Source organism: Pseudoduganella rivuli, from assembly GCF_009674485.1.
Classification (GTDB): domain Bacteria; phylum Pseudomonadota; class Gammaproteobacteria; order Burkholderiales; family Burkholderiaceae_D; genus Rugamonas; species Rugamonas rivuli_B.
Window position 1 is genome coordinate 172,162 of the sequence record NZ_WKJJ01000011.1, and the last position, 57,671, is coordinate 229,832.

Sequence of the window (57,671 nt, forward strand, 5' to 3'; positions counted from 1 at the left end):
GGTTTCCGCATCGATGCGCTTGATCGACGAGCCGGTGATTTCCACGCGCTGGACCGGCGCATCGCCCTGCTGCGCGTGGGCCGCGCCAGGCAGGCCGATGAAGGCTGCCAGCGGCAGCGCACCCAGCGCCACGCCGATGGACCGGGACAACACACTTTTTTCAGGCAAAGCTCCGCCCGTCGCGTTATGCAGACTCATGACAACTCCCTCTCAGTGGTTATATTCGGTATCGCGCCGCGATACCGCTGATGCGCCCCGCCGTCGCTGCCGGCAGACTACTTTCTGGCGTTCTTACCCGGCCGTGCCGCGGATCCCGCGTCCGCGCCGTACAAATAGGCGGAAATCGCTTCGGTCAGGCGCGCCGCCTTGTCCACGTTTTCCTTGTTCGATACCATCAATGTCACCGCCAGCGCTTCGATCATGGCCAGCGCCGCAGCGGAACTGCTCGACAGCACCGGGTGTTCGCCCGGCGCATACAGCACGTGGTCGGCCAGTTCCGCCAGTGGCGAAGCCGGCGCGTCGGTCAGCGACACGATGCAGGCGTTGCGGCTGCGGGCGAAGCCGGCCAGGCGCACCACGTCCAGCGCATAGCGCGGGAACGAAATCACCACCAGCACGTCCTTGGCGGTGATGTTGGCCAGGTGGCCGGCGGCGACTTCCGTGCCGCCCTGCCCCGCCACTTCCACCACGTGCGGGCAGAACGGTTGCAGGTGCAGCGCCAGCAGGCCGGCCAGGTAGGATGACAGGCCAAACCCCAGCACATAGACGGTGCTGGCGCGGGTCAGCTGGTGCACCACCTTGTCCAGTTCGGCCAACTGCAGGCCGCTGGCGCTGGCGGCGATATTGGCGGCCGCGTACTCGAGGCTTTCCACGGCGGGCACACCGGCGCCATCGCGCCGTTCGATCGTGCTGCGCAGTTTTTCCACCGGCTGCAGCACCCCTTGCAACACTTCCGCCACCGCCGCCCGCATGGCGGCAAAGTTGCGGAAACCGATGTCGCGGGCAAAGCGGCTGATGGTGGCGGTCGAGACCTGGCAGCCTTCGGCCAGCTCTTCGATGCGCAGCGCCGCCAGGCGCACATGGTTGCGCAGCAAATATTCGGCAATCGCCTTGCTGGACGCGGAACCCTCCGTCATCACCCGCACCAGTTGCTGTCCCAGTTCGGACTGGGCAAAGGCCACCGCTGGCGATGGCAGGGAGGGCGTGGCACGGCGTGCTTTGTTCGTGGTCATTGTAAGTTTCTTTTCAGCTTGTGCTTTGATGAAAATTTTTTGTTATCAGCACTGTACCCATAAACCGCGCCATGTTCAACCCTGATTTGAAATTTTATTTTCACCGATTTACTTTGTGAAAATAAAGTTACATAATCGCCGCACCCCAACTTCCCGAGGGATTTTTATGCACCTGCAGACCCATCGTATTTCCACGCCGGACGCCAGCCAGGCGCTGACCCTCACCAGCCTGCACTTCGGCCATCGCGGCGTGGGCAAGAAGGCGTATATCCAGGCCGCGCTGCATGCGGATGAGGCGCCCGGCATGCTGGTGGCGCAATTCCTGCGCCAGCAACTGCAGGCGCTGGAGGCAGCCGGCCGGATCAACGGCGAAGTCATCCTGGTGCCCGCCGCCAATCCGATCGGGCTGGCGCAGGCGATTCATGGCCAGCCATTCGGCCGCTTCGACCTGGCCGGCGGCGTCAACTTCAACCGCGCCTTTCCGCACCTGGCCGGGGAACTGATCCCGGCGCTGGCGGGCAAGCTGGGCCGGGATGCGGACGCCAACATCCGGACGGTGCGCGACACGACCTTGGCCTTGCTGCGCGCGCGCAAGCCGCGCACCGACGACGAGGCGCTCAAACTGGCGTTGCTGACCATGGCGATCGATGCCGACATCGTGCTGGACCTGCACTGCGATAACGAGGCGCTGCTGCACGTCTATGCCGGCGCCGCGCTGGCCGACGCCGCCATGCCGCTGGCGCAACTGCTGGGCGCGCACGCGTTGCTGGTGGCGCGCGCGGCCGGCGGCGAACCGTTCGACGAAGCCTGCAGCCGCCTGTGGTGGGAGTTGCAGGACCATTTTCCGCTGGTCCCGCTCGGCCCGGCGTGTTTTGCCGCCACGGTGGAGCTGCGCGGCGAATCCGAAGTCGATTACAGCCTGGCGCGCCGCGATGCCGAGGCGTTGCTGCGGTTCCTGGCATTGCAAGGGATGCTGGCCGGCGATGGCACGGCGCTGCCGCCGGCCATGTGCGCGGCCACGCCGCTGGAAGGGGTCGAACCGCTGTACGCGCCGCACGCAGGGGTGCTGGTGTATTCCCGCGCGCTGGGCGAACGGCTGCAGCCGGGCGACGCCATCGCCGACATCATCGATCCGGTCAGCGGCGCCACCAGCGCCGTGCGTTGCACGGTCGCGGGCGTGTTTTTTGCCCGCAGCGCGCACCGCCATGTGCTGCGCGGCATGAATATCGGCAAGGTGGCCGGACAGGCCGCTTACCGTTCCGGACAATTGCTGAGCCAGTGAGGACACGATGAAACTGCGACTACCCAATACCTATGTGCTGATCTTCGCCATTCTCGCGCTGATTGCGGCCGCCACCTGGCTGGTGCCCGGCGGCAGCTATACGACAGAGCTGATCGACGGCCGCAAGCAGATTGATCCGGCCAGTTTCCGCCCCGTTGCCAGCCAGCCGCAAGGACTCGGCGCGCTGCTGATGGCGCCGGTACGCGGCTTTGCCGAGGCCGGCCAGATCATAGCCTTCGTGCTGACCGTGGGCGGCGCCTTCGCGGTGCTGCAAAAGACCGGCGCCATCGACGCGATGATCAAGTCGATTGCCCGCGCCCACGCGCATTCGCGCCTGGTGCGCAACGGCCTGCTGCCGATTTTTATCACGCTGTTCTCGCTGGGCGGCGCCACCTTCGGCATGAACGAGGAAGCGATACCGTTCGTGCTGATCTTCGTGCCGCTGGCGCTGGCGCTGGGCTACGATTCGATCGTCGGCGTCTCGATCCCGTTTGTCGGTTCCCAGGTGGGTTTCGCCGCGGCCTTTCTGAATCCCTTCAATGTCGGCGTGGCGCAAGGCATCGCCGGCGTGCCGCTGTTCTCCGGCATCGCTTACCGGCTGCTGGTCTGGGTGCTGGCCACCGGCGCCACCATTGTTTTCCTGATGTGGTACGCGCGGCGCATCCGGCGCGATCCGGCCCGCAGCCCGACCTTTGCATTGGACCAGACATTGCGCGCGGCCGGCGGCCTGGACCTCGATGGCGACGCCGGCATGACGGCGCGCGACCGGCTGGTGCTGGCGCTGTTCGCCGCGGCGCTGGTGGCCATGGTGGCCGGCGTGGTGTGGTTCGGCTGGTACATTGACCAGATTGCCGCCCTGTTCCTGGCAATGGGCATTGCCACCGGCTACGCGGCGCGGCTCGATACCGACACCGTGGTGGCCACGTTCCTGCATGGGGCAAAGGACCTGATCGGCACCGCCGCCGTCATCGCGCTGGCGCGCGGCACGCTGATCCTGGCGCGCGACGCGCACATCATCGACAGCGGCCTGCACGCGCTGGCGCCGCTGGTGGCCTCGTCGGTGCCCGCGTTCGCGGCGCAAAAGATGTTCCTGATTCAGTCGGTGATTAACTTCTTTATCCATTCCGGCACCGGGCAGGCGGCGCTGACCATGCCGGTGATGGCGCCGCTGGCGGACCTGGTCGGCATCAGCCGCCAGACCGCCGTACTGGCGTACCAGTTTGGCGAACTGACCACGCCGATGATCCCGACCTCCGGCATCACGGTCGGCGTGCTGGCGCTGGCGCGCATTCCCTGGCTGACGTGGGTACGCTGGATGCTGCCGCTGCAGGCCATTTACCTGGCGCTGGCGCTGGCGCTGCTGGCGCCGCCAGCCATGTGGGGCTGGTAGCGTCAGGTCAGCAGGCGCGCCCGATAGGCCCCTGGCGTCAACCCCACACGCTTGCGGAACAGGCGCGAAAAAGAACTGACGTCGCTGTAGCCAACATACAGTGCGATCTGCTCGATGCTCATGTCACCGGCTTCCAACAAAGCACGCGCGGTATCGATCCGCAAATGCTGCAAATAGGTGAGCGGAGATTGCCCCAACACGGCATTGAAACGGCGTATCAAGGTACGCTCGCTCACGGCCAGCTTCTGCGCCAGCTCGGACATCCGCACAGCGTCGGTCATGCGATCCTGCAGCCAATTTTGCGCCTTGTGAATCAACGGATCGTTGTGGGTCTGGTCGCCGATCAGCGGTTGCAACGGCGTCTGCGTGGTCTGCGTCAGGTCGATCAGCATGCTGCGCGCGCACTGCAGCGCGATGGCCTTGCCTGCAAAGTGGGTCAGTATGCGTACCGCCTGCAACCAGAACGTCGCGTGGGCGCCACCACAAACCAATCGGTCCGACTCCGTCACCGCCGGGCGCATTTGCAAATCGACATCGGGATAGCGCTCGCGGAACTGCTGTTCCAGCCACCACGTCGTCGTGGCAACCCGCTGGTCCAATAAGCCGGTGTCGGCCAGCAGAAAGGTGCCGGTGCAATTGGCGCTGAGCCAAGCCCCCTGCTCCCATTGCTGGACCAACCATTCGCGCACTTCCCGCTGCCGGCCCAGGAAAGACTCAAAGGGCCGCCATCCGCGGTAATGCACGCTGGGGATGAACACCAGGTCGAACTGGCGGCGCGGCGGGAGCGGCCTCATCGCCAATTCCAGCCCATTGCTGGCCCGCACCGGCTGCCCGTCCACGGACAGGAACTGCCACTCGAACAGCCCCGCGTCACGCGCTCCCTGCTTGCGCATGTGCGCGTTGGCAACCTGCAGCATGTCGGCAAAGCCGCCCAGGACAGAAGCGTAGACGTCATCAAAACCCAGGATGGCGGCAACCGGCATGGCGGACTCGGAACTCAAGAAAGTGGCTTGGCGTAATCGGCATAGTATATGTCATTTACGCCCATTCATGAGCGGGACGAAATCTTCTACAGTCGAACCCACGCTCACTAAAGGAATCCACGCCATGAATGTACTCATTGTCCACGCCCATCACGAACCCCAGTCTTTCAACGCTGCCATGAAGGACCTCGCGTTAGCCGAACTGCGTGCCCAAGGGCACGCGGTGGAACTCTCCGACCTGTATGACATGGGCTGGAATCCGGTCGCCAGCGGCGCGGACTTTGGCGCCCGGGCCAATCCCGACTACCTGGTCTACGCATTGGAACAGCGGGAAAATTACAAACGCCGGACGTTGGCGCCCGATATCCAGGCCGAACTGGACAAGCTGCTTCGTGCAGACTTCATCATCTTCAATTTCCCGGTCTACTGGTTTTCCATGCCCGCCATCATGAAGGGCTGGATCGACCGCGTGCTGATTTCAGGCGTCTGCTATGGAGGCATGCGGTTCTACGACCAGGGCGGCCTGGCCGGCAAGAAGGCCATGCTGGCCATCACGATCGGAGGCCGGCCGCACATGCTGGTCGATGGCGGCATCCACGGTGACCTTAACGACATGCTGCGTCCGATCTTGCGCGGCACACTGGCCTATACCGGCATGGCAGTGTTGCCGCCGTTCGTTGCGCACCACGTGCCGTATATCGGCCAGGACGAACGCGTCTCCATACTCGAACAATACCGTATGCACTTACGCTCCATCGATACTCTGAAGCCGATGCAGTTTGCCTCCATGGCGCAGTTTGACGACAAACTATATCCGCTTACGGACGGTAGCCACATCTGACATTGCGGCAGCCCAGGCGAGCCCCGCCATTGTCCGCCATCGCATGGATTACGCAAGTTTCGTCGACATGCGAATATCCTTGCGCACGCCGGATTCCGTTAAGCTGTCCGGCGTGAATGCACGCAGCAAACGCATGCGTGTCGCCACGCCCCCAACCGCATATCTTGCTTTGGGCCGCTTTGCCTGCGCCACTTTCACCACCGCGTCGGCCACTGCTTCAGGCCCTTCGGCAATCATCATGATGTCCCGCACACGCCTCGTTACCACGGTACGTGCACCAAGATATGCATCCAGCTTTGCGTCAGGCTCCACCATGTCGGCATCGAACGACGTGCCTGTATAAGCGGGCTCGATGACTATCGCCCGAATTCCCCAATCACGCAGCTCAAGATCCAGGGCTTCCGTGTACCCAACGATGGCGTGCATGGCGGCGGAGTATAGTGCCCCGTAGGGCACCGATCGCGCACCGAGTACTGACCCAATATTGATGATCCGGCCGGCGCTTCGGGCTCGCATGTATGGCAGCACCGCGCGCGTCATGCGCACCAAGCCGAAGAAGTTCGTGTCAAAGACCGCCTGAACCTGTTGGAGGGAACTCTCCTCCGCTCCAGCCGGGGTTAGTCCAATACGGGCATTATTCACCAACAGATCGATGCGCCCTTCCTGCCGAACCACGGCGGCCACGAATGCCTGAACGGAGTCCTCGCAAGTCACATCCAGCGGAAGCATCTCGTAGCTGCGCGGCGCCATTTGTATACCTGGACGGCATGCACCATAGACCTTAAAGCCAGCCTGCGCAAGCCGGGTCGCGGTCGACTCACCGATGCCTGACAACGCACTAGTGACAACGGCAATCTTGCTATGCATTGAATCTCCTTTGAAACAGCTGCTTTGCGCCCTGGGTTGCCGATCTGGCGGGATTGGCGTCGCCCCCAGGTTTGTTATTGCATACGAAACATTATATGTCGCCCATCATATCATCACTCCCAAAAATGCGCAGAGGCATTGCCTAAAACTCGGAATACATCTCAATTTACAAATATGACGATCATCATGTTATGATGATCGTCATATTTTGAGATTCACTGGCTCCCGCGCTTTTCACACGCCCGCCCCTTTGAGCGGACCAGCAACCATTGGAGGATGTAAATATGAGCAAAGACATTGTCATCTGCGCGCCTGTTCGCAGTGCGATAGGCAGCTTCGGCGGGTCCTTAAAAGACAGACCTGCCAGGAGTGCCGCTGTGAAGCGCCAGTTCCTGCTAGCAAGCATCCTGGCATGCGCCCTGGCTGCACCGCTGGCCACATCGGCCGCTGGCGCCGACACGCCACAGACCAATCCAGTGCCGACGGCGCAAACTGCCGGCTTTGGCTGGAACAAGGCTCCCACCCGGTTCGTTGCCGCAGGCGGCGTGAATTTCGCCTACCGGGAACTGGGCCAGCAGAATGGCGGCACGCCCGTTATCTTCCTAAACCACCTGGCCGCTGTCCTGGATAACTGGGACCCGCGGGTTGTGGATGGCATCGCCGCCAAACACCACGTGATCGTTTTCGACAACCGTGGCGTCGGCGCGTCTGGTGGTGCATCACCTGACTCGATCGAACAGATGGCGGACGATGCCATCTCGTTGATCAAGGCACTGGGGTACCAGCGGGTCGACCTGTTCGGCTTTTCGATGGGAGGCATGATTTCCCAGGAAATTGTGCTGAAGGAACCGCAACTGGTCCGCAAGATGATCCTGGCGGGAACCGGACCCGCCGGTGGCGAAGGGATCAGCGACGTGGCCGGCGTCGCCAATGTCGACCTGATCAAAGGGCTGTTCACAGGCCAGGATCCCAAGCAATTCCTGTTCTTCACCCGCACGCCTGGCGGCATCGAAGCAGGCAAGGCATTCCTGGCGCGCTTGAAGGAGCGCACGGAAAACCGCGACAAGGAGATCACCATTGCCGCGTACATGGCGCAACTGCGGGCCCTGCAGGCATGGGGGAAAAAGCAGCCGGCTGACTTATCGGTGGTCACGCAGCCCGTCCTGATCGTCAATGGCGACGCGGACCGGATGATACCGACGGTGAATTCGCGCGACCTGGCACGGCGGCTGCCCAACAGCACCCTTACCATCTACCCCGATGCAGGACACGGCGGCGTGTTCCAGTTCCATGCCAAATTTGTCTCCGAGGCACTGGATTTCCTGGCGCGCTGACGCGGCCGGGACCAGGCGTATTCACCGCGATACTTCGCAAATCAACCGAAAGACCAGACCATGAGCGATACCCACCTCACCGCCCCCACCCGCTTCATCGAAGTGGACGGGGACAAATTCGCCTACCGCCGTTGGGGAAACGGCGCCTCCGGACAGCCGCCGCTGTTCTTGCTCCAACATTTTCGGGGAGGCATGGATCACTGGGATCCACTCATGACCGACGGCCTGGCCGAGGGCCGTGAGGTCATTCTTTACAATGGCCGCGGCATTGCCTCATCCACCGGGGTGCCGCGCACGCGCATCGAACACATGGCCGACGATGCGGCAGCGGTGATCCGCGCGCTCGGCCTGACCCAGGTCGACTTGCTGGGTTTCTCCCTGGGCGGTTTCCAGGCCCAGGACCTGACGCGCCGCCATCCCGGCCTGGTGCGCAAGCTGATGCTGCTTGGCACAGGTCCACGCGGCGGGAATCCGGATTCGGAACCCGGCTTACTGGAAGCGGCGCCGCGCCCGGTACCGACCCTCGACGATTTCCTGTTCCTGTTCTTCGGCCGTTCCGAGGCGGCGAAACAGGCAGGGCGGGAGTTCTGGCTGCGCCGCCATCAACGCGTCGACCAGGATCCGCCCAGCTCGCCGGCGGTCATCCAGGCGCAGATCGAAGCCAATATGTACTACTTGCCGAAACTGGACGCAGCCGCCCCCTACGCCCACCTGCGCGACATCAGGCAGCCGACCTTCATCCTGAATGGCGTCAACGACGTGATGATCCCGACCATCAATTCCTGGCACATGGCCCAGAACATCCCGAACGCGCAACTGTTCATTTATCCGGATGCCGGCCACGCCGCGCAATTCCAGTTCCCGCAGCGCTTCCTGAAGCACGCCATTCAATTCCTCGACGAGTGATCACCATGTTCAAATTCAAATTTTTACTGTGGGCCCTGACCAAGCTGTTGCAACGGGCCGTCAAGAAGAATCCGGCCTGTGCCCAATATATCAGGGGAAAGAACCTGGAGTTCCAGATCCGGACCCGGGGCGGAGCCGGCCGCCATTTCGTCATCGCCGACGGCAAGGTCAGTTCCGCCACCGGCCTGACCCGGGCGCCAGGCTTCACCATGACGTTCCGCGATGCGGCCAGCGGGTTTGCGATTCTGTCGGCCAAGGAAAGCAAGGAAGCCTTCCTGACCGGCTTGCGTACGGAGGATCTCTCCCTCAGTGGTGACTTTGTCGAAATCATGTGGTTCCAGGGCTTGACCGAGTTCCTGCAACCCGGTCACGCGTAACCACGCCATCCGGCAACGCCAATGTACAATCCCGCCGGGGCGGGCCCCAGTGCACGTGCGCGGGCACTTTGAAAAAGTGAGTGAAGGCGCCTTCGTCGGCGCCCTTGCTCCTCATGGAACGGTCAGTACCGCTTTTACCGTATCGTCCACCTGGGACTTCTCGATGTAGCCGATGGCGTTGACATCCGCCGCGACTGCCCTCTTGACTTCAGCGCTGGACGCCAGCTCCCTGGGCGCATTGGCTTTACCGGTAAATACCAGCTTGGACCAGATCGCCTTTACCTGCGAGGTGTCCTTGTCCAGCACTTTCCTGTGAAACTCGTTGCGCAGCGGCCCATCGGCATGTTCGACCGGCGTGAACATAGCCGATTTGCCGAGGAAGAACTGGCCGGCCTGCTCGCTGAACATGCGGGTGGCCGGATTCTTCGGATTGACGATGACCACGATTTCTGTCGCGAAGACTGGTGCGGCGGCCAGCCAGATCCCCGCTGCCAGCAGCAATTTACCCATATCCGTATTCACGCGCTCTCCTTAGAAGACGAAGTCGACTGCCGCGGCGTACACAGTGACGGGACCACTGAAGCCGGGCTTGGTGTTGATGAAATAGCCCACGCCGTCGCGCGGTCTGACGCGGTCCACCTGGACCTTGAGCGCGGCCGACTTGTTGAAGTCCCAGCGCAAGCCGGCAGCATCGGTCGACTGCAACGGAGATTTGACGGCAGCGTCCACCACCGCGCTCAATGGCGCCAGCGGGCCGCTGGCCGGCAGCGCCGCCACCGTGCGCGGACTGTCCTGCTTCATGTCGCCATGGACATAGAACGGTACCCATTTCCCCCATCGGTAGCCCAGCATGACGTACCAGGCGCTGGAATCCGGCGCCAGCGCGGAGTCGACCTTGCGTTTGCCATATTCGGCCTGAGCCAGCACGTTGCGATAATCCATGGTGAAACCGACCGAGGCAAACGAGCCGCGATTGTCGACCGGATTCAACTGGTCCGCGACAGGGCCAAAACCGGCCTGCCTGAGCGCCGCCAGCATGGTGGTGATGCCGGCGCTGTGCAAGCTGATGCGGGCGCGTGAATAGCCGGCCCGATAGGTGAACGGACCGTTTTCCAGTTGCAACTGGGCCGCCATGATGTGGGCATTGGCCGTGGTTGGTCCTGACGTCTTGTTCCTGGCGGAACCGTAGGCAAATTGGGCGGTGGCCGTCGTGTCGCCAAAACTGTGTTGATACAGCAGGTCGCCGCCGCTGGCATAGTCCAGCGGTACCTGCCGGTACATCTCGGTGGGCGGACGCAGCATGGTGCTGGCATAGCCAATGTTGACCGAGTCGGACAACATGTAGATCGGCATGCCGATACGGCCCACGCGCACGGCGACATCGTCATTGACCTGGTATTTGGCGAAAGCCCAGTTCAAGTCCGCGCCGAATTGGTCCCGCTCACCGGATTTGCGCGCCAGGCCCTGGGCGGTAAGCGACCAGGCATCGCTGAACCTGGCGGTAGCCTGTATCCCAAAGTTCGAGTCCACCCCGGTGCGGGCATCCCTGGCGGCGCCGGCCGCCTGGTTGATGCGGCTGAATTCGCCGCGATCCGTATCGGTCCTGGTCAGGGCGGCGGTGCCGAATCCGCTGATGGTGACCTGCGGGCCATCCTGCGCCCGGGCGCAACAGGCACAGGCGCCAAGCACCGCCAACGTCGATATGTGAAGCATGTTTGGTTTCATGATGAATACTCAATTGATGTGGTTGGACGCGGCGGCGCGGCCTGGCGTGCTTTCAGGTACCTGTGCCATCGCATATTCGGCCAGCGCGGTGATCGTCAACGCCGGATTGACACCGGGATTGGCCGGCATGGCCGAGCCGTCGCAGACCAGCATGTTGCGGTAGCCGAAGACCCGCAAATGCCGGTCGATCACGCCGGCCGAGGCGTCTGCCCCGATCACGGCGCCTCCCAGCACGTGGGCCGTGGTCGGAATGTCGGCCAGCGCCTCCAGCACATTGCTTTGGGCGATGCCGCCTGTGCGGCGCGCCAGCCATTGGGCCGCCTGGTTGGCCACGTCGATATAGGTCGGGTTGGGTCGGTCGCGGTCCTGCTCGGTGACCAGGCGGTAGCCACGCCCCAGCCAACGCTTGCGCGGGCGCAGCGCGATGGCATTGTCCAGCGTCTGCATCACCAGCAGCGTCACCATGTGCTGGCTCCAACCCACCGGCCACACGGTTTTCAGCCATTGCAGCGGATGGCGTGCGATGGCCGCCAGCCACTTCAATGGCCGCGTCCAGCGATTGCCGTTACCGACCAACACGGTGTACATCAGGCTCATGAAGTCGGCCTTGCGGCCGTAGGTAAGGAACTCGACATGGGTGCTGTGATCCACATGCACGCTGCTGCTGGCCGTGACGTCATTCCAGGTCTTGAGATCCCTGGGCAAGCGCACATTCAGCACCGACTCGCTGTTGGTACGCACCAGTTCACCGAGGCGGCCGCTGAGACGGGGCAGCGAGCCCGCCAGCTTGCAACTGGCCAGCAGTTCGTTGGTACCCAGTGCCCCGGCGCCGAACACGATCCCGCGTGCCGTGTGAACCCGGCGGTCGCGCGCAAACCACGCCCCGGGGCGCTGCGTCGTGACACGGTAGCCATCGCTGCCGTCGGCCGCACCGAGCGGCGTGACGTCGATTACTTCGCGCTCGGACAGAATCCGGGCGCCCCGCTTCTCGGCGAACCACAGGTAGTTCTTCACCAGCGAATTGGCCGCGCCGACCCGGCACCCCACCATGCAGGCGCCGCAACGCGTACATCCGGTACGGTCCGGCCCGGCGCCGCCGAAATACGGATCCCTGACCGTCTTGCCTGGTTCGCCAAAGAACACGCCGGTCGGCGAGCGGGTAAAACCATCGGGATTGCCGAAATGCCGCGCCATCTCCCGCGCCAATTGCTGGTTGGTCGAATCGAACGGCACGGTCTTGACACCCAGCATGCGCTCGGCCGTATCGTAATGAGGACGCAGCACACGCTCCCAGTCATCCAGCCCGCGCCATTGCCGATTGACGAAGAATTCCGGGCGCGCCCGGTACAGCACCCCGCCATACACGGTGCTGCCGCCGCCGACAGCCGACTGGCTGGGGAAGAATACGTGCCGGAATACTTTCATGCGCATGATGCCGTGCAGGCCGATGGCCGGCGCCCACAGGAATTTGTGCAACTGCCAGGTAGATTCGGGAAGGTCCTGGTCGCGGTAGCGCCGGCCGCGTTCGAACACGCCGACGCGGTAGCCCTTTTCGGCAAGGCGCAGGGCCGACACGCTGCCGCCAAAGCCCGAGCCGATCACCAGCCAGTCGAAGTCGAATGCACTGTGCGTCATAGGTCAGAATCGATAGCCGATGGTGGCGCCCAAGATGCCCGGCGCATCCTTCAAGTCGACATGCCGTGTGATGGTGCCGAAGCCCGGCGTCCGGGTATCCACGGCGGCCGAGGTTTTCAGGCGAAACGACGAGTACTCCAGGTTGAGGCGCCATTGCCTGTCCAGTGGATATTCCACGCCCACGCGGGCATACGCGCCCCAGGAACTGTGCAATTTGATGTCACTTCCCGTGCCTTGCAGTGCGGCGTTATACGCGGGGCTGATCTCCTGCCCGGTGAAGAAGGTGTACGTCACGCCGGTGGCCACGTACGGGTGGACGACGGAAAAGCCGGGGATGGTATAGCGCACCATGGCAGTCGGAAACCAGATGCGCGCTTTCGCCACCGTGCCCACCGGGGCCGCGGCGCCGGCGCCGACGGCGGTCAACGTGGGCGGGATGCCGGCCTGGAGTTGCAGCGCCCAATGGTCGGACAGGCGCCGCTCATAACTGATCGCGAAGATATCCAGGTCCCTGGCGTCGATGCGCAGGCCCGGCGGCGTCGTGCCAGGTGGCCCGCTCAGGTCGCCCGATTGAAGATGGAAGCGGACCTTGGCATAGCCTGTCCTGACCGTGTTATTTTCAAGCTCGTCGGCGTGCGCCACCGCGCACGTCGCCAACGCCGCGGTGGCCGCGGCAGCGAATTTCTTACCTTGCATTTTTTGTCTCCTGGGGAATCGGTATGAATTTTTTTTTTGTGAATAATCGATGTATCAGTGCGCCAGTCTCCGCACCACCTGCCGCGTGATCGCGGCCGGCGCCAGACGTGTCGCGAGCGACAGCAACCCCGCTTGCAGCCCGACGGTCCAGTGGGTCTTGTGGACCAGGCGGCGGCTGGTGGCACAGCGCCAGACGGTGCCGGCAACGTCGGCTGGCGTCAGCCGGATGCCCAGTGACCTGGCGCTGGCGATGCGTTCAAACCCGCTGGCCATCGCGGTCTTCACAAAGCTGGGCCAGACGTCGCTGACACGGATGCCGAACCGGCTCCATTCGAGATCGAGCCCTTCGGTGAAGCCGCGGACCGCGAACTTGGTCGCCGAATACGTCACCAGATCGGGTTGGCCGTAAATCGCCGTGGCCGACGCCATATTGATCACGCGTGCGCCGGGCGTCTGTTCCAGGTAAGGAAAGGCGCTGTGGCAGCCAACCACGATGCTGGCCACATTGACATCCAGCATGGCGCGGTGCCGGGCCAGCGGCACCGTCTCGAATGCACCTGCCGTCAAGATCCCGGCGTTATTGAGCAGCACATCGAGCCGCTGGCCGCTGTGCGACCAGAAATGCGCCAGCGCGCGCTCCCATGCGTCCGGATCGCTGACGTCGAGCGCGCCGCTGCAGGCATTGCCTTCTCCCAGCGCGGCGGCGACCTCGGTGACGCCTTCCGTGTTCACGTCGTACAGGCCGACATACCAGCCACGGCGCGCGAACAGCTCGGCGCAGGCGCGCCCTATCCCGGATGCGGCGCCGGTGACGAGGATCGCCGGCCGCCGGTCACCTGCTTGCGCCGCCTTATCCATGCTGTTCGTTCCACAAGGCGCGCAGCTTCAGCTTGTCGATCTTGCCGACGGCATTCTTGGGAAGGCTGGGGATGACATGGATGGCTGCGGGCCGCTTGTAGCGCGTCAGCCGCGCGGCACAGTGTTCGTTCAACTGTTCCACCGCGCCGCCCTGCCCCGCCCGATAGGCGACATAAGCGATGACGATTTCGCCCAGCGTCTCGTGCGGCACGCCGATCACCGCCGCTTCCAGCACGCCGGGGAAACCGGTCAGCACATCCTCGATCTCCTTCGGATAGATATTCTCGCCACCACGAATGATCATCTCCTTCAGCCGACCGACAATCGACAGGTAGCCGTCCGCATCGAAACGTCCCAGGTCACCCGTGCGCAGCCAGCCATCCACGATGGTCCTGGCGGTTTCCTCCGGCTTGCCCAGGTAACCGCGCATGACGTTGGGCCCTTGTACCAGCACCTCGCCGGTCGCGCCGGGCGGCAGATGGCGGCCACGGTCATCGGCCAGCACCACCCGCTGTCCCGGGAACGGCAAACCCACCGTTCCAGCCTTGCGTACGCCGTTCAAGGGATTGATGGTGGATGCGCAGGTGCCTTCCGACAGGCCGTAGCCTTCCACCAGCGGGAAGCCGTAGCGCGCTTCGAAACTGGTCAGCAGCTCGGCCGATGCCGGCGCCGCGCCGCAAATGCCGTAGCGCAGGCTGGACGTATCCGGTTTCACCTCGGCGGGCAGCGCATTGAGCAAGGCATAGATGGTCGGCACCGCAGAGAAGTACGTCGGCCGCAATTGCTCGACGTCGGCAAAGAAGGTCTCGATGTCGAAACGGGTGCGGATGGTCACCCGGCTGCCAGCCGACAACGGCGTCAGGATGCTGGCGACGATGCCGTTGACGTGGAACAGCGGCAGCACCAGCAGGCAGTGGTCGGTCGCGGTGATCTGCATGGCGTCGCGCGACATCTCCGCCATCGCTTCGATGTTCGCATGGTCGAGCATCACGCCTTTCGGCAGGCCGGTGGTGCCGCTGGTATAGATCAACAGTGCCAGCGCAGCCTTATCGTCGACCGGCCTGGCCGAAAAATGCGCGCCGTACTGCACGCCGCCATGCAGCGCATCCACCGGCAACGATGGCACGTGTTCCAGCACCCGGTCGCCGCTGGTATTGATCAGCAGCCGCGCACCGGAATCGGTCATCTGGTGGATGGCTTCCTGGGGCGTCAGGTTGGGATTGATCGGCGTGATGGCGGCGCCCAGGCGCCAGGCGGCAAACATCGCCACCACGAACTCGACGCGGTTGGGCAGCATGATCGCGACCACGTCGCCGGCGTTGACACCGAGTTCGGAGAACAAGCCGGCCGCCACCAGCACCTTGGAATGGAACTCGCCATTGGACAAGCTGGTCGTCGTATCGGCAATGCACGGGGCCAACGGCGCCTGCGACGCGCGCAGGTCCGGAAGTTTGGAAAATCGCATGATTACTCTTTCAGGAAAGGTTGTACCTTCACGCCGCCGGGTGCGCCTGCAAATGCCGCGTCAGGAATGTGGTCTGGTCCGATACCGCGCGCTCGAAGTGCTGGCCCAGATAGAAATCGAAGTGGCCACAGTCGTAGAGCTTGATCTCGCCATGCGGGGCTCGCCCGGCCATGGCGATGGTGCGTTCCGGCGGCGTCACCGTGTCGGTCCTGCTGACGCAGAACAGGATAGGCAGCTGGACCTTGCCTGCACGGCGCCCGGGACGATAGCTGACGATTTCCGGGATCACCCGGGCCGCGACCCGGTTGACGAACGCCAGGCCCTTGGGCATCAGCGCCAGATAGCCAGGCAAGGCGTCGTGCGCATTCATCAGCGCCGGCTGGCCGGGCAAGGCCGCGATCGGCACCATGACCGGCGGCTTGCCGAACAGCCGTGCGGCAAGGTCGCGTATCACCACGGGCGTGATCTTGAGCGTGCCGCGCAACCCCAGCGCGGTGGCCGACTCCAACCCATCCGTGAACGGGCACTGGCTGATGGCGGCTTTCAGTTCTGGGTGGCGGCTGGCGACCTGGATCGCGTGTCCGCCACCGAAAGAACTGCCCCAGATCGCCACCCGGCTGCCATCGACGTCAGGGCAGGTCTTGACGAAGTCGAGCGCCGCGTCCCAGTCTGCCAACTGCCGTTTTACCGACATCAGCTGGCGCGGCGAACCGCCGCTGTCGCCGAAATAGCGGTACGTGAAGGCCAGCGTCGCGATGCCGGCCGCGGCGAAGCGCTCGGAATAAGCATCCAGGCGCATTTCGCGCACCGCGCCAAGCCCATGCCCGAGCACCACCACCGGCGGCCGTTCGACGCCAACCGGCAGATACAGCCACGCTGAGCAGAACGCTTCACCGGACTTGAAGTGGATGTCGCGGCGCTTGAATGGATAGGCGGTCTTGTCCATGGCGCTCATTTGACGGTACGACTGCTGGTGAAGGGAAAATGCCCAAGCTTCAGGGCCTGCTCGAATATGACGGGTTCGTACAGCGGCAGGTCGCCTTCGTGCTCGGTACGGTCCATGTATTCGAGCATCAGCGACTGCGAGCTGTCACCCGAGAGCGCCGACATGAATTCGGTGCGCTCCACGTGCAGTCCATCCTCCAGCGACATCGAGCCGCCGACATAGACCGCGCGCTTGATGGCGCGGATGGCATCGCGCGGACGTGCGCCCAGATATTGGGCCAGTTCCAGCGCGCGCTCGATCAGCCGGTCCGGCGCCACCACTTCGTCGACCAGGCCGATTTCGAGCGCCCTGGCAGGCGATGCCGGCCGCCCTTCCAGCATCATCATCAGCGCACGGTGGGCGCCGACCAGCCGTGTCAGCCGCTGGGTGCCCCCTCCTCCAGGGGGAATGCCAAGCAAGACTTCGGGCTGGCCGATAATGAAATCGCCGTCCGCCATCAGGCGCACATCGCAAGCCTGGGCCAATTCGCTGCCCAGGCCCAGCGCGGACCCGTTCAGCGCGCCGATGAACAGCACGCCGCAGCGGTTCATGCGCATGAAGGTGTTGTGCAGCTTGTCGAGCTGCATCGCGCCGCCCAGCGGGGTAAAGGCTGCGACTGGCGCGACCAGCGGCATGCGGCGGACCGTGGCGGCACTGTACGCCACCGCCGACGTCATGCCGCGCGCGATGGAAGGGATCGTGGTGCCCCCCTCCTGCAGCCAGCGCACGTCGGCATGGCCGATGAAGCGGCCGGGATGGGCGCCGGTGAGGATCACCGCCTTGACCTCTTGACCAGACTCCAGTTCGTCAACCAGTTCGGCCAGCGCGTCGGCCATTGCCAGCCCCATGATGCCGTGCGGGCCACCGTCCAGGCGCACCAGCAACACGGCGCCGTGGTTGTCCATCTCCAGCCCGCCGGGCCGGATCCTTGTGTTTTTCATGGCTTGTCTCCTTGAATCAAATAATCGACGCTGTAAATAACATCGTTATGGCAAACAATAACACTGTTATTTTTGGATTTCAAGGAAGTATTGATGCGCCGTGGCTAAGGAAGACTATTTGCCGCGGGGTTTGTTGTGGTTGGGGGCAGCGGCCCACAGCGCCCCGGCTGCTGCCGCCGAGGTTTCCGCCTTGTCGCGCTTGGCCCCCAGGCCAACCACCAGGTTGACGCACATCGGTACCAGCACGTCGGTGACCGGGGCGGCAATGTGGGCGAAGTGGCCGCCCAGGTCGAGCATGATGAAGCCGTGCAGCGCGCTCCAGAATTGCAGCGCCATCAGGTCGGGATCCACCTTGCGCACGCACCTGGCGCTCACCAGCCGCGCGCACCCCTGCAACAGAAAGGCATACGCCGCGCGGAACGATGGCGACTGGCCGCTCAGCACGGGTTCAGCCGTGCCGCGCGACGGGCTGTATCGGCCATGGATGGACAGGCCAAACATCAAGTCATACAGATGAGGATTGCGCCGCGCGAAGTCGTGGCAGGCCAGGGCCATGGCACACAAGTCCGCCATGGGGTCGTCGGTCACGGCCAACCTGCCGAAAACCACCGCCTGGCGGCTGAACCCCTCGTCGGCCACGGCCTGCAGCAACTCGGGGACACCACCGAAATAGGTGTACACGCCCATGGTGGACAACTGCGCCTCGGTCGCCACCGAACGCGCTTTCACTTCAGAGGGCCCGCTCCTGGCCAGCAGGCGGATGGTGGCTTCAACAAGGCGCGTGCGCGGGTCTTGCAGGGAGGTGTCGACGGTCATCAGGTTCGGGAGCATAGCTATATAACAAAGTTATCATAGCATATGCCCGGAATACGACTGATAGCGCCAGGCGTTCCGTCAGGCAGGTACCAGTTGCACGACGACTTTCCCCTTGGCACGGCCCTGCTCGAGATAGGCCAGTCCCTGCTTCGCTTGAGCAAATGGCACCACCTTGTCGATCACCGGGCGGACGCGCGAAGTCTCCAGCAGCTCGCCGATCTTGGCAAGCTGGCCTCCGTCCGGACGCACGAACAGGAATGAATAGCTGGCATCCCGTTTGGCCGCGAGGCGGATGATCTTGCGGCTCAACAATCCGAACACGAACTTCATCAGGAAGTTCATGCCGCGGGCCCGCGCGAAGGAAACATCCGGCGGGCCGATGAGCGAAACGACACGACTACCAGGCTTGACGATCTGCATCGCCTTTTCGAGTCCATCGCCGCGGACCGTACCCAGCACGACGTCATAATCCTTGAGCACATGTTCAAACTCGTGCTGCTTGTAGTCGATCACCTCGTCCGCCCCCAGGCTACGCACCAGATCCACGTTGGCGGTACTGGTGGTGGTCCCGACCTTTGCCCCGAATTGTTTTGCCAACTGGATGGCGAATGTCCCGATGCCGCCGGAACCGGCTGGGATAAACACTTTTTGTCCAGGTTTGACCTGCGCGCGTTCATTCAGCGCCTGCCACGATGTCAGCCCCACCATTGGAACCGAAGCCGCCTGGACGAAGTCCAGATTGGCCGGCTTATGGGCCGCGACGTGTTCGGGCACGGCGGCGAATTCCGCCAGTGAGCCGTTGCCCAGATCGAACAAGCTGGCAAACACCGCATCGCCGACTTTGAAGCGCGTCACGCGGCTGCCGATGTCGACGACGACGCCCGCCAGATCGCTTCCCAACGTGGCTGGCAACTTGAACTTCAGCATGGGCTTGAACGTGCCCTTCGGTATCATGTAGTCGATCGGATTAAGGCCAACCGCGTGAACCCGCACCAGGATTTCATCCGGCTTGATCAGGGGCCTCGGTATATTGGCGAATTCGATCTGGTCGGATCCACCGTAGCGCTTCAGGACAAGTGCTTTCATCATTACCTTCTTTGATTGCGTTTTTTGCGGGATTGAATTCAACGCCCCAATCCCGACAGCAGTGGATTCGGCGCCGCAAGCCAGCCCGAAGCCATAGTGAAGACCAGCAGCACGGGCACAGTCGCGAGACCGCGAAAGCCCGGCTTCGTCGGCTTACGCCGTCAACACCGGATAGTCTGTATAGCCCTGCGCGCCAGGCGTATAGAACGTGCTGGGATCCGGCGCGTTCAGCGGCTGATTGTTGCGCAAGCGCTCCACCAGATCCGGGTTGGCAAGGAACGCCCGCCCCATCGCGATCAGATCCGCACGACCATCCTTCAATGCCTGCTGCGCGCCGGCTTTGTCGAACCCGCCCGCGAGGATGAAGGGGCCATTGAATGCAGCGCGCAGACCGGACTTCAGTTGCTCGGGAACGGGCGGAGCGCCGAGCGCCGAGTGATCCAGGACGTGAACATACATCAGCCCGAGCTCCGAGAGCGCCTTGACCAGCGCCAGATACTGTTCGTCCACACCCTCGTAGCCACCGGTGCCATTGAAGACACCATACGGCGACAATCGGATGCCGACGCGCTGCGCGCCGATCTCGGCGGCGGCAGCACGCGCCACTTCCAGCACGAACCGGTTGCGTCCTTCCGCCGTGACGCCGTAACCGTCCGTACGTCGGTTGACATTCGCGTTGAGGAATTGCTCCAGCAAATAACCATTAGCGGCATGCAACTCGATGCCGTCAAAGCCGGCTTCGATGGCCAGGCGGGCGGCGGTCGCATATTCACCAATCGCGGCTGTAATATCGGCCTCGGTCATCGCGCGCGGAGCCGTATGGGGCAGGCTGCCCATGCTATCGGTCCACATCTCGCCGGGACAAGTTTCCGACGAAGGCCCCAGCACCTGGGCGCCTGCCGGCAGGTTTTCCTGGTGGCTGACGCGCCCGGTATGCATCAACTGCACGACGATCTTCCCGCCTTTGGCGTGGACCGCGTCGGTAACCAATTTCCATCCCTGAACATGGGCATCGTTGAACAGGCCAGGGATGCGGGCGTAACCCAAGCCGTTGGGCGACGGCGACGTCCCTTCGGTAATGATCAGCCCCGCAGTTGCACGCTGGGCGTAGTAAGTGGCCATCAGGCTGTTCGGCGTGTTATTCCCAATGGCACGGCTGCGCGTCAGGGGCGACATCACGGCACGGTTGTCCAGTTCGATCGTACGCAGGGGGAAGGGTTCAAATAGCATTTTTTACGTCCTCTATATGATAGACATCATATTTCAAAACAAAAAAAACCGCCGCCAGCTTCAGGCGGCAGTCCATGGGAACTGCTTCAGCGTCGCTGCGCATAATGCAGCGGACAACTTTGGATCATCGACAGCGCGGGCCAGCATGGTCGTGCCGATCAAGGCGCTGACCAACGCCATCGCTTGTTCGTGCGCGTGCGGCTGCCCCCAATCGGGCATCTGACGGGCAAACACATCGATCATTTCCTTGATGTGTATCGTGGCAACGCGTCGCACTTCCGGCGCCTGGCGCGGCATTTCCGAACCCAGCGCTGACACCGGACATCCAGTCTCGATCGCCTCGATATGCTCCGGCGACAAATACGCTTTCATCATGGCCTGTATCGCCTGCCCCGGTGGCGCGGCAGCAGCGATGCGGGATGCCAGCGCGACCGACTCGGCGCCGGCGCGGTCGCCCGCCTCGGCCAACAACGCATCGCGCGACTCGAAGTGCGCGTAAAACCCGCCGTGGGTCAACCCGGCCTCTTTCATGATGTCTGCCACACCAGTGCCGTCATAGCCGCTGCGGCGAATGGCACGCGCCGCGACCTCGACAATGCGCTCGTGTGTGAGTTCTTTGCGGCTAACGGCTGCACGCTTGGTAGGTTTTTTCTGCATGATTGTCATCATATACTAATTTCCCGCTGCGTGCAGGCCGTCAATTCAGCAGGGCTCGCAGGCCCGGCAATCCCCTACCAAGCACGCATCGCCCAACGGTCCGCACTGTTGATCAATTTCATTGGCTGCATTGAATACTTCCGCAATTGCAGTGCCCTGCACTCTTCTTCATTATTCAACACGATAGTTAATTCATATCAACAAATATACGCAAAGTCTTAATCTGAACAAGCGCCTCTTGAATTCGAAGCACCACTTCCATCTCGCGGCCCCTGCACAGGTGCTGTTCCGGTGGGCTGCGGTGGCGTGCCCTGCACAAATTGACGAAAGGTTTTCTTGTGTTCTTCACCCGACGTTCCATCCTCAAAGCCGTCCTCGCGGCGCTGCCGGCGCATTGCGCCGCCCGCGACCTCGGCCAACTTGCGTCTCCCGCGCAGGGTACCGTTCCCGTTGACGGGGCTCGTGCCTTTCTGGCAGATCAAGTGCGCTTGCTGCCGGGTAGTCCCTTTTACGTACGGCAGGAGCTGCATCGCAACGGGGTGCTCGCCTCTTATGATCCCGACAAGCTGCTTTATCCCTACCGCGCTTTGGCCAAACTTCCCCAGAAAGAAGGCGTCGAGAGCGGTTACGACGGCTGGGATAATGGATTTCTCCGTGGGCACATGGCAGGGCACTATCTGTCCGCCGCCGCGCGCATGGCGGTGGCGACGGACAGCCGCCTGTTTCGCGACCGGGTCAACTACCTCGTGGGCGAACTTGCCGCATGCCAGCGGAGCCTGAACCTGGATGGTTATCTGGCCGCTTTTTCCACGGCCGCCTTTGACCAGCTTGAAGGCAAGCCGGGCGCCGATGCCGGCGGCATCGGCGCGCCTTATTACACGATCCAGAAAATCATGTCGGGCCTCCTCGATGCCCATGCCTACGTCGGCAACAAGCAGGCGCTCGTTGTGGTCACCAGAATGGCCGACTACTTTGGAAAACGGCTTGCGGCGCTAGATGCCGCGCAGATTGACAGGATGTTCCGCACGGACGGCAACCGCAATCCACCAAACGAATTTGGTGCGATGAGTGACGTCCTCACTGAACTGTTCAAAATCGGCAAAGATCCCCGGCACCTGGCAGCCGCCCGTCTGTTCAATCGCGCATGGTTCGTCGGCCCCCTGGCCGAGGGCGAGGATCGGCTGGGCAGCCTGCACGCCAATACGCACATCGCGCAAGCCGTGGGCCTGGCGAACTACGCGAACGCCCATGGCAACCCCGAGGCACTGAAAGCGTCCGAGAATTTCTGGCGGCTGGTTGTTCACAGGCATTCGTTCGCCAACGGAGGCAATTCATTTAACGAATGGTTCGACCAGCCCGGCACAGAGGCCGGCCCGTCCATCGATGATCGGAAGGTATTGCCGCCCACCACCGGCGAAACGTGCAACACCCACAACATGCTCAAGCTGACCGCCAGGCTGTTCGAGCGCAACCGCCGCGCCGAGCTGGCTGATTATTACGAGCGTGCGTTGTACAACCATGTGCTGGCGTCGGTGGCGCCCGATTCGGGCGCCGTGACTTACTTCACGCCCCTCCACGGCGACTTTCGCACCTATCTTAACGGCAGCTTTTGCTGTTCGGGCAGCGGGATTGAAAACACCGCTCGCTACAACGAAGGCATTTACTTTCACAAGGATGCGTCGCTGTGGGTGAACCTGTACATCCCCTCCGAACTCAGTTGGCGGGAAGCCGGGATGTTGCTGCGACAGCAAGGCGATATCACGCGGGGTGACGCGGTGCGCTTGTCGGTGGTCAAAGCTGGCGCCAGCGCCGTCACGCTGAATTTGCGCATCCCCGCGTGGGTCGCCAAACCGGTGACCGTCAGGATCAACGACAAGCCGCAAGGCGTGGACGCGAAGCCTGCAAGCTATCTCTCGTTCAGGCGGCAATGGAAAGCCGGTGACGTCATCGAGCTGACACTTCCGGCGGGGCTGCGGCTGGAGCAAGCCAGGGACGTCTCGTCGATGGTCGCCATATTCCATGGTCCAGTCTTGCTGGCCGGAGAACTTGGCAAGGACAATATGCCAGCCAGCGACGTGGGCGACAAGGATGCCTTCCTGAAGGTCGCGGCGGCGCCCGTTCCAGATATCGTCAGCGCGTCCGGCAATCCCGCCGATTGGCTGGCGCCACTGCCCGGCGATCCGTCGGCGTTCAGGATCAAAGACGCCGGTCCGGCAAACGGCATTGTCGTTCGGCCGTTATTTGACCTTCATCACCAACGCTATTCGGTTTATTGGCGCCTTCGCAAAGACACATAGCGAGCTCTCCAAACTGGTGGAGCAACCGGCGGTGCGGGAGGCAATCAGGAGCAAATTACACCAGATACGAAAAAGCCGGCTTCGCAATGAGCCGGCTTTCTTGTAACTTCTTGATTTAACAGTTGAATTCTGGTGGGAAGCACAAGTTTCGAACTTGTGACCCCTGCAGTGTGAATGCAGTGCTCTACCCCTGAGCTAGCCTCCCGTTGAGTGCAAGCATTATAGCGTATGGTTTTCGTTTGTAAAAGGGTGAAAGCGGTTTTTTAAGACCCGCAGACGGACGAGCGGCCGAATTGAGCATGTTATCGATCACAAATTTGCTTGCACCCAGCCCGGCATGTCCGTAATATATATAAAACTATCAGAGACACATATTGACGTGGCGACGCCTTCGCGCATGCCGTCGTCAATTACTAACAAAGGAAACAAGATGTCCAAACCTATTGGCCGGCGTGAATTCGGCCTGGCTGCGGCCTGTTCGATGCTGACCCTGTCGCTGGGCAGTGGCCTGGCCGGAGCCGCAACCGCGGCCGCGCCTGCCCGGCGCCGGCTGGCCCGGCCAACGGCGCAGCAACTGGCATTCGAAGAACTGGAACTGGGCGCCTTCATCCACTACAGCATCGACACCTACGGCAGCCAGTCCGCCAGCTTGCCGGCTAGCGCCTTCAATCCGTCGCACCTCGACACGGAACAATGGGTGCTGGCAGCCAAGGGCATGGGGGCGCGTTACGTGGTGCTGACGGCGCGCCACGAACAGGGATTTTGCCTGTGGCCCACCGCAACCACCCGCTACAGCATCCAGCACAGCCCGTACCGGGATGGCAAGGGCGACATCGTCCGCGAATTCGTCGATGCGTGCCGCAAGCACGGCGTCAAACCCGGCTTGTACACGCCACCCTGGATCGACGACCATTTCGACCAGCACGCGCTGGGCATGCAAGCCGGCAAAGGCAATGCCAATATCGACAAATACGACGACCCCGCCCTCTTCGCCCGGGTGCGCGCCAAGGAATTGCAGCAACAGCAGGAATTACTGACACGCTATGGCCCGCTGGCCTTTTACTGGGATGACCACTTCGGCCGCTCGGACTCGCTGAGCCCGGTCCCCAAGGGCGGCAAACTGCGTGAACTGTATGCCGTGCTGGCCCGGCAGGCGCACCGGCTCCAGCCGGACATGCTGTATTTCGGTCCGGACGTCGAGCACGTCGGCAATGAAGCCGGCCACTCCTGCTACCCGATGTGGAACGCCGTGGACACCGTCGACGGCACCCGGGACAGTTGCGCGGCGACCTACAAATGGGGGGGCGACAACACGGGCGACCCGCACGGCAGGTTCTACCGGCCGCGCCTGGGTCCGACCACCGACGCGCTGTCCAGCGGCGGCTGGATGTGGGCCGGGCCGCGCACCGTGCAGCCGCTGGAGGAGCGCATGCGCGCCTACTACCAGCTGGTCGGCCGCGGGGCCGGCGCCATCATCAACCTGACACCCGATACCTCGGGCCGCATTCCGGACAACCTGGTGGCCGCCGCCAGGGAAATGGGCGACGAAGTCAGCCGCCGGTTTGCCACCCCGCTGGCGCAGGCCAGCGGCGGCGATGGCATGGCCACATTGCAATTGCCCGCACCGCGCCGGATCGATCACCTGATCACGATGGAAAACCAGGCGCTGGGCCAGCGCATTGCCGGTTACCGGATAGAAGCGCAGGTCGGCGGGCAATGGCAAACCGTGGCGGAAGGCCACACGGTTGGCCACAAGCGGATCGACCGCATTGCGCCCGTCATGGCGACGGCCGTGCGTTTCGTGTGCACCAGGTCGGTCGAGGGTCGCGCCGCCATCCGCAGCTTCGCCGCGTACGATACCAGCGCCTGACGCCAGGGAAGCCGGGCATGGTAATATGTTATCGATAACCAATTCACCGCCCTTCACTGGAACGACTCCCATGATCAAAGCAGCGCTCGCCATCCTTTTCCTTTGCTGCCCGGCCGCCCATGCCGCGCCGGACGCGCCCAAGCCCATCCTCGACGGCTACACGGCCGATCCCGCGATCCGCGTGTTTGGCGACCGGTATTACATTTATCCCACGTCCGACAAGCCGAACTGGCAAACCACCGATTTTTCCGTGTGGTCGTCCAGCAACCTGGTCGAGTGGAAAAAAGAAGGCATGGTGCTCGATGTCACCAGGGACCTCAAATGGGCCAACATCGAAGCGTGGGCGCCGGACATCGTCGAACGCAACGGCACCTACTACTTCTACTTCTGCGCCCAGGGCAAGATCGGGGTCGCCACCGGCAAATCGCCCACCGGACCGTTCAAGGACGCGCTGGGTACCCCGCTGCTGGTGAAGAAAGGCGGTATCACCACCAACACCATCGACCCTTATCCGTTCGTGGACGATGACGGCCAGGCCTATCTGTATTTCGGCAATGGCGATGGCCATGCCAATGTTTTCAAACTCAAGCCGGACATGGTCACGCTCGATGGCGAAGCGAAGGAAATTCCGATGAAGGAATTCCGCGAAGGCGTCGTGGTATTCAAACGCAAGGGCAAGTATTACTTCATGTGGTCGATCGACGATGCGCGCAGCCCCAACTACCGTGTCGGCTGGGGCACGGCGGATTCACCGCTCGGCCCCGTCAAGCCGGCCGCGCACGATTTCATCGCGCTGCAAAAGAACGGCCCCGCCGTCGGCACCGCGCACCACAGCGTGGTCAATGTGCCGGGCACCGACCGCTGGTATGTCGCCTATCACCGCCACGCGATCCCCGACGGCAACGGCTACCAGCGCGAAACCGCGCTGGTGCGGATGGAATTCACCGCTGACGGCGCCATCAAGCCGATGGACCCGATGACGGCGCCGTTCAGGCCGGGCGACGTCGGCGAACCGCTCGTCAACGGCAAGGGCTTGCCCGATGCCGGCGCCAGGGCGGCGCCGGCAAAAGCACTGTGACGCACAACGCACGCTAGGCACGCAACATACAATTGCGTGCAAGCCACGGACAAAGATGTTCTAAATATATGAGATACAATACAAATCCCGCTTCATCCACACCGCAACGCCGTGATAAAAACATCCCCATGACCTTACGATCCCTCGCCTTCTACGGCATGCTCGCCGCCGGCATGGCCGCGCACGCCGAGCCGCCGCCGCGCCCGCCCATCGACAGCGTTCCCATGGCGCCCATCGACTCCGCGCCGGAAGTCAAACTCGACCTGCCGGTCACTGCCGGCCCCTTCGCGCCGACCTGGGAATCGATCGAGCGCAATTACCCTGGCACGCCAGCGTGGCTGCGCGACGCGAAATTCGGCATCTGGGTGCATTTCGGCCCACAGGCGGCAGGCATGAGCGGCGACTGGTATGCGCGCAAGATGTATGTCCCCGGCACCACCGCCTACAACAACCATCTCAGGACATACGGGCATCCGTCGGTGGCCGGCTACAAGGAAGTGCTGCGCGACTGGAATCCGGTCAAGCTTGATCCGGCCAGGCTGACGGACATATACAAGGATGCCGGCGCGCGCTTCCTGATCGTCCAGGGCGTGCACCACGATAATTTCGACCTGTGGAATTCGCGCTACCAGCCGTGGAACTCAACCCGCATCGGCCCCAAGCGCGACCTGGTCGGCGAGTGGTCCAGGGCCGCCAGGGCGGCCGGCATCCGGTATGGCGTGGCGTTTCACCACGAATATTCCTGGTGGTGGTGGCAAACCGCATTCGGCAGCGACACGCAGGGCGACCGGGCCGGCGTACCGTATGACGGCAACCTCACGCTGGCCGACGGCAAGGGCAAATGGTGGGAAGGACTGGACCCGGCCTTGCTGTACAACGTCGACCTGCGCGAATACAAGGGCGTCACCGAGGCGGCCTACTCGCCGTGGAACCCGCCGCCGGCCGGCCTGTTCGGGCGCCATACCGCCTATGCCACGTGGTATGCCACGCGGTGGGCGCAACGCATCATGGACGTGGTCGAACACTACGATCCGGACTTCATCTATACCGACGGCACCGGGCCCCAGCCGTTCAGCGGCAGCCACACCGGCACCGGCATCAGGGCCGATGCAACCCAGCGCGTGATCGCTGATTTCTATAACCAGACGCTGAAAAAACGCGGCAAAGTCGATACCTTCAGCATCATCAAGTTCCGGCCCGACACCAACGGCACCGTCAATACCGAAGAAGGCACCATCCCCGCCGGCATCAAGTCCGATCAGGCGTGGATCGCGGAAGTGCCGGTCGGCGACTGGTATTACGGGCCCGATTTCACCTACGACTCCGGTGCCGTGATCCATTACCTGCTCGAACAGGTGGCGCGCGACGGCAACGCCGCCATTTGCATCTCCCCCCTGCCGGATGGCTCGCTCGACGATGGCAGCGTCCGCATGCTGAAGGAAATCGGGGCGTGGATGCGGATCAACGGCCAGGGGATCTATGGCAGCAAGGCCTGGCGTGTGTTGGGCGAGGGCGAGAACGGCAAATTGCGCACCCTGCCCGGCGGCTCGATCGGCAAGCGGCAGGCCGAATTCCGGTTCGGCCCGGCCGATTTCCGCTTCACGGTCGGCAAGGATGGCGCGCTGTACGCGTTCAGCATGGCGGTCCCGGCGCCCGGCAGCGAGATCCGGATCGCATCACTGGGCGCCGCCGCCAACCTGCTCGGCAAGCCGGTCGGCGCGGTCTCGCTGCTGGGACACCAGGGCGCTCCCCTGCGCTGGAAACAGGAAGCCGACGCCCTCGTCATCAGCGCTCCCGCATCGATGCCGTTCGCCACGGCGGTCGCTTTCCGGATCGAGTGAGCGGCAGCGCCGGGCTGCCTGCGGTGACCCGCCCGTCCGCATAGCCGTTGCCGGCGCGCCTTCAGGCCACTTCGACCCGGTTTCTGCCGTTGGATTTCGCCGCGTATAACGCGCTGTCGGCGCGTGCGATGGCGGGCCCGATATCCTCCTCGGGCTCCAGCGCGGCCACGCCGAACGAACAGGTGACGTGCAGGCCATGGGGCCAGGCTTGCGCCGCCATCGCGGCGCGCAGCTTTTCCGCCATCAAGGCGGCCTGGTCCCTGCTGGTGTCCGGGCATACCAGCAGGAATTCCTCGCCGCCCCAACGGACCAGCTTGTCGCTGGCGCGGACTTCGTGCCGGATGACCGCTGCAAAGCGCCGCAGCACGTCGTCGCCGGCATCGTGCCCGTGCCGGTCGTTGATTTGCTTGAAGTGGTCCAGGTCCATGAAGACCACCGCCATCGGCCCGTCGCCCTGCCCGGCCCCGTCCAGGCGCCGCATCAGCGCCTCCCTCAGGCCTTGGCGGTTCAACGCCCCGGTAAGCTGGTCGGTATAGGCCTGGCCGGCCAGTTCGCGCGCTTCCAGTTCCAGCGCCTGGTTGATGGCGGCCAGATGCTCCAGGTGCGCGTTCGTGGCCCGCAGTCTGGCCCGGGCATGGCGCAGGCTCAGTGACAGGCCGAGCAGGCCGCAGCCGATCCATGCGTATAACAGGTACATGAGCAATTGCGTGCGCGATATCCATTTCCCACGGAACTGGATCGACCTCAGCTTGATCACCACCAGGTCGGCGTTCACGGTACTGCCCGTAGAAAACTCCACCGCCGTCACGTTATCGATCCGGGTGTAGGTCTGTTCCAGCGGTATCTTGCGCTGATCGGTCCACCAGTCGGCGGTGCGCAAGAGATTCACCGGGATGGTGAAGGTGGACTGGGCCGGCAACTCAAATTCGATCTGGTTGAAACGCTGGGAATTCCAGTCGCCGACCGTGGATAAACCCGGTTCGAAATTCATCAGGTACAACCGGACCCTCTGGTGCGGCGGACCGGTATGGTCGAGGTCAAACGTGATCGTGTCGAACTGGGAAAAATCGGTCCCCTTGGCGCCCTCGCCCGTCATGAATTGCAGCTTGCAAAATGGCCACGGATAAACCAGTCCCAGCTGGCAGCGCATGGTGAAGGCATCACTGCTGCGTTCAAGGGAAGAGACGGTATTGCCTTTCTCGTAATGGTCATCGGTCAGCTGGATGCCATGCGGCTGGCGCGGGGACAACTCGATGACCCGGGTCATCCCGAAATGCTGCCAGACCAGCAATAGCGGCGTCAGCAACAGGAGCGATCCAACCAGGTAGTGGGCGATCGTCATCGTGCGGGATGATGGCAGGTTCATACGCAGGCCGATGGTGGTGGGACCACGGACGATGATACTGAGAATCGCCAGCCACGTGCGAAAATTTCCGCACCGCAATTGCGAGAAAGCCACGCGGCGTGTGCCAGGGCAGGCGCCGGGGTCGGCAACGTTGTGGAAGCCGGGCCAGGCCAGGTCGTACAGGTCAGCGTTGTGCGCAGCCAGTGATCTAAAGCGCAACCGCGTCCACAGTCATTGCGCGGCCATCGTAGACCGCCAGGCCGGCTGGTTTTCCCGCGGACCCGGCGCCATGGCCATCGGCGGAATTAACGACAACGACCCTCAGCCGGCGCGTTTTCTTCATCCCGGGATAACTGCCCTGCCGCCGGCCTATCGTCAGCTTCCTGGCAGCGTCATCCCAACGCAGCGCTGTCAGCGCATACTCGCCGCGCTCATAACCCCATCCATCGCCAGCGTCCTCGTACCAGGTATATTCGCCATCGGCGCCTGGATAAATCCGCAGTTCGACAGGCGCATCGGCGATTTCCGATGAATACTGCATGGCGGACCCCAGCGGAACCAGGCTCCCGGCCCGAACATGGACAGGCATGTGCGAGATTGGCGCGTCCACGGTGATTGCCTGGCCGCCGGTGTGCGTCTGCCCCGTCCAGAAGTCTATCCATGTCCCTTTCGGCAGGTAGACCTCGCGGGTCCTGGCGACACCTTCCATCGGTACCGAGTGAATCCCGTAATACATCGGAGTGAGCACGGGACTGATCATCAAGCCATCCCCGAACAGCATCTGTGTCTTCAGGTCGTGGGTCCGGGGATCGTCCGGAAAGCCGAACGCCACCGGGCGAATGAATGATGCGCCCTTCAGATGCACGAGCCCGGCCTGCGAATAAATATGCGGCAAGAGACGGTAACGTAATTGAATTGCCTGCAGGATGGCATCGTAGAACGGCGTTCCGGGTTCGCCGAAGCGCCACGGTTCCCGGGGCGTGTCGGTGCCATGGCTGCGGAACATGGGAAGAAACGCGCCGAATTGCAGCCAGCGCGTATACAGTTCGCGATAGCCCAGGTCCGCAACGCCGGCGTCATAGTCGCCGTTCCAGAACCACTCTTTACCACGCCGGACAAAGAAGGCGCCAATATCAAAAGTGACGTACGGATTTCCCGAGGCGCTGTAACTCTGGAGCGCGGCCACCTGTTGGGCAAGGACCGACCACTTGGCCCAGATGTCTCCCGTCCAGACGACGGCGCCGGCCGCCTGGCTTCCCGCATAGCCGGACCGGGTCAGGTTGACCAGGCGCTTGCCCGGCGCCGCCTTGCGCCAGTTTCGATAAAGGCTTTGCGAATCGACCAGGGCATAGGCGTTCAGATATTGCGCGTCGATGAGCTTCGCCAATCCGGCGATATTCACCTCATCCGCATTGCCCGGACGCGTGCCGCCGCCCCAATCGGCAACCGCCGGTTCGGTCGAATCGCACCACCAGGCATCGATCCCATGTCGGCCAAGATATTTCCAGGCGTTGTCGAAGTACATTTTTCCTGCTTTCGGCTGGAAGAAGTCGACATACTCGGTGCCGGCAAGCGTGTAGCCGCTGTCTTTCAGCAGCTTGCCGGGCGGGTCGAGCGGACTCGGGTTCGGCCAGATCGAAATCATCACGCGCGCGTTCAAATCCCGAACCGACTTCACCATCGCGGCGATATCAGGATATCTCGCCGCATCCGGAACAAAGCTGCCCCAGCGTTCCGGCGCCCAGTAGTTCCAATCCTGGACAATCACGTCCAACGGAATTTTCCGGTCGCGGAATTGTCTGGTCGTCTCGATCAACTCATCCTGCGTCGCATAGCGCTCCTTCGACTGGATGTAGCCGAATGCCCACTTGGGCAACATGGTGGCGGCTCCCGTCAAGCGACGGTAGCCGGCGATGGCGCCATCCATCGAGGGGCCAAGCACGAAGTAGTAATCAAGATCGTCCACGACATCGCTGGTGACCGATGCGCCATCCTTGCCGTCGGCGAACGTGAGAACGCTGTAGCTATCGAACAGCAGTCCGTATCCGCGTGTCGACACCACGAACGGAATCGCGACCCGCAGGTTATGCTGGTACAGCCGCTTGGTCTTTCCCCGCAGATTCAGGTCGTCGGTTTCGTCGAATCCCAGCCCGTAGAGCGCCTCGCTGTCACGGAATGTGAACCGCGCCGTGGCCTTCCAGCCATCGCGGTCTTTTTTCTGCACATACGCTCCCGCGACTTGCCGTTCGCCGTCGACAGTGACGACCCGCTTCATCGTTGCCGGATCGGGCACGGATTTCACGACCGCGACTTGCTCGAACGCGCGAGGCGATGCGTTGGACTCCTCCAGCAGAGGCATGCCATCCTTGCCCAGGAACGCGATGGCCCCTGTCATTCGGTTCAGCTTCACCGCCATCGCCGATGAGTGGAGCGTGATGGTTTTGCTGTCGCCGCTTCTCCGCAGCGCGCCTGGCTTGCCACGGATATCGGCACGCATCAGGCTTGCCGCCCTGGACCACGCCGGATTCCGCGTCGCGGTGACACGAACAATCTGATCCGTAACGAACCTGATTCTCAAGCGCGTGTCATCTTTTGCGCATTCGATCCCGTCCACGGTCTCCCGCACATCGTTTATCGGGGCGCCGGTGCCCTGCGACGAAAAGTCCTGCGCGCCCGCCGGGGCCTTGCCGGAGGCACTGCCGTTCTTGACCAGGGTCCATGCAGGAATCGCTGTCGCCAGCTGTTTAAGAAGTTTTCTGCGGCCATTCATGGGGGGATTCTCGTGATTGAAAAATGTATAAGGGTGTCCCGGGGCGAGCGGGCATGCCCGGACCAATTCGGCCGAACTGCCGCTCACGGAACCGGAGTTGCCTGTCGGCCTCGCCGGCAAAGGCGGGATCGAACGACAGCATGCCGCCGAAAATCACGGACTGAAACCGGTCATGGGCCGTGGCTATGGTCATGTCTCGTTGTTGGTTTTTTATAGATACAAAACAACCATCGCGAAAAAATAAGCACGCTAGAGCGTGCATAATGTCCAGCGCGGCAAGCCTTGTGGCACCGGTTATGCCGGAATTTTCGACAACTGCAAAATGTTATCGATAACCAATCCTAGTCCTTTGTTTGCTGCGTGTCCACCGAATTTTTTTCGGAGAGGGAGCGCTTGCGCGGCATTGCGGCGCGTCAGGACGCGATGCCCCTTACTCCGCCTTGAAAGTACGCCCCGTGGCCGCCCAGTAAATACCGCCATACAGGTGATGCAGGAACGCCTCGTCGGCATACGTGGCCGGCAGGTGGCCCCGCGCCGTGTAGAAGGCGCGGCCATGGTCGTAATGCTGGTACCAGCTGACGGGATGGAACGCCCCCATCCCCTTGCCGTGTTTCGGCGGCCAGCGCGCCTCCGGCTGGTATGTCGATTCGTCCACGGTCAGCAAGTAATGCAGCTGGCCGGACAGGGCCGGGCCGAATTCATACCATTCGTCGGTGACCAGCGATCGGGGGGCAAGGCGCTCCATGCCGGGAAAGTTGCGGTCCTCCACCTTCAACACGGCGGTCTGCACCGCCGGGTGGATATAAAACATGTGGCCCACCATGCGCGTGTACCACGGCCAGCCGGCTTCCGTGTCGGCCGCACTGTGCACGCCGACGAAGCCGCCGCCGGACTGGATATAGCGCTCGAATGCCGCCTGCTGTCGCTCGTCGAGGATATCCCCGGTGGTGAGCAGGAACACCACGGCCTGGTATTTGGGCAGTTCCGTGTCATTCATGGCGCGGTTCGCGTCCTCGGTCCAGAACACGTCGAAATCGTGCAGCTTGCCCAGGTTGCGGATCGCCTCCACGCCGGCGGGGATGGCGTCGTGGTGCCAGCCGGCGGTCTTGCTGAATACCAGCACATTGAATTGCCCGGCCCATGCTGCCGGCGTTGCCAGGACCGCCAGCGCTGCGCAGGTTGCGACGGCGGCGCGGCGCAAGGTCGCGACAGGGTTATTCCGCCGTTGTATCAACATGGAGGTATCCGGGTTCGGTTAGCGCGTGCGCGCGGCGGCTGGCGCAGCAATTCGCAAACCTTATTTTATTGGCACGCTATCGCCGCGAGCTATGCGGATTTGCGCGTGAGCTATACCGTTACGAGATAGTAGCGGACTACCCAGGCGCCACGGGCCACTTTGCCAACACCCGCCGGTATTCCGCTTCAGTGATGTTCAGGATCGAACCATGCCGCTTTTTGCTTGCGCCATATGAAATTGCGAGGGGATCGGCCAGGCGGAACGTCTCAGGCCGCGACAGGTCGGACGTGGCGAGCGCGAGGTAGCCGCCCCCCGTGCGGTACTGGTCCACCCACAAGCCCCACTCGCCCTTCCCTGTCAGGCGGAACAAAATGGGTCCCTCGACGTCCTTGCCGGTCAGCCCGACAGCGCGCAGATTGCCGAGCGTATTCCAGTCGCCCACCAGCTTGTTGCTGCCCTCGATCGTGATTTCCCCGTCACCCGACGCGCGATAGTAGCGGTAACGCGAAGCGGGGCTGTCGTCCTTGACGATCTGCGTATCGATCAGGCCGGCTGCTCCGGGGCGGTCGATGTACAGTTGCGCGGGTGTGAAATTGATGAAGTCGCGCGTGCGCGAAGCATAGATGCGCGGCTTGTCGATGCCGCCGGCAGGCGAGATGGTGGTCCAATACACCATGTAGTCGCCCGATGCCTCGTCGAAGATTGCCTCCGGCGCCCACGCGCAGCCGGCCTTGTCGATGCCGCCGGCAATGTCAACCAGGCGCGGCGCCGACCAGTTCACCAGATCCGCCGATTCCCAGATCACGATCGCGGTGCTGCCCTGATGCATCGCGGCGGCCCAGCCCTTTTGGCTGGCAATGCGCAGGTCTGTCGCCAGAATCCAGAATTTCTTGCCGTCGGCCGAGCGCACGATGGACGGGTCGCGCACCCCTTTTTCCCCCAGGTTCGACTTCAAAACTGGCCGCGAGCCGTTCAAGTCTGTCCAGCGGTAGCCATCATCGCTGCCGGCAAAATGAATCTGCTCGCCATCGGGCGACTCGCCGGTGAAGTGCACCAGCAGATAACGCGAATAGTCCGCAGCCTGCGCAATGGAAGCGCCCAGCACGACGGTGGCATATGCCAATGCGGTCCATCCGCGACGCGCCCATCTCGATGTGCCCATACGATTCCCTTTTCCAGAACGTGCGCCGTGGCGCGCATATTGCCAAATTGCTGGCAGTATAAGTGTTCTTTGCCGGCCGAGCGATCGTATTTAGCTCGTCATCGATGCCATAATTGTTATCGATATCTCCCGCCCCCAAAAAAAACCGGCTCATTGCAGAGCCGGTTCTTTCATGCCGGGCCTTACTGCCGCCGTCGGCGCACCACGGCGCAGGCGCCCAGGCCGCCCAGCATCAGCGGCAGGCTGCCCGGCAGCGGCACCGAGCCGTCCGCGTTTTCCACGGCGACGTTGTCGAGCTGGTTGAACGCGCCCGAACCCAGGCGCAGTTCGCTGATGCCGTTCAGCGCCGTGTTCCAGGTGCCGGCGCCTTCCAGCACGCCGACCTGGTTGCCATTGGCCGACAGCGCGCTCCAGTCGGTGTAGTAGTCGAAACCGAGCAGGTTGAACATGCCGCCGCCAACCCGGGTCAACGTGGCGTACGTGCCGGAACCGTTCTCCATGCCGTCATGCCAGTTGTAGGTCTGCGGCTCGAACGTGCCGTCGCCGATATGGGCATCGCCGGCCGCCGATTCGGGCGCGTTCAGTGTCAGCAAGAAGCCCGACTCCTGGTAGGTCAGGTTCTTGCCGTCATAGCTCATGTTGGCCGGCAGCGCGCCGCTGTTGCCATACACCACGAATTCAGCCAGGCCGTCAAACGTCAGGACGGCGGCGCCGGCGCTGCCGGCCGCCGTACCCAGCCCCAGGACCAGGGCGGCCGCGATGGTTTTCAATGTCATTGCTTTCATTTGTTTTCTCTCCGAATGGGATCAGTAGCTGAACAGGACGCCGCGGCCGCCGCCGCTCAGGTACAGGCGTCCCGGCACGGTCTGGTCGGCCGCCAGCGTGCCCATGCCGCCGAACTGGTGCTTGTCGTCGTTGAAGCGGGTCCACGTCACGCCGCCATCGTCGGAGCGGTGCACGCCCCACACGCCGCCTATGACGCCGGCGAGGTAGATCGACGACGAGTATTTCGCGCCGGCGGGCGCCTTGCCCAGCGCGATCGACGTGGCGCCATACACGTCAGGCGTCCAGTAGCCATTGCCCCAGATCGGCGTGGTCACGTTGAGCTTGGTCCAGGTCGCACCAGAGTCGGTCGAGTGCAGGACGTTCAGGCCGTCCGCCACCCAGATGTCGCCTTCCGCGTTCGGGTTGACCGCCACCGACGACGCGAAGAAGTCGACGGTCCAGGTCTTGGACGGGAAGGTGCTGCTTTCCGTGAACGTGTGGCCGCCGTCGGTCGACGTGTAGAAGTGCGCGGTCTCGCCCCATTGCGTCCACCATGCGCCGCCCGAGTTGTAGGCATACACCTTGTTCGGGTTCTTGCGGTCGGCCACCACCTTGTAGGCGCGGTCGATGCCCATGTGGTTCAGGGCCGGCAGGTTGGTATAGGTCCAGGTCACGCCATTGTCGGTGGTATAGGCCGGCGCCGCGTGCGACGGGGCCCAGATCACGTTGCCGGTCTTCGTGACGGCCAGGTTGGCCGCATCGCTGGTGTTGCCGATCGCGTCCGGGTGGTTGGTCGGGAACGCTTTCCACGTGACGCCGGAATCGGTGGAATACGCACCGGCCACGTTCGGCGTGTTCCAGCCGGGGCTACCGGTGGTGGCGATATAGGCCGGGTTGGACCACGCCATGTCGACCCCGTACGTGCTGTTGAACATGCCCCACGAGCCGCGCGTGGGCGACTTGAACAATTCCGTCTGCACGGCAGTGCCGACGTCCAGCGCCGCGCGCAGCAGCGTGTAGTTGGCGCCCGGTGGCGGCGCCGTCAGCGCCTTGGTGGCCACTTCCTCGATGCCCAGCGAAGCGTCGGTCCACGTGGGCTTGGCCGCCGACGCGTTCTTGGTTTCCCATACGCCGCCGCCATGCACGTGCAGGATGTGTTCCGGGTTTTTCGGGTCGATCTCGACGTCGTCGATCCAGCCGGACACGCCGCCATCGATGCCGGTGTGCGGGGCCATGGCGGAAATCTCGCGCCACGTGGCGCCCGCGTCGTCGGACAGCTGCACCACCGGCTGGCCATCGTAATTGCCCCAGGAATTGGTCACGCCCAGCGCGATGCGGGTGGTGGCGCCGGTGCCGGACACGGACAGGCCGCCCATGCCGAAGTTGACCCATTGCTGGGTGTCGTATTTCTTCAGCAAGGTCCAGTTGGCGCCGTCGAACTTGTACAGCCGCGCCGGGCCGCCGGCGCCTGGGCCGACATCCTTGGTGAAGGCCACGTACATTATGCCGTCCTTGTTGCGCACCATGTGCGGGACGATAAAGCCCTTCACGTCGTCGGGCACGGCGATGCCAGTCCAGGTCGCGCCGCCGTCGGTGGTCTTGTACAGGTTGTACGACAGGCCCGACACATTGGCATAGTCCGGCGCCACGGCCGTATAGATGGTCTGCGTGGCGGTGCCGGTGCCCTTGGTATTGGTGTCGAAGATCACCTGTTCGAAGCCGACCGGGCTGCTCCAGTACGAAGCGTTGATTTCATCCTTGGTCATGACGTGCGTGGACAGCGACGACACCTGGTTCCAGGTCTGGCCGTAGTCAGTGCTCTTCCACATGCCGCTGGCGCGCGTGGCTTAGAACAGGATCGACGGCTTGTTGGGGACGACCATCAGGCGCTCGCCGACGGCGCGGCCCTGGTTGTTGCTGCCGGCCGAGAATGGCAGGTTCACGAATTGCCAGTTGTCGCCGCGGTCGGTGGAAATGTACAGGCGCGCGTTCGGGCTGTCGCCCAGGTACATGCCGGCGCTCATGTAGACGCGCTTGTCGTCGGTCGGATCGAGCGCCATGGTTTCGCTGCCATGGTAGAAGCCCTCGGTGGGGCCGAACATATCGGTGATCGCCACCCACGAGCTGGTGGCGGCGTCCCAGCGGTAGGCGCCGCCGATGTCGGCGCGCGTACAGCACGTCCGGACTGGTCGGATGATAGATCAGCCCGGGCACGTAGCCGCCGCCGCCGAATTTAACGCTGGCCCACCGGGTTACCTTGGCGGCGGTGGCGCCGCCCATTATCCTCGCCAGCAATGCCTGCCCTATCCGCTCAACCGCGGTCTTCCTGTACCGGCGCCACGTATGCGGCTGCCAGCCCGCCCGTAAAAAAGTCGGCCTCGTCCGCATCGGCGGGCACGTCCGGGCCGGGCGCGCCACGCGCATACAGCGCCGACTGGTGGCGGAACGCGTCGCGCAGGTTATCGCGCAACCGGTGTTCGTCCCAGGGTTTGCTGCAAAACCGGTAAGCGGTGCCACGGTTGATCGCATCGAGCACGGCATCGAGATCGCGGTGTTCGGCCAGCAGGACGCGTATGGTCTCCGGGCTCATTTTCTTGACGCGTTCCAGCAGCTCGGTGCCGCCCATCTGGGGCAGGCGCAGCGCGCACAGGATCACCTGGACCGGGTGGACGGCCAGGCACTCGAAGGCGTAGGCCGGCGTGGTGGCGCCCAGGATCTGGTAGCCATCGTTCTCCAGCATGGCGGCCAGCGCATCGACCACCTGCTGCTCTTCATGCACGATCAGCAGCGTCTGGCGTCCGCGCTGATGGCGCACCACCGCCGGCAGGCAGCGCCGGTCGCGCAGCAGGCCCGTCACCCCTTCCGCGTCCAGCGGCTTGCTGAAAAAATATCCCTGGAAGGCGTCGCACTTGCAGCGTCTCAGAAAGCTCAACTGCGCCACGCTTTCCACCCCCTCGGCCACGGTTTTCATGTGCAGCGACTGAGCCATCAGGATAATGGTCCGGGTCAGCGACGCATTTTCCGCATCGGACGCCAGATCCGTGATGAACGAACGGTCGATCTTCAGCACATCGATGGGGAACCGTTTCAGGTAGGACAGGCTCGAATAGCCGGTGCCGAAATCGTCCAGCGCCAGGGTCACGCCGATGTCTTTCAGCTGCAACAGCGCATCCGTGACCGCCGTCCCTTCGCTCATCAGGATGCTTTCCGTCAGCTCCAGTTCCAGCGACGCGGCCGGCACCCCGGTGTCGGCCAGGACTTGCCGGATCAACGCCGGGACGTCCTGGCGCGCGAACTGGCGGCCCGACAAGTTCACCGCCATGGTCAGCCGCGTATACCCCTGGTCATGCCAGCGGCGCAACTGGTTGCACGCGGTGCGCAGCACCCATTCGCCGATAGCGACAATGGCGCCCGTTTCCTCGGCCAGCGGGATGAATTCCGCCGGCGGCACGACGCCGTGGCCGGGACGGCGCCAGCGCAGCAGCGCTTCCATCCCGAACATTTGCCCGTCCGGCAATGCCACCTTGGGTTGATAGCACAGCTCGAATTCGCCATGCGCCAGCGCCGTGCGCATGGCGCTCTGCAGCATCAGGTGGCGCTCCGCATCAGCGCCCATCTTGCGCGTGTAAAACTCGGCGCAATTGCGGCCCCGCCCTTTTGCCGCGTGCAGGGCGGCGTCCGCACAGCGCAGCAAGGCGTCGCAGCTGTCGCCATCCTGCGGGAAGACGCTGATGCCCATGCTGGCGGTCACATACAATTCATGGCCATCGACGGCAAACGGCGCGGCAAACCGGCCCAGCACTTTCTGGGTCAGCGCACCGACCGACACGCTGGCGGCCACGCTATGCATCACCACCACGAACTCGCCGCCGCCCAGGCGCGCCACCGTATCGCATTCGCGCAGCGCATCCTTGAGGCGCGCCGCCACCTGGCGCAGCAGCGTATCGCCGGCGGCGTAGCCAAAGCTGTTGTTAATGTAGGTGAAGCCATCCAGGTCGAGGCAGCACATGACGATATGCTGGCCGGTACGGTGGGCCTGGGCGATCGCCTGCGTCACCCGGTCGTTCAGCAGGTTACGGTTCGGCACGTCGGTGAGCACGTCATAGTTCGCCATGCGCAGCGCCCGTGTTTCCTGCAGCTTGCGGTCGGTAATATCCTGCACCGTGCCATACATGCGCAGCGGCTGGTGCGCCGGCGTCATGGCGACCTCGCATTTTCCCTGCACGTGGCGCTGCACGCCGTTGGCGCCCAGCAGACGGTATTCGACGTCAAAAGGCACGCCCAGCCGCAAGGCATTGAGCAGCGCAAGTTCGAGCAGCGGCCGGTCTTCCGGATGCACCGGCCGCAGCAATGCTTCGACACTGGCGTCGAGCGCCTCGTCGCCGACCCAGTACAACCGGCGCATTTCGTCGGAAAGGTGGATCTTGTGGCCGATGATGTCCCAGTACCAGCTCCCCACCGCCGCGATGCTTTGCGCCCGGCTCAACTGGGCTTCGCGGGCCGCCAGTACGTGCAGGCAGTGGCGGGTGTCGAGCAGGTACCGGACCCGGCGCCTGAACAGCGTCGGACAGACCGGTTTGCACAGGCAGTCGGTGGCCCCGGCGTCATAGGCCGCATCGATGGCATGGCTGTCATTCGGCGCCAGCAGGGCCAGCACGGGCACGGATTGCCCGTGCGGCAGCTTCCTGATGGTGCGGCATACCGTGTAGCCGTCCACCTCCGGCATGGCCATGTCCAGCACGACAATGTCCGGCAACATGGCTTCGGCCAGCGACAATCCCTGCAGGCTGTCGCCGGCCTCCTCCACCTGCGCGCCCAGTTGTTCCAGCAGCTGCCGGGTACGCTCCCGCTGGAGGTGATCGGCGGCAATGACAAGTGCGGCAGGATGAAGCGGAACAGGCATAGGATGCTCCCGATGAGCCCGCATGAAAATGCGGCAGAAGCATTGTGCTCCATCAACACATAGTGAATCCTCACACATTTCCACTATGGCGGATTTGCAACACACATTGCCTCAGGATCAACTTATGTCCTGGACAGTCATTATCCGCATTCCGTTCCCGTCACCCGCCGGCCAGCCGCTCCTGCCAGGCCGCGACAAATTCCGCCGCGCTGAGCTCCAGGGCCTCTCGCCCCTGTCCGGGCCGGTACAGCTGGCTGCCGAGACCGAAACCAGTTGCGCCGGCTCTCAGCCAGGCCGGCATGTTTTCGGGTGTAATTCCGCCCACCGGCCACAGCGGAATATCCGGTGGCAGTACGGATTTCAGTGCGCTCAGGCCGCCAGTTCCCACGGTCTCGGCCGGGAACAGCTTCAGTGCGCCGGCGCCGGCCGCCAGCGCGGCAAAGGCTTCGGTCGGCGTGGCGACGCCCGGCGCCACCAGCATGTTCAGGCTGGCCGCCCGGGCAATCACCGCCTTGTCGCAATTCGGCGCCACCATCAGGCGCCCGCCGGCCGCATGCACGGCATCGACATCGGCCACCGTCAACATGGTGCCGCCACCGACAATCGCATCGGCGGGCTTCATTTTCGCCAGGATGGCGATGCATTCCAGCGCCCGGGGCCGGTTCAGCGGCACCTCGATCATGCGAAAGCCCGCGCCAAACAGCACGTCGCCAGCCATCGGCGCCTCGTCCGGCGTCAGTCCGCGCAATATCGCCACCAGTGGCGGATCAAACAGGACAGGGTTCATTACACGACTCCACTCTTCAAAAATTCAGCCAGCGCCGCGCAGTACACCATGTCGGGATCGAGCAGCGTTGCCCGCATATTGAAGAGGGCGGCCACCTCGCCGTACATGCTGCTCAATGCCGGCGACGCGATCAGGCGCACCGCGGCGGCACTGGGGTCGCGGCTGTTTTCCCTGTCCGCCGCCGCGAATTCGGCGCCGATCAGCAGGCCGCTGACGCAGGCCCGGGCCTGCGTCGCCGGCATGTCACCGGCCACCACGCGGGCGCGGATGGAAAACAGCGCGCGCGATAGCGGACCGCCACGCCGCGCCAGCGCCACGCCGGCAGCCAGGCCGGCAGGATTATCGGCCAGCCCTGTTTCCATCAGCGGCGAGAGCGTGCCGTGCGCCGACAACAGGGAAAACAGCTCACCTGTCATATAGGTCGCCAGCCGTACGACTTTCCCCTGGCGCAGCAACGCCCATTTGCTGTGCGTACCGGGCAGGATGACCCAGCCGTCCCGGTGGCCGATCAGCACTGCGCCCAGCAGCTGGGTCTCCTCGCCACGCATGACGTCGGTGCCGCCATCGCGGCAGCAATAGCCCGGAACGATGCGCCAGTTACACCCCGCCGGCGCGCCCTGCACCGGTACCGCCTCGGCAGGCAACTGCTGCAAAGGCACCTTGCAGTCCAGGTAAGGAACCTGCTGCCAGCCCAGTGCGCTGCCCACCATGCCGGACATGAGTACCGGCGTGGAGGGCGATGCGCGCAATTCCACCAGCAAGGCTTGCAGCGCATGCTCGAAGCGGCCGTTGCACGCCATGACGCCCTGATCGTCTTCATGTTTGCGCACGCAGTCACCAGTGCTGTCCAGCACATACGCGCGCCGGTTGGTTGTCCCCCAGTCGATGCCGACCAGCCGCACGTCCGGCACATCTCCCCGCATGGTGTTACTCCCTGCAAGCCCGGTCAGTACCCGGGCCTGCGTCAACGATGTTCGGTCACCACTCGGCGACGCTGCCGTCCGGGTGGCGCCACAGCGGGTTGCGCCAGTCCGGCGCGTGGCGGCTGGCTGCGATGATCCGGTCTTCGTCCATGTCGACACCGAGGCCGGGCTTGGGCAGCGGCGCGATATAGCCCTGCTCCAGGCGGAAGTCTTCCGGATTGGTGACGTAGTCCAGCAATTCGGCGCCCTTGTTGTAATGGATGCCCATGCTCTGCTCCTGCAGCACGGCATTGTGCGAGACGAAGTCGATCTGCAGGCAGGCCGCCAGCGCCACCGGCCCCAACGGACAATGGGGCGCCAGTGCGATGTCGTACGCTTCGGCCATGCCGGCAATGCGCAGGCACTCGGTGATGCCGCCCGCATGCGACAGGTCCGGCTGCACGATGGCGATCCCGCCCCGTTCGAACACGTGCTTGAACTCGAAGCGGGAAAACATGCGCTCGCCCGCCGCCAGCGGTATCGATGTCGAGTCGGCGAGGCGCGGATAGTACTCCGCCTGCTCGGCCAGTACCGGTTCCTCGACAAACAATGGACGGAAAGGTTCCAGTTCCCGCAGCAGGACTTTTGCCATCGGCGCCGCGACACGGCCATGGAAATCGATGCCGAATTCGATGTCGGTGCCGAAGGCTTCGCGTATCCCGGCTATGCGCGCCACGGCGGCATCGACGGCCCTGGCGTTGTCGACGATGCGCAGCTCTTCCGTGCCGTTCATCTTGAAGGTATCGATGCCCGCTTCGCGCATGGTGTTGATGTTGGCAATGATGTCGCCCGGCCGGTCGCCACCGACCCAGCTGTAAGTTTTCATGCGGTCGCGCACCAGGCCGCCCAGCAACTGGTAGACCGGCACGCCCAGCACCTTGCCCTTGATATCCCAGAGCGCCTGGTCGATGCCGGCAATCGCGCTCATCAGGATGGCGCCGCCTCGGTAAAAGCCCCCGCGGTACATGACCTGCCACAGGTCGTTGATGCGCGACGGGTCCTGGCCCATGATGTAGACCGCCAGTTCATGCACGGCGGTTTCCACCGTGCGGGCCTTGCCTTCGATAACCGGTTCGCCCCAACCCGCCACGCCTTCATCCGTCTCGATTTTGACGAACATCCAGCGCGGCGGCACGCGGTAGGTTGTCACTTCAGTGATTTTCATGGCGGCGCCTTTCCTCAGAGATCATCCCGCCGTGCGGCGTTGACGCCGACCGTGCCGGCCACGCCGACCGCGCCCGACGCGGCAAACGCGGCGGCGGACAGCGCCACGGCTTCGCCGCCATGGCCTCCGTCACCGGCGCCCTGCCTGCCGCGGTCGCGCCGCTGCAATTCCTGTACGGTCTCCGCCGCTTTTTTGCCGGCCAGGAAGGCGTGGTCCGAGTTGTAGTACTCCCACTCGCTGTAGCGGCCCGCCAGGATAATGTCGTGCCGGGCCAGCCACTCGCGCACGGTCTTCACGTTCTGCGCACGGGCATGGTCATACACCACGTAGGCATAAGGCATGTCGACCAGGCTGGTCGTCAGTACCGTGTCTTCCGGTGTCATCATGCCGACCTTGATGCAGTCGGCAATGCAGCGCCGCACCAGTTCCTCGCCATCGATGGGAAGCGGCTTCCACGGCGAATACGAGATTTCACACGTGATGCCGAAGCCGCCGGGGGCGTTGCATTCCGGACTGGCGTTGCCCTGCACGAAGATGCGGTGGAATATCGTGTCTTCCGGATAGTAGATCCAGTGCTTGTCGGTGACGTTTTCACGGCCGATGCCGATATTCACGCAGCGGATCGAGATATGGCGCAGCCCCTGCGCCGCGGCACGGACATGGGCCGGCGCCTGGGCGCCGATCAGCTTCACCAGCTCCGGCAGCGGCATGGTGCTGATCAACTGGTCATACTGGAAGCGGCGGCCGTCGCGCAGCGCCACGGTTTTCTCGGCGGGCAGCACTTGCGCCACGTCCGCATCCAGCTCGATCCGGCCCTTGATATGCGGCAGGAACCCGTTCATCAGCGCCTGGAAACCTCCCCGGCGCGGATAACCGAAGCGCGCATTCGGTCCCATCGGGCGTGGCACGGGCTGCAGCGCGCCGTCGATGATTTCTCCCAGGTCCGGCAGCGGCACCCGGCCGCCCAGCCACGACGTTTCCATCTCGCTCAGCGGCACGGTCCACAGCTTGCGGTTGTAGGGAATCGCAAAGTGCCTGGCAATCCCCGCCCCCCACACCTTGTAGATGAATTCCTCGAAATTCCGTGGCCCGGGCTGCACCGCGCTGTGCGAAGCATTGGCGGTATCCGTGGTGCCGTCGGCACAGCAATCCTCGACGTCCGGCAACGCGCAGCCGGCAGGCTTGGCGGCCTCCGCATTCCCATAGCGCGCCTCGATGGCGCCGACGATGCATTCCTTGATCACATCCGGAGGCAAGCCATACAACGCTCCCTGGAACGGATAGCGCGTAAACACCTGCTTGCTGTACACCCAGGCTTCGCGCATCTGCCAGTGCTGGTTATCGCCCAGCAGCACGTCGTACAGTTTCAATACATACGGATCGTTGGAAAACATGATGTGGCCCGCGTGATCGAACGTGAAGCCGTTGTCCTGGATCGAGCGGCACCAGCCGCCGACAGTCGCATTGCGCTCCAGCAGCACGGTGTCGGCGCCCAGGTGGTAGGCGGCGGACAGGCCGGTCGGCCCGCCGCCGATGATCACGGCCGATCCCCGGTGTGTGCCAGCCGCCGGACGGCGCAGTGTATTCACGCTGGCGGCGCCCTGGGCGCCGTGGGCCTGCACCCGCGTATCGGAACCGTCAACCGGCGCATGCACATCGGCGGCGGCGCGCTCGCCCGGCGGCGCCCGCGTGCCGCGCCGTCCAGGCGGCGTGGTGTCCATCAGGTGGCGCATCCGGTCCACCGTGCTTTCCCACGAGGTGCCGGCAACGACATCGCGCATGCGCGCGGCCATCGTCGCGGTCTGTTCCGGCGTTTGCGCCAGCGCGGCTTCGCAATGGGCCAGGAATTCCTCCGGCGTATGGCCGATCGCCACGATATCGCCGTAGGGTTGCTCGACGTCACGGATGGCCGTGCTGACCACCGGCAATTGCGCCGCCATGTATTCCAGGACCTTGGTCGGACTGATGAAGCGGGTCGCCTCGTTCAGCGCGAACGGCATCAGGCACACGTCCCATCCGGCCAGGAACTGCGGCAGCGCCTTGTACGACTGCTGCCCCAGGTAATGGATATTGCGGCGCTGCGGCAACGATGCGGGGTCGATTTTCACGATCGGGCCGACCAGGACCAGTTCCCAGTCCGCGTGCGCATCGGCCAGGAACGCCACCAGTTGCGCATCGAGGCGTTCGTCGATGACGCCATAGAAACCCAGGCGCGGGCGGCCGATATGGTCGTGCAGCGGATGGCCGTTACTGCGGTCCAGCGCCTGCTCGAAATGCACCGCGTCGACACTGCTGGGGAAGCAATGCGCGTTGGAATGGCGGCTGCGCTTGGCTTCATACAGGCTGGGGCCGCCGGTAAACACGAGGTCGGCGATATTGAGCAGCGCGCCCTCGCGCTGTAACAACTGTTTCGGCGGATTGCTGAATGCCGCCAGTTCGTCCATGCAGTCGTACACCACCAGGCCCGCATGCAACGGCGCCAGCAGCGGCAGCGCCATCGGCGTATAGAACCAGACGATGGGTTCCTCGCCGGGCGTCGCCAACTGATCCATCATGGGCAGCAGCAGTGCAATCTGGTCGTCGTGAAACCCGGGCGCGTGGATCGGCGTGTGCGGCTGGCAGACCGTGAGGTTCGGCGCCGGCTGCGACATCTTCAGTTCCGCCGGGCCCTCGGCGTAGACCGGTTCTTCGACAAACAGCACCTTGTAATGCTGCGCCAGCCGGCTCAGCAACTGCTGCGGCCGCTGGTAGACGAAGTTCCAGCGCAGATGGCAGAACACGATGACGGTTTGCATGATTCTCTCCCTTGTGTCCCCTTGCGGGACGTTGTAGTGGCACAGCTGCGCGGTAAGGCGCTGTGCCTGTTTCAGGGCCGTGGCATAGGGCGCCACGGTGACCCTGTCGAGTGATACGTTGGGCGGCCCCTGAATCCCGCATTCGAGGTCCCACAGGCCGCTGCGGTGCCAATGCGCGGGGTTGTCCCAGTCCGGCCGGTCGACGACGGGATACAGACAGATGCCACGGAAGTCCACGCCACGTTCGATCGACATCGCGGCCTGCTCGGCGCATTCGCGTATCCACACGCCACGGCCGCTGCCGACATGGCTGGTTTCAGCCAGCAGCAATGGGCGCTGATAGCGCTGCCACAGTTCTTCCATGATCTGGTGCAACGGTTCGCGGCGCGGATGGTCGAGGTGCCACCACAGCCTGTCGTTGGTGCCGCTTTCCCACTGGTTGGAGTGGTAATAATTGCAGCCGATGATGTCCAGGTATTTCGGCGCGCCGCCCAGCTCCGGCGCGCGGGCGCCGCACAGCATGTCCCAGGCGTCGAACTGCGATGCGCGCCAGCCGGCGGCCTGCCCGGCCCATTCCGGATGGTCCAGCGGCGCCACCACGTGGATCACGGGATCGCACTGCAGGATGCGCGCGCCGGGTGCGACTTCCCGGATGGCATCGCAGCCGGCGATGGTGGCGCGCACCAGCTGGCGCTTGCCTTCCTCGCCCGGGTCCGGGTGATCCATGTTTTTGTGGCGGAACATGTGCACGGACAAACCCCAGCACATGAATGAAATCTCGTTGATGGGCGAATAGACCGGGGTGTCCCCGACGTAAGGCGCCAGGAATTCCGCCGCGGCGCGGCAGTAGCGGGCAAAGCGCGTAATGAATTCCGGCGCGTACAGGTCGATATCGTCCGGCAGGCCATAGTGGCAGAACGTCCAGCACACCTGCAAGCCCAGTTCCTGCGCGGCCCTGGCCCGGTCTTCGATGACGGAAAAGTCGAACACGCCGTTGCGCTCCACCAGGCGCCAGCCGATGGATTCACGCACGGTGCGGATGCCGAACTCCGCCAGCCTCTCATAGTCTTCGCGGGCCCGTTCCAGATGCCCCGTCACCAGGTTCATATCCTGCGGGCGGCCGGCATGGTTGACATGGTCCGCCCCTTCATAGCCGGCCTGCCAGAACGATGCAAACGGCGGTGCTTCGAACGTCATCGGTAACCCCTTCACAGCGGAACGTTACGGGTGGCGGCGCTGATCTGCTCCAGCGGGATCTTCGGCGACCGGTCCGCATTCAGCAGGCCATTGGTTTCCTGGAAGGTATCGGCGAACTGCGTGTAGCAAAAGCCGCTGAACATGGACGCTTCATTGACCACCTTCAGCAGCGCGCGGTAATGGTCATGGAACGCGGCCGCCGTGTTGGCGCGCGAATAGCCCCATGTGTGGTGTTCCGGCTGGCGCGGGTCGAACGCGATGCCGCCGAATTCCGTCAGCACGATGGGCTGGCCGCGATGCGGAAAGCCATCGAGCGTCAGGATGCGGCCGCCGGGACGGCGCTGGTCGAACAGCGTGCGCACCGGATCGGTGACTTCATAGCGTGCGCGGATTTTCTCCGGATCGGCGTCGTAGTCGTGGATGCCGAGGATATCGGTGGCCGACGCTTCCCAGCCATCGTTTCCAATCACGGGCCGGGTGGCATCCAGCATGCGCGTGGTGTGGTACAGCGCCTCCACCGCGTTGCGGTGGGCCTGCATCGACGTCAGGTTCGGCACGCCCCACGATTCATTGAACGGCACCCACACGATCAGGCACGGGTGGCTGTAGTCGCGTTCGATGGCCTCGGTCCACTCCTTCAGCAGCCGCGTCATCGAGCGGGCGCTGAACGCGTAGGCGGACGGCATTTCCTCCCATACCAGCAAGCCCAGCTGGTCGGCCCAGTACAGGTAGCGGGGATCTTCGATCTTCTGGTGCTTGCGCACACCGTTGAACCCCATGGCCTTCGCCAGTTCCACGTCGCGCCGCAATGCCGCGTCGGAAGGCGCGGTCAGGTGAGATTCTTCCCAGTAGCCCTGGTCCAGCACCAGCCGCAAGTGGTAGGGCCGCCCATTCAGCATGAACCGGTCGCGGCTGATGGCGACCGAGCGCATCGCCGTGTACGAGCGTACCGTGTCCAGTACCTCGCCATTGCAGCGCAGGATCAGTTCCGCCGCCAGCAGCGTCGGCCGCTCGGGGCTCCACAGCAATTCATTGCGCGAATCGTCGATGCCGGGATCGGACAGCGCGATCTTGCGGTTGGCCTCCATGCCGACCAGCAGGTATTCATCATCGGCCAGCAGCTTTTCGCCATGCCACAGCTTGACCTCCACCGCCAGGCGGTCGCGCACGTCGCCGCCGGCCAGCACTTCGCATCCGATCTCAAAACCGTCGAAGATCGGCGTCCAGCGCAGCGATTTGATGTAAGTGGCAGGCAGTTGCTCGACCCACGCGGTTTGCCAGATGCCCGTGGTGCGGGGATACCAGATCGAGTGCGGGTGCAGCAGCCAGTCCTGCTTGCCGCGCGGTTTGGCCAGGTCGCCGGGTTCATCCTCCGCCTGGACCACGATGGCCTGCATGTCGCCATCCACCAGCGCATTCGTGATGTCGATGGCGAACGGCGTATGGCCCCCCTCATGTTCACCCACCAGTACCCCGTTCAGCCATACGCGGGCGCGGTAATCAATGGCGCCGAAGTGCAGCATGGTGCGCTCGCCGCGCCCTTCCATGGCAAAGCGCAGCTGATACCAGCACACCGTGTGGTAGCCCTGGTCGCCAATGCCGCTGGCCCCTGCCTCCGGCGCAAACGGCACGACGATCGTGTGGGTCCATGCAATGTTGTCGGAGGGCTGGCGGTAGCGGCGCTCATCGTCAAAAGCAAAATCCCACGTGCCGTTCAGCGACTGCCACGCGCTGCGCACCAGCTGTGGCCGCGGGTATTCAAACTGGCTCATCGTTTGTCCCTTTCCGCATTTCGTATGCGACGTGGGTGGGGATGCTAGTCCCGATAACGCTTGGACCCCGTTTCGATACGAGGCGGCAAACTTGCAAATGCATCGCTCAACCGGTGTGGACCAAAGCAGCCTCTACAGCAAAGGCGGGTCGGTTTCCCTTGCAAACGGCCGGTGTCCGCTCAGCGCCGCGGCAAATGCATCGAAAGCGCCCGCGCTGTCGGCCGCCGGGGCAATAATCAATCCCGGGTCGGCGCTGCCGTCCGGCAGCGTCGGCGGCAGGTTCGCCTGCGCCAGCAATTCCGCGCCGCTGCCCCATGCGAAGATCGGCTTGCAGTGGCGGTACTGGTCGCGCAGGAACTCGACGGTCTGGCCGGTAAGCGCCAGGCGGCCCTGGTCCGCGCCGTCCGGCACGATCACAGCGTCGTACAGCACGGATGGTCCCGCCTCCAGCGATATCTCGACATCGACGCGGCCGCCGCCCGCCGCCTTGCGCGCGCCCAGCTGGACCCCGACGATGCGCGGCACCGCACCGGCGCCGCGCAGCGCCGCATAGACGGCGTCGATGCCGGCCGCATCGACACCGTCACCCGCCAGGATCGCGACCCGGCGCGTGGCAATGCCGGTGGCGCCAGGGCGGGCCAACAGCGACAGCGCCGGCGACACCGGATAGACCGGTTGCGGCAAGGTGCTGGCCAGCGGCGCCGGCGGCGGCAGATCCATGCCCAGGCCGTCCGCGACACTGGCCGCCAGCATGGGATCGACATGGATCAGGTTGCCGATCACGCGCGCACGCACAGCCGGCGTCTGCACCTTGGTCAGCTCGAAGCGGAACGCATTGGCAATGTGGGCCTGCTCCACCGGGCTCTGGCTTTCGAAGAACATGCGCGCCTGGGCATAGTGTTCCGCGAACTTTTCGGGCTTGCCGCGCACCTTGTCTTCGCTGATGGGTTCGGGGAAGGAGTTGAAACCCATCTGCCCCGCCTGGAACGGACAGCCGCCCGCCAGCGAGTTCGGTTCGTAATTCACGCGTCCCCGGTGGATCGCCTGCCGGTGCATGCCGTCGCGCTGGTTGTTGTGTACCTGGGCGACCGGCGCGTTGATGGGGATTTCATGGAAGTTCGGCCCGCCCAGGCGGGAAATCTGGGTATCGACGTAGGAATGGATGCGCCCCTGCAGCAGCGGGTCATTGGTAAAGTCGATGCCGGGCACGACGTGGGCGGTGCAGAACGCCACCTGCTCGGTCTCGGCAAAGAAATTGTCGGGGTTGCGGTTCAGCGTCATGCGCCCCACCGCGCGTACCGGCACCAGTTCCTCCGGAACCAGCTTGGTGGGATCGAGCACGTCGAACTCGAACTGGTCCGCCTGTTCTTCCGTGAAGATCTGCAGTCCCAGCTCCCATTGCGGATAGGCGCCGGCTTCGATCGCTTCCCACAGGTCGCGCCGGTGATAATCCGGATCGGCGCCCATCAGCTTGGCCGCCTCGTCCCATACCAGCGAGTGGGTGCCGGCCACCGGATTCCAGTGGAACTTGCAGAACACCGACTCGCCCGCAGCGTTGACCAGGCGGAAGGTATGGACGCCAAAGCCCTGCATCATGCGGTAGCTGCGCGGGATCGCGCGGTCCGACATTTGCCACAGCAGCATATGGGTCGATTCCGGCATCAGCGACACGAAATCCCAGAAGTTGTCATGCGCACTGGACGCCTGCGGCATTGCATGGTGCGGCTCGGGCTTGACGGCATGCGCCAGGTCGGGAAATTTCATCGCATCCTGGATGAAGAACACGGGAATGTTATTGCCCACCAGGTCCCAGTTGCCTTCATCCGTATAAAACTTGACGGCAAAACCGCGCACATCGCGCGCCGTGTCGGACGAACCGCGCTCGCCGGCCACGGTGGAGAAGCGCACGAACACCGGCGTGATCTTGCCGGCTTCGGTGAATGGCGCGGCGCGGGTAACGGCCTGCAGGTCCTCGTACGCTTCGAAAAAGCCGTGGGCCGCCGATCCACGTGCGTGCACCACGCGTTCCGGGATGCGTTCGTGGTCGAAGTGGGTGATCTTTTCGCGCAGGATAAAGTCTTCCAGCGTGGTCGGCCCGCGCAGGCCCACCTTGAGCGAGTGTTGGTTGTCCGCCACCGGCACGCCCTGGTTCGTGGTCAATACCTGGCCGCCGCTGTCCACCCGCGCGCCGTCGAGCGGCTTAATCAGGCGGTTGACGCCGGCGGCGGGTTCGCTGCCCAGCTTTTCGGAACTGTTCTGCTCGGCGGCGGTGCTGGCGGTAGCGACCGGATCGCCGGGGCTGGCGGTGCTGCCCTGGTGCGGCTGGCGCGCGGCGTCGCCATATTCCAGCGGCTTGTCCGCATTGAATGGCATCTGCGCCGCCAGTTGCTGGTTGCCTGCCACTTTGCGCAGCAGGGTATCTTCCAGTTCCCCGGGTCCACCCAGGTCGGACGGCGGCGGTGCGCTGGACGGACCGGATATCGTGCTCAGTACCGAACCGGCGCCGGCGATATCGCCAGTTGGTTTCTTGCTTTTGGCCATGTGAATTACCTCAATATTTTTTGTGAAGGCGACAGTGCTCGCCGGCGCCTGTGCACAGCACATGGCCGGGAACCGTCGGATCAAGGGGGAGTACTAGTGCGCCGCCACTGAAACAACAATGGATAGGATTGCAGGCACCATAGTGGCCGCATCGCTGCGTCCGCAGTGTGCGGCAACACACGCCGGGCACAAGAAAGTGAAAACAATATGCGCGCCACGCCCGGCGGGCTGGTCTGGCGCGAAGCGAAGGTCAAGACGACTGGCTGCGGATCGACGGCCTAGGTTCCGCTACTTGCGCACCGGCTCGATGGTTGCCTGCAGTATCGTTCCCACACCGGCTGTCCGCGCCCGCCTGAGCAGCATTTCAGCTGTCACCACATCCTGCAGCGCGGACCCCACCGATTTGTACAGCACGATGTCGCCGGGCGCGCGCCGCACCGGAGAACGTTGCGCGATCACATCGGCCAGCGCATGCAATTTGCCGCCAAAGCCGACACCCTCGGCAGTTGCCGCCAGCATGTCGCCCGTGTCGTGCGCCACTTCGTCGGCCATGTCGGCCACGATCAAGGCGGCCCGGCGGATCACGTCCACATCCACTTCGCGCTGTTCCGGCAACGTCGAACCAATCGACACCACCGTCATGCCGGGCTGCAGCCACGCGCCCAGCAACACCGGCGATTCATCGCGCGAACGGGCCGCGCAGAGGACCACGTCGGCGCTGTCGAGCGCCTGTTGCGGCGTCTCCGCCGCCACGATGGCGATACCGTACCGTTGCCTGAATTCGTCGGCGTAGCGCTGGCGACTGGCCGACGTCGGACTGTAGACCGCTGCCGAGGCGATCGGACGCACCGCCTGCAGCGCCAGCAATTGCGAGCGCGCTTCGAATCCGGCGCCGATCACCGCCACCCGCAGCGGCCCCGCCGGCGCCAGCGCGTCGACCGCCATTGCAGCCGTGGCAGCGGTGCGGATGGCGGTGATCTGGTTGCCGTCGATCAGGGCCGCCAGTGCCATCGTTTCCTGGTCGAACAGCGACACCAGGTAACTGGCGCAGCGGGCGCGCGGCGACGCGGCAATCAGCTTGCTGCCCATGTGGCCGCCGTTCGGCGATATCGCGCTCAGCCCGCGCAGCCAGACGCCGTCGCCCCGGGCCATGGAACGGGGCGGCACCATGTGGGCGCCGATGGGGGCGGCATACGCCGCGCGCAGGGCTGCGACGGCGTCGGTCCAGCTGTGCAGGCTGCCGACATCGCGGTCGCTCAGGAACAAGGTTGGGATGGTGGCCATGGGTTGAACTCCTCTCTGGTTGACGATCCATCTACCTTAGACATCAACACCACGGCGAGGAAGCGCGCCACCGGCAAAGCAGCTATGGCGATTGCGGATACCGGCCCGGCTGGTCAGCGGGAAAACAGCGCGGCGACCAAGCGCGCCACGCTGCGCGTGGCCAGCGTGTGCGGGCGGTGCGGCGTCGCGCCCAGCACGATGTGCCGGGTCAGTTCCGGCTGGACGATGCGGGCGGCGCCCAGCCGGGCGTCGCCGGTACCGGTATCCCCCAGCGACGCCACGATGGCATAACCGGCGCCGGCGGCGGCCAGTTCCTGCTGCAGCGCGATGGTGTCAGCCTCCATCGCCACCACCAGGCGCACGCCGCGCTCGCGCGCCAGCGCATCGAGCCGCTTGCGCAGCACATGCGGCTCGGCAGGCAGGATCAAGGGCAGCCCGTCCAGCGCGGCAAACGGCACCTGCCCCGCCACCAGCAGGGGATCGCCGGCCGGGCCGGTCAAGTCCAGCGCCATGCTGCGCAGGCAGGTGACATCCGCGCCGGCCGACGGCCCTTCACGCAACAGCAGCGCCAGGTCCAGCCGCCCGCTGGCCAGCCATTCCTCCAGCTGTGCGCTGGAACCTTCGGCCAGGCGCAGCCGGACCCGGGGATATTGTTCCCGCATGGCGCGGAACAGGCGCCCGGCAAAGCGCGGCACGGAAGAAGGCAACAGCCCGACATGCACGTCGCCGATCGGAATGCGATTGGTGGTGACGATCTCGTCGGCCAGCCGGTCGGCGTCGGCCAGCATCGGCCCGATGCGCGCGTGGATGAGTTCACCGAACTCGGTCAAGACCACGCCGCGCCCGGTACGGCGGAACAGCTTGCCGCCGCAGAGCGTTTCCAGCTGGGCGATCTGGCGGCTGATGACCGATTGCGGGCTGTTCAAGACGTCGGCGGCGCGCGTCAGGCTACCCAGCTGGGCAACGCTGGCAAACAGCCGCCAGCGCGGATCGAGTATCGGCAGCATATCGCTTCCCGCACCTTACCAGGCCACGCAGATGTATTTCGATTCCAGGTATTCCAGCAAGCCGTCATGCCCGCCTTCCCGCCCGACACCACTCTGCTTCCAGCCGCCGAACGGCGCCGCCGGATCGGACACCACGCCCCGGTTGATGCCCACCATGCCCGCCTCGATGCGCTCCGACACGGCCAGCGCTTTGGCCAGATCCCGCGTGTGCACGAACGCCACCAGCCCATATTCCGTGTCATTGGCCAGCGCCACCGCCTCGTCCACGGTATCGAAGACACAGACGGGCGCCACCGGGCCGAAGATTTCCTCGCGCAGGATGCGGGCATCCGGCGCCACGCCCGCCAGCAGGGTCGGCTCGTAGAAATAGCCCCGCCCTGCACGCGCGCGGCCGCCCGTCAGCACGGTGGCGCCCTGCGCCACCGCTTCATCGACCAGTTGCGCCACCTTGTCCAGCGCGGCGCCGTTGATCAATGGGCCCAACTGCACGCCGTCGTCCAGCCCCGGTCCCACATTCACCGCGGCCATGGCGGCGGCGAAACGGCGGGAAAATTCTTCCGCCACCGGCCGCTCCACATAAAAACGGTTGGCCGCCGTGCACGATTCGCCGCCGTTGCGCAGCTTGGCCACCATGGCGGCCGCCACCGCGGCATCCAGGTCGGCGTCGGCAAACACGATGAATGGCGCATTGCCGCCGAGTTCCATCGAACACTTGACCACATTGCCGGCCGCCTGCGCCAGCAGCACGCGGCCGATACCGGTCGACCCGGTGAACGACAGCTTGCGCACCCGGGGATCGTGCAACATGGCGCCAACCACCTGGCCGGACTGGCGCGACGGCACCACGTTAACGACACCGGCCGGCACGCCGGCCTCCTCGAACAGGGCGGCCATGGCCAGCGCCGTCAGCGGCGTTTCCGACGCGGGCTTCAGCACCACCGTGCAGCCGGCGGCCAGCGCCGGCCCGATCTTGCGGGTGACCATCGCGGCGGGAAAATTCCACGGCGTGACGAACACCGCCACGCCGATCGGCTGGCGCACCACCAGGATGCGGTTGGCGCCGCCGGGCGCCGTCGATACTTCGCCAACGATGCGCACCGCTTCTTCCGCATACCAGCGCAGGAATTCAGCAGCGTACGCGACTTCACCGCGCGCCTCCGCCAGCGCCTTGCCGCTCTCCAGCACGATCAGGCGGGCAAACGATTCGGCGCGCGCCACCAGCAATGCAAACGCCTGGCGCAAGATGTCGCTGCGCCGGCGCGGCGGGGTGGCGGCCCAGGCCTTGCCTGCCGCGTCGGCGGCCGCGACGGCGGCCAGGGCGTCGTCCACCGATGCACTGGCCACGTCGGCCAGCACGTCGCCGGTGGCCGGGTCGGTCACGCTGAAGGTGGCGCCGTCGGACGCGTCGCACCACTGCCCGTCGATATACAAGCCCTTCGGTGTTTCGATGATTTCCTGGTATGACATGGTGGTTCCTCGGTGACGGTATTCAGGCGGGATGGCGGCCAACCAGGAACTGGCTGTCCGGGTCGGACGTCGGCGTGACGCCGGAAGCGGCGAGGCCCTGGCGCAGGGTTTTCATCAGTCGGTCCGGCACGCGCATGGCGGGCGCGCGCAGCGGCCCGCCATTGAAGCCGGCCAGCCAGTCCTGGTATTTCCACATGGTGCGGTTCAGGACACCGGCGCCGCCCGCGTAGGTTTGCGCGGCGGCCCCGTTGGCGTTGCGCGCCGGCGCGAATTGCCAGAACAGTTGCATCGCCTCGTCCCAGCGGCCGTTGCGAGCCAGCTCGAACGCGCGCGGATAGTAGTTCCCCATCCACTGCGTATTGCTGGTGCCGGAAAATTGCAAGTCCATCAGGCTCATCATGGGAATCGCATCGCCTTCGATCGGGCAACTGATGACAACGTCGTCGCGGAAGTGGCGCCACATTTCGCACAGGCCGGCCACCAGCGGAAAGCCCTGCTCGGACTTGATGGCCACGATATTGGGGCAATCGTCCAGCAGCTTGCGCACGAATTCCACCCGCATGCCGGCCGGGTGCACGCGTTCGAAGCCCCACAGCGGAATCGGGAACAGCATCACCGCCAGGTTGGTCGCGTCGCAAAACGCCTTCGTGTAGTCGTAGATTTCCTGTTCCGTGGTCGGCCAGAATTGCGGCGGGTATGACAGCAGGACGATATCGGCGCCCGCCCGTTCCGCCAGTTGCACCGCTTCGATGTTTTCCTGCAACGTGCCGAACGCGGCATGGAAAAACAAGCCCATGCGCCCGCCCGCCGTCTCGCGCGCCCACGCCGTGAATTGCGCGTTTTCTTCCGGCGTGATCGCCACTTCCGCGCACAGCAGCGTGTAGCGGTAACCGTACTCGATCGTCAGTCCGATGTCGTGCCGGATACCCTGTTCATTGAGGCGCTTGAGGTCCGCCGTATAGCTTGGAATGGTGACGCTGCTGCAGCCCACCAGGTGTTCGCGCGCCCATGCGCGCGCTTCATGCCTGCTGTAATTCGCCATGCTGATTCCCTTTAAACGTTGAGGTGTGTGCGAATCATGGTAATCAGCAAGGGCGCGGCAAGGAACGGCGTGGCGGGGAAAGCAGCTATGCTGTTTTAGTCATAATTCTGTTCGAGCGCCACGCCGCCGGCCTGCACCGGTTTCGCATCGACCAGCACGAACGCCATGCGGCAAGGCCGGTCGCTGGTGTTGTGCCACAGGTGGTTGGTGCCACGCTGCACCACCACGTCGCCCGCCTTCAGCCGGGTCGCCGATCCGCCGTCGAGTTCCATCGTCAACTCCCCTTCCAGCACGATGCCGTAATCGATCGAGCGGGTGCGGTGCATCGGCGACTTGCAGCCAGGCGCGAAGTCGACAATGCGCAGCACCGTGCCGCCTGGACAGGTCAATCCCGTGGCGCGCAGGGCGCCATCGAAATCATCGTTGTTGTCGGCGGGCGACGTGGCGGTGGTCCAGACCTTGATGAACGACGCGATGCCGCCGTCGACCCATTGGCCGGCCAGCTCGTTGTCGCTGTGGACGATCGCGTTGCTTGCCGCATCGTGTCCGGTGACGATGCGCCTGATGGTGGTGTGCATGATTTCTCCATGATGAAAGGTGGGATAGATGGCGCCAGCGTAAGGCAGCGCCGCCCCCACGGGAAATCGATTCTTCCAATCCGGCGCATCGGCTTTTCCGATACATCGCATCGGCAGACACGACTGGCGGCTTGGCGCGGGGCGGGCTTACCATGGCCCGCGACCCAACCATCGAAGGAGATTCATCATGCATATCGTTGTTACCGGCGCCAATGGCTTTGTCGGCAAGGGGCTGGTCCGCCGCCTGCTCGCGCGCGGCCATCTGACGCCCGGCCAGCCATTGACCACGCTGACACTGGCCGATACCGTGTTCGACACGCCGGCCCCGGGCGATGGCGACCCGCGCGTGCGCCTGGTGCAGGGCAGCATCGGCGACCCTGAAGTGTTGCGCGAAGCGTTCCGCATCCCCGCCGACTGCGTGTTCCACCTGGCCAGCATCCCGGGCGGCATGGCCGAGGCGAATTATGAACTGGGCTTGCGCATCAACCTGCACGCCACGC

Annotated in this window: 46 protein-coding genes and 1 tRNA gene (2 of these 47 only partly in view); 11 read left to right on the plus strand and 36 right to left on the minus strand. The window is 64.0% G+C overall.

Annotated features, from left to right (window positions below):
• Window positions 1-198: the 5' end (the start) of a TonB-dependent receptor gene (locus GJ700_RS18550; RefSeq protein WP_154376558.1), read on the minus strand. 2,583 nt of this gene lie to the left of the window's left edge; 198 of the gene's 2,781 nt are visible here — the first part of the coding sequence; it begins with the start codon at window positions 196-198; its stop codon lies beyond the left edge, outside the window.
• Window positions 199-275: 77 nt separating this feature from the next.
• The gene (locus tag GJ700_RS18555; protein WP_154376560.1) at window positions 276-1,232 is read right to left on the minus strand and encodes a MurR/RpiR family transcriptional regulator; all 957 of its coding nucleotides are present in this window, start codon (window positions 1,230-1,232) and stop codon (window positions 276-278) included.
• A gap of 166 nt (window positions 1,233-1,398) precedes the next feature.
• Here GJ700_RS18555 and GJ700_RS18560 point away from each other — a divergent pair, with 166 nt between their 5' ends.
• Window positions 1,399-2,514, plus strand: a complete 1,116-nt coding sequence (locus GJ700_RS18560) for a succinylglutamate desuccinylase/aspartoacylase family protein (protein ID WP_154376562.1) — start codon at window positions 1,399-1,401, stop codon at window positions 2,512-2,514.
• 7 nt (window positions 2,515-2,521) lie between these two features.
• Complete coding sequence (locus GJ700_RS18565) at window positions 2,522-3,904, plus strand: YfcC family protein (RefSeq protein WP_154376564.1); 1,383 nt, start codon at window positions 2,522-2,524, stop codon at window positions 3,902-3,904.
• A 2-nt stretch (window positions 3,905-3,906) separates the two neighbouring features.
• On the opposite strand, the gene GJ700_RS18570 is transcribed toward GJ700_RS18565, so the two are convergent.
• Window positions 3,907-4,887 carry a GlxA family transcriptional regulator gene (locus GJ700_RS18570; RefSeq protein ID WP_154376566.1) on the minus strand — a complete coding sequence of 327 codons (981 nt, stop codon included), beginning with the start codon at window positions 4,885-4,887 and terminating at the stop codon, window positions 3,907-3,909.
• Between the two features lie 124 nt (window positions 4,888-5,011).
• Between GJ700_RS18570 and GJ700_RS18575 the strand changes: the two genes are divergently transcribed.
• On the plus strand, window positions 5,012-5,728 hold the full coding sequence (locus GJ700_RS18575; protein ID WP_154376568.1) for an NAD(P)H-dependent oxidoreductase: 717 nt from the start codon (window positions 5,012-5,014) through the stop codon (window positions 5,726-5,728).
• Window positions 5,729-5,776: 48 nt separating this feature from the next.
• Here GJ700_RS18575 and GJ700_RS18580 read toward each other — a convergent pair whose 3' ends face one another.
• Complete coding sequence (locus GJ700_RS18580) at window positions 5,777-6,595, minus strand: oxidoreductase (protein WP_154376569.1); 819 nt, start codon at window positions 6,593-6,595, stop codon at window positions 5,777-5,779.
• A 284-nt stretch (window positions 6,596-6,879) separates the two neighbouring features.
• Between GJ700_RS18580 and GJ700_RS18585 the strand changes: the two genes are divergently transcribed.
• The 3 genes from GJ700_RS18585 to GJ700_RS18595 are packed head-to-tail and all read left to right on the plus strand — an operon-like array spanning window position 6,880 to window position 9,212.
• On the plus strand, window positions 6,880-7,929 hold the full coding sequence (locus GJ700_RS18585) for an alpha/beta fold hydrolase (RefSeq protein ID WP_154376571.1): 1,050 nt from the start codon (window positions 6,880-6,882) through the stop codon (window positions 7,927-7,929).
• A gap of 60 nt (window positions 7,930-7,989) precedes the next feature.
• Window positions 7,990-8,835 (plus strand): alpha/beta fold hydrolase, encoded by an 846-nt coding sequence (locus GJ700_RS18590; protein ID WP_154376574.1) that lies wholly within the window; start codon window positions 7,990-7,992, stop codon window positions 8,833-8,835.
• Window positions 8,836-8,840: 5 nt separating this feature from the next.
• On the plus strand, window positions 8,841-9,212 hold the full coding sequence (locus GJ700_RS18595; RefSeq protein ID WP_154376576.1) for a helicase: 372 nt from the start codon (window positions 8,841-8,843) through the stop codon (window positions 9,210-9,212).
• A gap of 111 nt (window positions 9,213-9,323) precedes the next feature.
• Here the strand turns inward: GJ700_RS18595 and GJ700_RS18600 are convergent, their stop codons facing one another.
• The 12 genes from GJ700_RS18600 to GJ700_RS18655 form a co-directional block, all read right to left on the minus strand.
• Window positions 9,324-9,722 (minus strand): type 2 periplasmic-binding domain-containing protein, encoded by a 399-nt coding sequence (locus tag GJ700_RS18600; protein WP_154376753.1) that lies wholly within the window; start codon window positions 9,720-9,722, stop codon window positions 9,324-9,326.
• Window positions 9,723-9,743: 21 nt separating this feature from the next.
• Window positions 9,744-10,925, minus strand: coding sequence for a porin (locus GJ700_RS18605; RefSeq protein WP_229507092.1), 1,182 nt, complete (start codon window positions 10,923-10,925; stop codon window positions 9,744-9,746).
• A 21-nt stretch (window positions 10,926-10,946) separates the two neighbouring features.
• Complete coding sequence (locus tag GJ700_RS18610; protein ID WP_154376580.1) at window positions 10,947-12,572, minus strand: GMC oxidoreductase; 1,626 nt, start codon at window positions 12,570-12,572, stop codon at window positions 10,947-10,949.
• A gap of 3 nt (window positions 12,573-12,575) precedes the next feature.
• A complete protein-coding gene (locus GJ700_RS18615) occupies window positions 12,576-13,268 on the minus strand; it encodes an OmpW/AlkL family protein (protein WP_154376582.1) in 693 nt (230 codons plus the stop codon).
• 54 nt (window positions 13,269-13,322) lie between these two features.
• A complete protein-coding gene (locus GJ700_RS18620; protein ID WP_154376584.1) occupies window positions 13,323-14,126 on the minus strand; it encodes an SDR family oxidoreductase in 804 nt (267 codons plus the stop codon).
• Window positions 14,119-15,591 carry a class I adenylate-forming enzyme family protein gene (locus GJ700_RS18625; protein ID WP_154376586.1) on the minus strand — a complete coding sequence of 491 codons (1,473 nt, stop codon included), beginning with the start codon at window positions 15,589-15,591 and terminating at the stop codon, window positions 14,119-14,121. Before GJ700_RS18625 ends, GJ700_RS18620 begins: the two co-directional genes overlap by 8 nt.
• Window positions 15,592-15,619: 28 nt before the next feature.
• Complete coding sequence (locus GJ700_RS18630; RefSeq protein WP_154376755.1) at window positions 15,620-16,537, minus strand: alpha/beta hydrolase; 918 nt, start codon at window positions 16,535-16,537, stop codon at window positions 15,620-15,622.
• Between the two features lie 5 nt (window positions 16,538-16,542).
• Complete coding sequence (locus tag GJ700_RS18635) at window positions 16,543-17,517, minus strand: enoyl-CoA hydratase/isomerase family protein (RefSeq protein ID WP_154376588.1); 975 nt, start codon at window positions 17,515-17,517, stop codon at window positions 16,543-16,545.
• 114 nt (window positions 17,518-17,631) lie between these two features.
• Window positions 17,632-18,333 carry a TetR/AcrR family transcriptional regulator gene (locus tag GJ700_RS18640; RefSeq protein WP_229507093.1) on the minus strand — a complete coding sequence of 234 codons (702 nt, stop codon included), beginning with the start codon at window positions 18,331-18,333 and terminating at the stop codon, window positions 17,632-17,634.
• Between the two features lie 78 nt (window positions 18,334-18,411).
• On the minus strand, window positions 18,412-19,419 hold the full coding sequence (locus GJ700_RS18645) for an NADP-dependent oxidoreductase (protein ID WP_154376757.1): 1,008 nt from the start codon (window positions 19,417-19,419) through the stop codon (window positions 18,412-18,414).
• A gap of 153 nt (window positions 19,420-19,572) precedes the next feature.
• The gene (locus GJ700_RS18650; protein WP_154376592.1) at window positions 19,573-20,649 is read right to left on the minus strand and encodes an alkene reductase; all 1,077 of its coding nucleotides are present in this window, start codon (window positions 20,647-20,649) and stop codon (window positions 19,573-19,575) included.
• A gap of 60 nt (window positions 20,650-20,709) precedes the next feature.
• Window positions 20,710-21,318, minus strand: coding sequence for a TetR/AcrR family transcriptional regulator (locus GJ700_RS18655; protein WP_154376594.1), 609 nt, complete (start codon window positions 21,316-21,318; stop codon window positions 20,710-20,712).
• 308 nt (window positions 21,319-21,626) lie between these two features.
• Between GJ700_RS18655 and GJ700_RS18660 the strand changes: the two genes are divergently transcribed.
• Entirely contained in the window at window positions 21,627-23,603 is a 1,977-nt protein-coding gene (locus tag GJ700_RS18660; RefSeq protein WP_195763934.1) for a beta-L-arabinofuranosidase domain-containing protein, read from the plus strand.
• Window positions 23,604-23,733: 130 nt separating this feature from the next.
• On the opposite strand, the gene GJ700_RS18665 is transcribed toward GJ700_RS18660, so the two are convergent.
• Window positions 23,734-23,808: transfer RNA gene (locus tag GJ700_RS18665), tRNA-Val, on the minus strand.
• 225 nt (window positions 23,809-24,033) lie between these two features.
• Here GJ700_RS18665 and GJ700_RS18670 point away from each other — a divergent pair.
• From GJ700_RS18670 to GJ700_RS18680, 3 genes are all read left to right on the plus strand, one after another.
• Complete coding sequence (locus GJ700_RS18670) at window positions 24,034-25,473, plus strand: alpha-L-fucosidase (protein WP_195763935.1); 1,440 nt, start codon at window positions 24,034-24,036, stop codon at window positions 25,471-25,473.
• A gap of 70 nt (window positions 25,474-25,543) precedes the next feature.
• Window positions 25,544-26,551 carry a family 43 glycosylhydrolase gene (locus GJ700_RS18675; protein WP_229507094.1) on the plus strand — a complete coding sequence of 336 codons (1,008 nt, stop codon included), beginning with the start codon at window positions 25,544-25,546 and terminating at the stop codon, window positions 26,549-26,551.
• 128 nt (window positions 26,552-26,679) lie between these two features.
• On the plus strand, window positions 26,680-28,392 hold the full coding sequence (locus tag GJ700_RS18680; RefSeq protein ID WP_154376602.1) for an alpha-L-fucosidase: 1,713 nt from the start codon (window positions 26,680-26,682) through the stop codon (window positions 28,390-28,392).
• Between the two features lie 61 nt (window positions 28,393-28,453).
• On the opposite strand, the gene GJ700_RS18685 is transcribed toward GJ700_RS18680, so the two are convergent.
• From GJ700_RS18685 to GJ700_RS18770, 19 genes are all read right to left on the minus strand, one after another.
• A complete protein-coding gene (locus tag GJ700_RS18685; RefSeq protein ID WP_154376604.1) occupies window positions 28,454-29,956 on the minus strand; it encodes a GGDEF domain-containing protein in 1,503 nt (500 codons plus the stop codon).
• Window positions 29,946-32,507, minus strand: a complete 2,562-nt coding sequence (locus tag GJ700_RS18690; RefSeq protein ID WP_154376606.1) for a glycoside hydrolase family 31 protein — start codon at window positions 32,505-32,507, stop codon at window positions 29,946-29,948. Before GJ700_RS18690 ends, GJ700_RS18685 begins: the two co-directional genes overlap by 11 nt.
• Window positions 32,508-32,937: 430 nt before the next feature.
• Window positions 32,938-33,744, minus strand: coding sequence for a ThuA domain-containing protein (locus tag GJ700_RS18695; RefSeq protein ID WP_154376608.1), 807 nt, complete (start codon window positions 33,742-33,744; stop codon window positions 32,938-32,940).
• Between the two features lie 136 nt (window positions 33,745-33,880).
• Window positions 33,881-34,867 (minus strand): glycoside hydrolase family 43 protein, encoded by a 987-nt coding sequence (locus GJ700_RS18700; protein WP_154376610.1) that lies wholly within the window; start codon window positions 34,865-34,867, stop codon window positions 33,881-33,883.
• A 221-nt stretch (window positions 34,868-35,088) separates the two neighbouring features.
• On the minus strand, window positions 35,089-35,691 hold the full coding sequence (locus GJ700_RS18705) for a VPLPA-CTERM sorting domain-containing protein (RefSeq protein ID WP_154376612.1): 603 nt from the start codon (window positions 35,689-35,691) through the stop codon (window positions 35,089-35,091).
• A gap of 21 nt (window positions 35,692-35,712) precedes the next feature.
• Entirely contained in the window at window positions 35,713-37,500 is a 1,788-nt protein-coding gene (locus GJ700_RS18710; RefSeq protein ID WP_229507095.1) for a WD40/YVTN/BNR-like repeat-containing protein, read from the minus strand.
• A gap of 18 nt (window positions 37,501-37,518) precedes the next feature.
• Window positions 37,519-37,773, minus strand: a complete 255-nt coding sequence (locus GJ700_RS35555) for a hypothetical protein (RefSeq protein ID WP_229507096.1) — start codon at window positions 37,771-37,773, stop codon at window positions 37,519-37,521.
• 209 nt (window positions 37,774-37,982) lie between these two features.
• The gene (locus tag GJ700_RS18715) at window positions 37,983-40,574 is read right to left on the minus strand and encodes an EAL domain-containing protein (RefSeq protein ID WP_195763936.1); all 2,592 of its coding nucleotides are present in this window, start codon (window positions 40,572-40,574) and stop codon (window positions 37,983-37,985) included.
• Window positions 40,575-40,734: 160 nt separating this feature from the next.
• Entirely contained in the window at window positions 40,735-41,361 is a 627-nt protein-coding gene (locus GJ700_RS18720; protein WP_154376616.1) for a 2-dehydro-3-deoxy-6-phosphogalactonate aldolase, read from the minus strand.
• The gene (locus GJ700_RS18725; protein ID WP_154376618.1) at window positions 41,361-42,284 is read right to left on the minus strand and encodes a 2-dehydro-3-deoxygalactonokinase; all 924 of its coding nucleotides are present in this window, start codon (window positions 42,282-42,284) and stop codon (window positions 41,361-41,363) included. The genes GJ700_RS18720 and GJ700_RS18725 overlap by 1 nt, the downstream gene beginning before the upstream one ends.
• Window positions 42,285-42,339: 55 nt before the next feature.
• Window positions 42,340-43,488, minus strand: a complete 1,149-nt coding sequence (dgoD, locus tag GJ700_RS18730) for a galactonate dehydratase (protein ID WP_154376620.1) — start codon at window positions 43,486-43,488, stop codon at window positions 42,340-42,342.
• 14 nt (window positions 43,489-43,502) lie between these two features.
• On the minus strand, window positions 43,503-47,480 hold the full coding sequence (locus GJ700_RS18735; protein ID WP_154376622.1) for an NAD(P)-binding protein: 3,978 nt from the start codon (window positions 47,478-47,480) through the stop codon (window positions 43,503-43,505).
• Window positions 47,481-47,491: 11 nt separating this feature from the next.
• Window positions 47,492-49,252: a glycoside hydrolase family 2 protein gene (locus GJ700_RS18740; RefSeq protein WP_154376624.1), complete on the minus strand. Its 1,761-nt coding sequence runs from the start codon at window positions 49,250-49,252 to the stop codon at window positions 47,492-47,494.
• Window positions 49,253-49,384: 132 nt separating this feature from the next.
• Window positions 49,385-51,793, minus strand: a complete 2,409-nt coding sequence (locus GJ700_RS18745; RefSeq protein ID WP_154376626.1) for a catalase — start codon at window positions 51,791-51,793, stop codon at window positions 49,385-49,387.
• 288 nt (window positions 51,794-52,081) lie between these two features.
• Window positions 52,082-53,077 (minus strand): ornithine cyclodeaminase family protein, encoded by a 996-nt coding sequence (locus GJ700_RS18750; protein WP_154376628.1) that lies wholly within the window; start codon window positions 53,075-53,077, stop codon window positions 52,082-52,084.
• 113 nt (window positions 53,078-53,190) lie between these two features.
• Complete coding sequence (locus GJ700_RS18755) at window positions 53,191-54,084, minus strand: LysR family transcriptional regulator (RefSeq protein ID WP_195763937.1); 894 nt, start codon at window positions 54,082-54,084, stop codon at window positions 53,191-53,193.
• A gap of 15 nt (window positions 54,085-54,099) precedes the next feature.
• Window positions 54,100-55,551 carry an NAD-dependent succinate-semialdehyde dehydrogenase gene (locus tag GJ700_RS18760; RefSeq protein WP_154376630.1) on the minus strand — a complete coding sequence of 484 codons (1,452 nt, stop codon included), beginning with the start codon at window positions 55,549-55,551 and terminating at the stop codon, window positions 54,100-54,102.
• A gap of 22 nt (window positions 55,552-55,573) precedes the next feature.
• The gene (locus GJ700_RS18765; RefSeq protein WP_154376631.1) at window positions 55,574-56,593 is read right to left on the minus strand and encodes a dihydrodipicolinate synthase family protein; all 1,020 of its coding nucleotides are present in this window, start codon (window positions 56,591-56,593) and stop codon (window positions 55,574-55,576) included.
• Window positions 56,594-56,688: 95 nt separating this feature from the next.
• Entirely contained in the window at window positions 56,689-57,171 is a 483-nt protein-coding gene (locus tag GJ700_RS18770) for a cupin domain-containing protein (protein ID WP_154376633.1), read from the minus strand.
• Between the two features lie 187 nt (window positions 57,172-57,358).
• Here GJ700_RS18770 and GJ700_RS18775 point away from each other — a divergent pair, with 187 nt between their 5' ends.
• Window positions 57,359-57,671 carry the start of an NAD-dependent epimerase/dehydratase family protein gene (locus GJ700_RS18775; RefSeq protein WP_154376635.1) on the plus strand. 650 nt of this gene lie beyond the right edge of the window, so only the first 313 of its 963 coding nucleotides appear in the window; the start codon lies at window positions 57,359-57,361; its stop codon lies beyond the right edge, outside the window.

Bases quoted from the DNA above. Each gene is read 5' to 3' on its own strand.
- GJ700_RS18555 (WP_154376560.1), bottom strand. From the start codon at position 1,232: ATGACCACGAACAAAGCACGCCGTGCCACGCCCTCCCTGCCATCGCCA.
- GJ700_RS18560 (WP_154376562.1), top strand. From the start codon at position 1,399: ATGCACCTGCAGACCCATCGTATTTCCACGCCGGACGCCAGCCAGGCG.
- GJ700_RS18565 (WP_154376564.1), top strand. From the start codon at position 2,522: ATGAAACTGCGACTACCCAATACCTATGTGCTGATCTTCGCCATTCTC.
- GJ700_RS18570 (WP_154376566.1), bottom strand. From the start codon at position 4,887: ATGCCGGTTGCCGCCATCCTGGGTTTTGATGACGTCTACGCTTCTGTC.
- GJ700_RS18575 (WP_154376568.1), top strand. From the start codon at position 5,012: ATGAATGTACTCATTGTCCACGCCCATCACGAACCCCAGTCTTTCAAC.
- GJ700_RS18580 (WP_154376569.1), bottom strand. From the start codon at position 6,595: ATGCATAGCAAGATTGCCGTTGTCACTAGTGCGTTGTCAGGCATCGGT.
- GJ700_RS18585 (WP_154376571.1), top strand. From the start codon at position 6,880: ATGAGCAAAGACATTGTCATCTGCGCGCCTGTTCGCAGTGCGATAGGC.
- GJ700_RS18590 (WP_154376574.1), top strand. From the start codon at position 7,990: ATGAGCGATACCCACCTCACCGCCCCCACCCGCTTCATCGAAGTGGAC.
- GJ700_RS18595 (WP_154376576.1), top strand. From the start codon at position 8,841: ATGTTCAAATTCAAATTTTTACTGTGGGCCCTGACCAAGCTGTTGCAA.
- GJ700_RS18600 (WP_154376753.1), bottom strand. From the start codon at position 9,722: ATGGGTAAATTGCTGCTGGCAGCGGGGATCTGGCTGGCCGCCGCACCA.
- GJ700_RS18605 (WP_229507092.1), bottom strand. From the start codon at position 10,925: ATGCTTCACATATCGACGTTGGCGGTGCTTGGCGCCTGTGCCTGTTGC.
- GJ700_RS18610 (WP_154376580.1), bottom strand. From the start codon at position 12,572: ATGACGCACAGTGCATTCGACTTCGACTGGCTGGTGATCGGCTCGGGC.
- GJ700_RS18615 (WP_154376582.1), bottom strand. From the start codon at position 13,268: ATGCAAGGTAAGAAATTCGCTGCCGCGGCCACCGCGGCGTTGGCGACG.
- GJ700_RS18620 (WP_154376584.1), bottom strand. From the start codon at position 14,126: ATGGATAAGGCGGCGCAAGCAGGTGACCGGCGGCCGGCGATCCTCGTC.
- GJ700_RS18625 (WP_154376586.1), bottom strand. From the start codon at position 15,591: ATGCGATTTTCCAAACTTCCGGACCTGCGCGCGTCGCAGGCGCCGTTG.
- GJ700_RS18630 (WP_154376755.1), bottom strand. From the start codon at position 16,537: ATGGACAAGACCGCCTATCCATTCAAGCGCCGCGACATCCACTTCAAG.
- GJ700_RS18635 (WP_154376588.1), bottom strand. From the start codon at position 17,517: ATGAAAAACACAAGGATCCGGCCCGGCGGGCTGGAGATGGACAACCAC.
- GJ700_RS18640 (WP_229507093.1), bottom strand. From the start codon at position 18,333: ATGACCGTCGACACCTCCCTGCAAGACCCGCGCACGCGCCTTGTTGAA.
- GJ700_RS18645 (WP_154376757.1), bottom strand. From the start codon at position 19,419: ATGAAAGCACTTGTCCTGAAGCGCTACGGTGGATCCGACCAGATCGAA.
- GJ700_RS18650 (WP_154376592.1), bottom strand. From the start codon at position 20,649: ATGCTATTTGAACCCTTCCCCCTGCGTACGATCGAACTGGACAACCGT.
- GJ700_RS18655 (WP_154376594.1), bottom strand. From the start codon at position 21,318: ATGATGACAATCATGCAGAAAAAACCTACCAAGCGTGCAGCCGTTAGC.
- GJ700_RS18670 (WP_195763935.1), top strand. From the start codon at position 24,034: ATGTCCAAACCTATTGGCCGGCGTGAATTCGGCCTGGCTGCGGCCTGT.
- GJ700_RS18675 (WP_229507094.1), top strand. From the start codon at position 25,544: ATGATCAAAGCAGCGCTCGCCATCCTTTTCCTTTGCTGCCCGGCCGCC.
- GJ700_RS18680 (WP_154376602.1), top strand. From the start codon at position 26,680: ATGACCTTACGATCCCTCGCCTTCTACGGCATGCTCGCCGCCGGCATG.
- GJ700_RS18690 (WP_154376606.1), bottom strand. From the start codon at position 32,507: ATGAATGGCCGCAGAAAACTTCTTAAACAGCTGGCGACAGCGATTCCT.
- GJ700_RS18695 (WP_154376608.1), bottom strand. From the start codon at position 33,744: ATGTTGATACAACGGCGGAATAACCCTGTCGCGACCTTGCGCCGCGCC.
- GJ700_RS18705 (WP_154376612.1), bottom strand. From the start codon at position 35,691: ATGAAAGCAATGACATTGAAAACCATCGCGGCCGCCCTGGTCCTGGGG.
- GJ700_RS18710 (WP_229507095.1), bottom strand. From the start codon at position 37,500: ATGTGGAAGAGCACTGACTACGGCCAGACCTGGAACCAGGTGTCGTCG.
- GJ700_RS35555 (WP_229507096.1), bottom strand. From the start codon at position 37,773: ATGTTCGGCCCCACCGAGGGCTTCTACCATGGCAGCGAAACCATGGCG.
- GJ700_RS18715 (WP_195763936.1), bottom strand. From the start codon at position 40,574: ATGCCTGTTCCGCTTCATCCTGCCGCACTTGTCATTGCCGCCGATCAC.
- GJ700_RS18720 (WP_154376616.1), bottom strand. From the start codon at position 41,361: ATGAACCCTGTCCTGTTTGATCCGCCACTGGTGGCGATATTGCGCGGA.
- GJ700_RS18725 (WP_154376618.1), bottom strand. From the start codon at position 42,284: ATGCGGGGAGATGTGCCGGACGTGCGGCTGGTCGGCATCGACTGGGGG.
- dgoD (WP_154376620.1), bottom strand. From the start codon at position 43,488: ATGAAAATCACTGAAGTGACAACCTACCGCGTGCCGCCGCGCTGGATG.
- GJ700_RS18735 (WP_154376622.1), bottom strand. From the start codon at position 47,480: ATGACGTTCGAAGCACCGCCGTTTGCATCGTTCTGGCAGGCCGGCTAT.
- GJ700_RS18740 (WP_154376624.1), bottom strand. From the start codon at position 49,252: ATGAGCCAGTTTGAATACCCGCGGCCACAGCTGGTGCGCAGCGCGTGG.
- GJ700_RS18745 (WP_154376626.1), bottom strand. From the start codon at position 51,793: ATGGCCAAAAGCAAGAAACCAACTGGCGATATCGCCGGCGCCGGTTCG.
- GJ700_RS18750 (WP_154376628.1), bottom strand. From the start codon at position 53,077: ATGGCCACCATCCCAACCTTGTTCCTGAGCGACCGCGATGTCGGCAGC.
- GJ700_RS18755 (WP_195763937.1), bottom strand. From the start codon at position 54,084: ATGCTGCCGATACTCGATCCGCGCTGGCGGCTGTTTGCCAGCGTTGCC.
- GJ700_RS18760 (WP_154376630.1), bottom strand. From the start codon at position 55,551: ATGTCATACCAGGAAATCATCGAAACACCGAAGGGCTTGTATATCGAC.
- GJ700_RS18765 (WP_154376631.1), bottom strand. From the start codon at position 56,593: ATGGCGAATTACAGCAGGCATGAAGCGCGCGCATGGGCGCGCGAACAC.
- GJ700_RS18770 (WP_154376633.1), bottom strand. From the start codon at position 57,171: ATGCACACCACCATCAGGCGCATCGTCACCGGACACGATGCGGCAAGC.